The sequence below is a fragment of the uncultured Polaribacter sp. genome (assembly GCF_947497695.1).
Lineage (GTDB): Bacteria > Bacteroidota > Bacteroidia > Flavobacteriales > Flavobacteriaceae > Polaribacter.
Genome location: NZ_CANMHM010000002.1, coordinates 1 through 57671, shown reverse-complemented (window position 1 = coordinate 57671; position 57671 = coordinate 1). Strand labels below are relative to the sequence as shown.

Annotated in this window: 34 protein-coding genes (1 of these 34 running past the window's edge); 30 read left to right on the top strand and 4 right to left on the bottom strand. The window is 32.1% G+C overall.

The genetic code is table 11. The features are described from left to right. The 8 genes from Q0731_RS02735 to Q0731_RS02700 form a co-directional block, all read left to right on the top strand. Positions 1–26: the end of a mandelate racemase/muconate lactonizing enzyme family protein gene (locus tag Q0731_RS02735; RefSeq protein WP_299059521.1), read on the top strand. It extends 1204 nt beyond the left edge of the window; only the last 26 of its 1230 coding nucleotides appear in the window; its start codon lies off the left edge, out of view; the stop codon is at positions 24–26. Positions 27–52: 26 nt separating this feature from the next. Next, on the top strand, positions 53–1489 hold the full coding sequence (locus Q0731_RS02730; RefSeq protein WP_299059518.1) for a sulfatase: 1437 nt from the start codon (positions 53–55) through the stop codon (positions 1487–1489). Between the two features lie 8 nt (positions 1490–1497). Continuing rightward, a complete protein-coding gene (locus tag Q0731_RS02725) occupies positions 1498–2910 on the top strand; it encodes an L-fucose/L-arabinose isomerase family protein (protein WP_299059516.1) in 1413 nt (470 codons plus the stop codon). Positions 2911–2921: 11 nt separating this feature from the next. Beyond that, positions 2922–6407: a glycosyl hydrolase gene (locus Q0731_RS02720; protein WP_299059514.1), complete on the top strand. Its 3486-nt coding sequence runs from the start codon at positions 2922–2924 to the stop codon at positions 6405–6407. Positions 6408–6471: 64 nt separating this feature from the next. Beyond that, positions 6472–7866: a sulfatase gene (locus Q0731_RS02715; RefSeq protein WP_299059512.1), complete on the top strand. Its 1395-nt coding sequence runs from the start codon at positions 6472–6474 to the stop codon at positions 7864–7866. A 230-nt stretch (positions 7867–8096) separates the two neighbouring features. Next, positions 8097–8852, top strand: a complete 756-nt coding sequence (locus tag Q0731_RS02710) for an SDR family oxidoreductase (RefSeq protein WP_299059509.1) — start codon at positions 8097–8099, stop codon at positions 8850–8852. Between the two features lie 29 nt (positions 8853–8881). Beyond that, positions 8882–9157, top strand: coding sequence for a UxaA family hydrolase (locus tag Q0731_RS02705; RefSeq protein ID WP_299059506.1), 276 nt, complete (start codon positions 8882–8884; stop codon positions 9155–9157). Between the two features lie 33 nt (positions 9158–9190). Next, complete coding sequence (locus tag Q0731_RS02700) at positions 9191–10375, top strand: UxaA family hydrolase (protein ID WP_299059503.1); 1185 nt, start codon at positions 9191–9193, stop codon at positions 10373–10375. A gap of 11 nt (positions 10376–10386) precedes the next feature. Here the strand turns inward: Q0731_RS02700 and Q0731_RS02695 are convergent, their stop codons facing one another. Further along, complete coding sequence (locus tag Q0731_RS02695) at positions 10387–11526, bottom strand: DNA-binding transcriptional regulator (protein ID WP_299059501.1); 1140 nt, start codon at positions 11524–11526, stop codon at positions 10387–10389. Positions 11527–11678: 152 nt separating this feature from the next. Here Q0731_RS02695 and Q0731_RS02690 point away from each other — a divergent pair, with 152 nt between their 5' ends. From Q0731_RS02690 to Q0731_RS02665, 6 genes are all read left to right on the top strand, one after another. Then, positions 11679–14522: a glycoside hydrolase family 2 TIM barrel-domain containing protein gene (locus Q0731_RS02690; RefSeq protein WP_299059499.1), complete on the top strand. Its 2844-nt coding sequence runs from the start codon at positions 11679–11681 to the stop codon at positions 14520–14522. 11 nt (positions 14523–14533) lie between these two features. Then, on the top strand, positions 14534–15760 hold the full coding sequence (locus Q0731_RS02685) for a VCBS repeat-containing protein (protein ID WP_299059497.1): 1227 nt from the start codon (positions 14534–14536) through the stop codon (positions 15758–15760). A gap of 222 nt (positions 15761–15982) precedes the next feature. Next, positions 15983–17035, top strand: a complete 1053-nt coding sequence (gene rhaT, locus Q0731_RS02680; RefSeq protein WP_299059496.1) for an L-rhamnose/proton symporter RhaT — start codon at positions 15983–15985, stop codon at positions 17033–17035. Positions 17036–17112: 77 nt separating this feature from the next. Continuing rightward, positions 17113–19947, top strand: a complete 2835-nt coding sequence (locus Q0731_RS02675; protein ID WP_299059493.1) for a DUF1549 domain-containing protein — start codon at positions 17113–17115, stop codon at positions 19945–19947. Positions 19948–19957: 10 nt separating this feature from the next. Continuing rightward, positions 19958–21421, top strand: coding sequence for a DUF1501 domain-containing protein (locus tag Q0731_RS02670; RefSeq protein WP_299059490.1), 1464 nt, complete (start codon positions 19958–19960; stop codon positions 21419–21421). 14 nt (positions 21422–21435) lie between these two features. After that, positions 21436–22539 carry a 6-bladed beta-propeller gene (locus tag Q0731_RS02665; protein ID WP_299059487.1) on the top strand — a complete coding sequence of 368 codons (1104 nt, stop codon included), beginning with the start codon at positions 21436–21438 and terminating at the stop codon, positions 22537–22539. A 10-nt stretch (positions 22540–22549) separates the two neighbouring features. On the opposite strand, the gene Q0731_RS02660 is transcribed toward Q0731_RS02665, so the two are convergent. Then, complete coding sequence (locus Q0731_RS02660) at positions 22550–23716, bottom strand: PAS domain-containing sensor histidine kinase (RefSeq protein ID WP_299059484.1); 1167 nt, start codon at positions 23714–23716, stop codon at positions 22550–22552. A gap of 192 nt (positions 23717–23908) precedes the next feature. Then, the gene (locus tag Q0731_RS02655) at positions 23909–25276 is read right to left on the bottom strand and encodes a sigma-54 dependent transcriptional regulator (RefSeq protein ID WP_299059481.1); all 1368 of its coding nucleotides are present in this window, start codon (positions 25274–25276) and stop codon (positions 23909–23911) included. Between the two features lie 185 nt (positions 25277–25461). Between Q0731_RS02655 and Q0731_RS02650 the strand changes: the two genes are divergently transcribed. From Q0731_RS02650 to Q0731_RS02595, 12 genes are all read left to right on the top strand, one after another. After that, complete coding sequence (locus Q0731_RS02650; protein ID WP_299059478.1) at positions 25462–26793, top strand: TolC family protein; 1332 nt, start codon at positions 25462–25464, stop codon at positions 26791–26793. 9 nt (positions 26794–26802) lie between these two features. Further along, positions 26803–28053, top strand: coding sequence for an HlyD family efflux transporter periplasmic adaptor subunit (locus tag Q0731_RS02645; protein ID WP_299059476.1), 1251 nt, complete (start codon positions 26803–26805; stop codon positions 28051–28053). A 5-nt stretch (positions 28054–28058) separates the two neighbouring features. Next, entirely contained in the window at positions 28059–28733 is a 675-nt protein-coding gene (locus Q0731_RS02640) for an ABC transporter ATP-binding protein (protein WP_109403607.1), read from the top strand. A gap of 34 nt (positions 28734–28767) precedes the next feature. After that, positions 28768–31197 (top strand): ABC transporter permease, encoded by a 2430-nt coding sequence (locus tag Q0731_RS02635; protein WP_299059472.1) that lies wholly within the window; start codon positions 28768–28770, stop codon positions 31195–31197. A gap of 259 nt (positions 31198–31456) precedes the next feature. Then, entirely contained in the window at positions 31457–35041 is a 3585-nt protein-coding gene (locus Q0731_RS02630; protein ID WP_299059469.1) for a LamG-like jellyroll fold domain-containing protein, read from the top strand. 201 nt (positions 35042–35242) lie between these two features. Then, positions 35243–38038, top strand: coding sequence for a glycosyl hydrolase (locus tag Q0731_RS02625; protein ID WP_299059467.1), 2796 nt, complete (start codon positions 35243–35245; stop codon positions 38036–38038). Positions 38039–38192: 154 nt separating this feature from the next. Continuing rightward, positions 38193–39956 (top strand): T9SS type A sorting domain-containing protein, encoded by a 1764-nt coding sequence (locus Q0731_RS02620; protein ID WP_299059464.1) that lies wholly within the window; start codon positions 38193–38195, stop codon positions 39954–39956. Between the two features lie 52 nt (positions 39957–40008). Next, the gene (locus Q0731_RS02615; protein WP_299059461.1) at positions 40009–42852 is read left to right on the top strand and encodes an alpha-L-rhamnosidase; all 2844 of its coding nucleotides are present in this window, start codon (positions 40009–40011) and stop codon (positions 42850–42852) included. 71 nt (positions 42853–42923) lie between these two features. After that, positions 42924–43922, top strand: a complete 999-nt coding sequence (locus Q0731_RS02610) for a T9SS type A sorting domain-containing protein (RefSeq protein ID WP_299059459.1) — start codon at positions 42924–42926, stop codon at positions 43920–43922. Positions 43923–44004: 82 nt separating this feature from the next. After that, complete coding sequence (locus tag Q0731_RS02605; protein ID WP_299059456.1) at positions 44005–45516, top strand: sulfatase; 1512 nt, start codon at positions 44005–44007, stop codon at positions 45514–45516. 3 nt (positions 45517–45519) lie between these two features. Beyond that, positions 45520–46272, top strand: coding sequence for a DUF1080 domain-containing protein (locus tag Q0731_RS02600; protein ID WP_299059453.1), 753 nt, complete (start codon positions 45520–45522; stop codon positions 46270–46272). Positions 46273–46343: 71 nt separating this feature from the next. Beyond that, on the top strand, positions 46344–48029 hold the full coding sequence (locus Q0731_RS02595) for a hypothetical protein (RefSeq protein WP_299059450.1): 1686 nt from the start codon (positions 46344–46346) through the stop codon (positions 48027–48029). Positions 48030–48103: 74 nt separating this feature from the next. Here Q0731_RS02595 and Q0731_RS02590 read toward each other — a convergent pair whose 3' ends face one another. Then, on the bottom strand, positions 48104–48982 hold the full coding sequence (locus Q0731_RS02590; protein ID WP_299059447.1) for a hypothetical protein: 879 nt from the start codon (positions 48980–48982) through the stop codon (positions 48104–48106). A 162-nt stretch (positions 48983–49144) separates the two neighbouring features. Here Q0731_RS02590 and Q0731_RS02585 point away from each other — a divergent pair, with 162 nt between their 5' ends. The 4 genes from Q0731_RS02585 to Q0731_RS02570 all read left to right on the top strand — a co-directional run bounded on the left by Q0731_RS02585 (position 49145) and on the right by Q0731_RS02570 (position 57489). After that, positions 49145–50887: a sulfatase gene (locus tag Q0731_RS02585; RefSeq protein WP_299059444.1), complete on the top strand. Its 1743-nt coding sequence runs from the start codon at positions 49145–49147 to the stop codon at positions 50885–50887. A gap of 397 nt (positions 50888–51284) precedes the next feature. Then, the gene (locus Q0731_RS02580) at positions 51285–54329 is read left to right on the top strand and encodes a TonB-dependent receptor (protein WP_299059441.1); all 3045 of its coding nucleotides are present in this window, start codon (positions 51285–51287) and stop codon (positions 54327–54329) included. A 10-nt stretch (positions 54330–54339) separates the two neighbouring features. After that, a complete protein-coding gene (locus tag Q0731_RS02575) occupies positions 54340–55920 on the top strand; it encodes a RagB/SusD family nutrient uptake outer membrane protein (RefSeq protein ID WP_299059438.1) in 1581 nt (526 codons plus the stop codon). 168 nt (positions 55921–56088) lie between these two features. Further along, positions 56089–57489: a cellulase family glycosylhydrolase gene (locus tag Q0731_RS02570; RefSeq protein WP_299059435.1), complete on the top strand. Its 1401-nt coding sequence runs from the start codon at positions 56089–56091 to the stop codon at positions 57487–57489. The last annotated feature ends 182 nt before the right edge of the window (positions 57490–57671 follow it).

Below are 57671 nucleotides of genomic sequence, written 5' to 3'. Positions count from 1 at the left end.
TAAGTGAATTATATATTGAAATTTAGAAAAAACAATAGAAAATGATATAACAATGAGAGCTAAACAAAAAATATCTTTTTTTTACATCCTACTATCTCTTTTTGCAATAACAAATTGTAAAAAAGAACAAATCAATCAAAAGCCTAATGTGCTACTTATTTGTGTGGATGATCTTCGTCCAGAATTGAAGAGTTTTGGAGCAGATTATATTAGTTCACCAAACATTGACGATTTATCTGAAAAGAGTATTAGGTTTCAGAAACATTTTGTAAACTCACCAAGTTGTGGTCCATCTCGTTATACCTTATTAACAGGGCAATATGGACCAGCAGGAAATAATGCACTTTTTAGTAGAGCAAATAAAATAAAACAAGGTACTCAAAAAATAGATAAAAGTCTTCCTGAGTGGTTTAAGATTCATGGTTATAAAACAGTTTCGGTTGGAAAAGTATCTCATCATCCAGGAGGTAGAGGAGGAAAAAAATGGAATGATAGCACAAAAGTAGAGATGCCCAATGCTTGGGATAAACATTTGATGCCAGTTGCAGAATGGGAACATCCACGAGGAATGATGCATGGATTAGCTAATGGTGAGATCCGAGTAAAATCAGGTAGTATGGACGTTTTTCAAACCATAGAAGGCGATGACAACATTTATCCAGATGGAGCAATTACAGATGAAGCTGTGAAACAACTAGGAGTCCTTTCCAGTAATAAAGAGAATCCATTTTTTCTTGCTGTTGGAATTATTAAACCACACCTACCTTTTGGTGCACCAAAAAAATATTATGATAGGTATGATGGTGTTGATTTTCCTAAAATAAAACATTCTCAAAAACCGAAAGGAAAAACCACTTGGCATGGGTCTGGTGAATTTATGAAATATAATCATTGGGGTAAAAACCCTAATACAGATGCTGATTTTGCGAATGATGTACGTCGTCATTATGCTGCATGTGTGAGTTATGCAGATGCCCAAGTTGGTAAAATTCTTGCAGCATTAAAAAAAACAGGAGCAGATAAAAACACTATTGTTGTACTTTGGGGAGACCATGGTTGGCATTTAGGAGAACATGCGATTTGGGGAAAACATAGTTTGTTTGAGGAGTCGTTGCACGCACCTTTAATAATTCATTACCCAGGAATGAAACATAAAGGTGCGAATTCAGATGCTATTGTAGAAACAGTCGATATTTTTCCGACTTTGTGTGATTTAGCAGAAATTGAAACTCCTGAGTATGCTCATGGGACGTCTCTAAAAGAACTATTAGTAGATCCGAATGCTACTGGTCACTATGCTATATCCTACAACAATAAAGCTTCAACCATCAGAACTTCAACGCATAGAATGACACTGCATAAAGATGGATTTGTTGAATTATATGATCACACAACAACAGAAAAGGAAACTAAGAATATAGCTGAAGAACACCTAGAATTAGTTAAAGAGCTAAAAGCGAAGTTAAGTACTAGGTTAAAATTAAAATAAATAAAATAATGATAAAAGCAGGATTGTTTGGTATTGGTTTAGATACCTATTGGCCACAGTTTGAAGGCTTATTAGAACGCTTAGAAGGTTATCAACAACAGATTGCAGATAAAATGGAAGGTTTTGGTGCAGAGGTTGTAAATGTTGGCTTGGTAGATTCTCCTGTAGTTGCAAGAGAAAAAGCACAGGTTTTAAAAACAGAAGATGTAGATATCTTATTTTTATACATTTCTACCTATGCCTTGTCATCAACAGTTTTGCCTGTGGTTCAAAAAGTAAAATGCCCTATAGTTATTTTGAATATTCAACCTGTTGCAGCTATCGATTATGAGAGTTTTAATGCTTTGGGAGATCGTGGTAAAATGACTGGAGAATGGTTGGCGCATTGTCAGGCTTGTTCAGTTCCAGAATTTGCGAATGTGTTTAATCGTGCAGGAATAGACTACGAATTTGTTACAGGATATTTAGGCGAACAATTTGTTTGGGATGAAATTCAAGATTGGATTGACGCCACCAAAGTAGCATCCATAATGCAAAATAACCGATTGGGAGTTTTAGGACATTATTATGCAGGTATGTTAGATGTGTATTCTGATTTAACAAAACAATCTTCAGCTTTTGGAACGCATATAGAAATTGTTGAAATGTGTGAGGTAAAAAAGTACAGAGATGCAGTTACAAATGATGAGGTTGGTGAAAAAATAGCTGAATTCCAAAGTACCTTTGAAGTGATTGACACCTGTGAAGAATCAGAATTAATTCGCGCAGCAAAAACATCTATAGCCTTAGATAAATTGGTTGAAAATCACGATTTAGGATCTTTAGCGTATTATTATGAAGGTGAAAACGCTAACGAGTATGAAAATATAGTCACCTCTGTAATTGCTGGGAATACGTTATTGACAGGAAAAAATGTGCCAGTTGCAGGAGAATATGAAGTTAAAAATGCCCAAGCCATGAAAATTATGGATGCCTTTGGAGTAGGTGGTTCGTTTTCGGAGTTTTATGCCATTGATTTTAATGATGATATTGTGATGTTAGGTCACGATGGGCCTGCACATTTTGCCATTGCTGAAGGTAATGTACAATTAGTACCATTGCCAGTATATCATGGAAAACCAGGAAAAGGCTTGTCAATCCAAATGACTGTAAAACACGGCCCAGTAACTTTGTTGTCTGTTGTTGAAGGTAAAGATGATGTGTTTTTATTGGTTGCCGAAGGAGAATCGGTAAAAGGGCCAATATTACAAATAGGAAATACAAATAGTCGATACCGTTTTTCAATAGGAGCAAGAGCTTTTATGAATGAGTGGTCTAAACAAGGGCCATCTCACCATTGTGCTATTGGTGTAGGTCATATTGCTAACAAAATTGATAAATTAGGAAAAATATTAAATCTTAGAGTAGTTAGAATATGTTAAAGATAAAAAGGATGAAAATACTATATAAAACGCTGTTTATAGGGTTAGTTCTGAATTTATTTGTGCCAGGTTTAATTGCCCAAAATACATCCTTAGAACAAAATTTTCAGAATCCACCAGCATCTGCGAAACCACGTACTATGTGGTTTTGGATAAACGGAAACGTTACAAAAGAAGGTATAACAGCCGACTTAGAAGCTATGAAAAAGGTTGGCATTCAGGGTGCTCTGATTTTTAATGTGAATTTAGGAAATCCCAAAGGTTTTGCCGATTATTTAAGTACGGCATGGCTAGATTTATTTCATTTTGCAGCTTCTGAAGCTAAACGGTTAAAACTCGAGTTGAGTTTTCATAATGGTGCTGGTTGGTCGTCAACTGGAGGGCCATCAATCACCCCAGAATATGCGATGCAAGAACTGGTTTTTTCTAAAACCTCACATACCGGAAATAGTACATTTAACGCTAAACTACCTCAGCCTAAAACACACTTAAATTATTATAGAGACATCGCCATTCTTGCTTTTCCTAAACCTAAAAACGACCAGCGTATTGACGAATTAGATACAAAAATACTTTCGCATAAAGTTAGAAACCACCTAACACCTGATAATAAGAATGTTTCTGATTTGGCAATAGTTAAAAAAGCAGAAATTATCGATTTGACAACAAAGCTTTCGAAAGATGGGTTTTTAAAATGGAAAGCACCTAAAGGCGAGTGGATTATTTTACGTATAGGACATACTCCTACGGGAGAAAAAAATCGTTTTCCGAGTGAAGGCGGAGGCGGTTTAGAATGCGATAAAATGAGTAAAAAGGCTGTAGATATTTTTTGGCAAGGAGGCATACAACCGATTATTAAAAAATTAGACACTTTAATAGGTACTGCTGTTACAAGATGTCATATTGATAGCTACGAGGTAGGTACAACAAACTGGACAGCAAATTTTGCAGAAGAATTTGAAACCCTTCGTTCTTACAACTGTAAAGCATACTTGCCCGCTTTAGCCGGTTACTATATAGAAAGTGGCGAAGAAACTGAACGATTTCTATGGGATTTTAGACGTACGATTGGAGATTTAATCGCTAAGAATTATTACGGCTATTTCGGTGAACTTTGCCATAAAAACGGCATGCAATATTCTACAGAACCTTACTGGGGACCATTTGATAGCATGCAAGTTGGTGCAACTGCAGATGTGGTAATGTCTGAATTTTGGAGTGGTAGTTTGGCCTTTTTTGACTCGCCAAAATTTGTTGCTTCGATTGCCAAATTAAATGGGAGCCCTATTGCCGAAGCAGAATCTTTTACGGGTATGGGCGGCTGGAACCAACATCCGGGTACACTAAAAGCTATGGGAGATTTGGCCTGGGCACAAGGTATCAATCGTTTTGTTTTTCATTGTTATGTACATCAACCTTGGAATGTTGGACCTGGATTAACTTTACAGGTTTTTGGAACAGATTTTAACCGTTTAAATACGTGGTGGAATCAGAGTAAACCTTTTGTAAATTATATTAGCAGAGGTCAATTTTTACTACAACAAGGCACCTCGGTAGCCGACGTCTTGGTTTTTACAGGAGAAGCATCTCCAAATGATGCGCTTTTAATGCCAGAAATAAAAGCACTAGGCTATGATTATGATGTGATTGGGTCAAACAAAATACAATTATTAACAGTAAAAGACGGTCTTATTCAAACTTCTGTAGGAGGAAAATACAAAGTTTTGGTATTGCCTTCAATTGAATGGATGACCCCAAAAACACTAACTAAAATTAAAGAATTAGCTAACTTGGGTGCACAAATCATTGGTTCAAAACCAAAAAAATCTCCAAGTCTTGAAAAGTATCCTACTTGTGATGAAAAGGTTGTTGAGTTAGCTGATAATTTATGGAATTCGGGTATTGTTAAAGATAACTCGATTTTAGATGTTCTAAAAAACTGGGTATTGCTTCCAGATTTTTCAATTGAAAACGATACCAATACTGCTATCGATTTTATTCACAGAAAAACTAAAAATAGTGACATCTATTTTGTAGTAAATTCAAAAAAAGAAAGTCGAGAATTAGCCTGTCGTTTTCGAGTATCAGGAAAACAACCTGAGCTTTGGAATGCCGAAACAGGAGAAATTACTAATGCTTCGGTATGGAAAAACAATGGTGATGGTACTACAACAGTATCAATTCCTTTTGAGTCTCAAGGCGCTGTATTTGTTGTGTTTAAAGAACCTATAACTTCAAAAGATCACATTGTAAGTGCAGCCATCACTACTCAAAAACCTAAATCAACTTCTCCTTCTACTCTAAAAATCATAAAAGCTGAATACGGAACATTTTTACCTGATGGCTTGGTTGATGTTACAGAAAAAGTGGCAAAAAGTGTTGTTGATAATAAATTATCGATACATGCAACTCGTAGTCTTTGTTCTGGAGACCCAGCACCTGGTTATAAAAAAGAATTACGTGTTCAATATAAAGTTGGTGAAACGCTACACGAAAAAAATGCCATGGAAAAAGAGTGGTTACACATAGATGCTACCAACAAAGGAAAATTAGTTGTTGTAAAAGCTATCTTCGGAAAATTTGCGAGAGGAATAAATAGCATTCCTTCTAACAAACCTATTTACGATGTTACAGAAAAAGTAAAATCAATCGTAGAATCTGGTACTTATGAAATTTCTGTAAACGATCGTTTTTTAAAAGAAAAAAATGACACTAAGAACTCTTTACGCGTTAGCTATACGATTAATAACGAAAAGAAAAGCATTATTGTTTCTGAAGGAAATATTCTAAAACTGACACAGGAAAGACCTAAATCTAAATTAATTTACGACAACAACGAAGTTGCTTGGGTTACCCCATATACTGGCAAAATAACGTATCGTCGTTCGTCAAAAGGAAAAACGAAAACATTAAAAGTAAAATCGATACCTGAGCCTATTGATCTCTCAAATGATTGGCAAGTAAGTTTTCCTGTTAAAAATAAAGATTCTTTACGCAAAACATTTAATAAATTGATTTCTTGGTCAGATGCTTTAGAAAAAGATATTCGTTATTTTTCGGGAACAGCTAGCTATAAAAAAGAGTTTCAAATCTCTACAAAACTTATAAAATCGTGTTATTCTTTAGAATTAGATTTAAGTAATGTTAAGGTAATTGCTGAAGTGATTCTTAATGGAAAAAACCTTGGAATATTATGGAAAACCCCATACAGCATCAATCTTGATGATGCAATCTTAAAGGGCACCAACACACTTGAAGTAAAAATTACTAACCTTTGGCCAAATAGATTAATTGGCGACGAGCAGATGGAGCTAGATTATGAGCGCAGAGGACCACATATAAAAGATTGGCCCAAGTGGCTTTTAAACAATAGCAATAGACCAACAGAACGTGTAACTTTAGCTGCATTTAAACATTACAATAAAAACTCAGAACTTTTACCCTCTGGTTTAATAGGTCCGGTTAGAATTATTGTTTCAAAAGTCAAGAAGTTATAGAAAATTAAAACAAAGTCTATTGAAGTTGATTTATATTTTAAATTAGCTCATAAATTAAAACACAATGCGAAAAATACCTTTGTACATATTAGTATTAATTAGTGTAGCATGTGCTACAAAAAAAGAGAATGTAATACCAAACATAATCATTATAAATGTTGATGATATGGGCTGGAAAGATGTTGGTTTTATGGGAAGCCAATATTACGAAACACCTAATATAGATTACCTATCTAGTTTAGGAATGGTATTTACAAATGGCTACGCATCTGCTTCCAACTGTGCGCCTAGTAGAGCTAATTTAATGACAGGGCAATGGGCATCACGCCATGGGGTTTATACCGTGAGTCCGTCAACTAGAGGTAAATCTGAAGACAGAAAAATAATCCCTATTAAAAACACTCATACTTTGTCACCAGAACATCATATTTTACCAGAGGTGTTGCACGAAAATGGCTATATAACCTGTCATGCAGGAAAGTGGCATTTAAGTGATAATCCTCTAGAATATGGATTTGATGTAAATATTGCTGGAGGACACAATGGTCTACCCAGAAGTTATTATCCACCCTATAAAAATGTAAAGATAGAAAAAGGCAATAGCCAATATTTGACTGATTTGGTCATGGAAAATGCTTTAAAGTTTGTAGATACAGTTCAAAAACCATTTTATTTGAACTATTCGCCTTATGCTGTACATGTACCTATAATGGCAGTAGATAGTATTGTACCTAAATATGAAAAAAAATCACCATGGCAAGGTCAAGGTAATGCAGAATATGCATCAATGGTAGATAATTTGGATAGAAATATTGGGTTACTTATCAATAAATTAAAGGAAAGAAAACTTTTTGAAAACACACTTATTGTGTTTACTTCAGACAATGGTGGTTTATATGGAATTACGAAACAAAAACCATTAAGAGCAGGAAAAGGAAGCTATTATGAAGGTGGTATTAGAGAACCATTTTTCTTTTTTTTAAATGATAAAATTAAGCCAAATACTAAAAGCAATGTACCGATAACAAATTTAGATATATTTCCAACAATTTTAAATTATGCAGGAGTAAAAAAGGCAAGTCTAGCTTTAGATGGAAAAAACTTGTCTTCTATATTAGAAGGAAAAGAGGAAACGTTGGAACGCCCTTTGTTTTGGCATTTCCCTATTTATTTACAAGCCTATAATGTAAATGATAACGAAAACAGGGATCCTTTATTTAGAACTCGCCCTGGTTCTGTAGTTAGAAAAGGAAATTGGAAACTTCATTATTATTTTGAAGATAACGAGATGGAATTGTATAATTTATCTGAAGATATTGGAGAAAAAAATAATCTTGCAGGTATAAATCTAGCAAAGAAAGAAGAGTTATTTAACATATTGCAAAAATGGTGGAAGGATACGAATGCACCAATACCTAAAACTAAAAACTTTGAATACATAAGTCATGCTAATGATTGATTGAATTACAATCAAACTATTGAGTGTATTAAGAGTTTGGGTATTATAAAATACTTTTTTATAGTAGACTTACTTTATTTCTAATTAGAATAAAGCAAGTCTTTTTTTATTGCACAAAATGGCTGTTTAATAGCAAGAAAGGGTTGCTTAGACCTTGTTTTATATAGCTAATTTTGCAAAACAGGTATTTATACAATTACCATTATTATAAAAATAAAAAGAATAATATAATGAACGCATTTAGCTTAGAAGGAAAAAAAGCATTAGTAACAGGAGGAGGAAGTGGCATTGGATTTGGTATTGCTAAAACATTTGTTGAAGCTGGTGCAGAGGTTTTAATAGTTGGCAGAAATGAGGAAAAACTTATCGATGCTAAAAACAAGTTAGGTAAACAATGTAAATATCTGTCTTTTGATGTTTCTAATCTAGAGGAGATACCTGCTTTTGTCCAAAAAATTGAAAACGATTGGGGAGCGCTGGATGTATTGGTAAATTGTGCTGGGACACATTTAAAAAAGAATGCGGTTGATACTACCGATAGAGAATTTGTTGAGGTGCTTAATGTACATTTAATGAGTGTTTTTGCTCTTACTAGAGAGTTTGCAAAAGAAATGATTAAAAGAAAAAAAGGATCAATAATATTAATAAGTTCAATGACTGCAGTTATGGGAATGAAGCAAGTTGTTGCATATTCTACTGCAAAGACAGCTGTTGTAGGTCTAATGCGCAGTATGGTGTCTGAACTTGCTATTGATAATGTAAGAGTGAATACTATAGCACCAGGATGGATAGAAACACCAATGCTTCATAAAGCTATAGATCACGATTTGCCTAGGAAGACTAAAATCATAGGAAGAATTCCTACAGGAGATTTTGGACAGCCAGAAGATATTGGTTATGCAGCTTTATATTTGGCCTCTGATGCAGCTAAATATGTTAACGGAGTTTTTCTTCCAGTTGATGGAGGTGCAGCAGGAGGATTTTAAAATAAGTTTAGAAAAGTATTTAATATATAATGAAGACTAGTATTAGGTTACATAACGATGATAATATTGTAATAGCATTAAAAGACTTTGAAAAAGGGAGTTGTTTAGAGCTTAATACAGGAAAAATTATATTACAAGAATCTATTAAATTTGGTCATAAAATTGCCATAGTTCCAATTTCTAGACACAGTAAAATTCTTAAATATGGATTGTCTATAGGAAGCGCTACTAAAGATATATGTGCTGGAGCGCATGTGCACAGTCATAATTTAAAAACAGACTATGTTGCTAGTCAACAAAAATAAAGTAATAACTATTTATTATTGAACCAACGTAACATGAAAGGCTATCTAAGAAAAGACGGGAGAAAAGGGATTCGTAATATTATTGTAGTGGCCTATTTGGTAGAATGTGCACACCATGTCGCAAGACAAATAGTTAGTAGTTTTGCAGGTCAAGATGTTCATTTAATTGGTTTTAGTGGTTGTGCACCAAATGATTATGCCTATAAAATGATGCAAAACCTATGCACACATTCTAATGTAGGTGCAGTGCTTTTGGTTTCATTAGGTTGTGAAAATTTTAAAAGGAATCAATTAGCAAAATACATTGCTAAAAGTGGTAGACCTGTAAAAAAATTAGTGATTCAAGAAAATGGCGGAACGTTAAGTTCTGTGGAAAAAGGAAAAACTATTTTAAAAACATTTACAACAGAACTAAAGAAAGTAAAGCGTGTAGATTTTGATATGTCTAATCTTGTCGTCGGAACAATCTGTGGTGGTTCTGATGCTACCAGTGGTTTTACAGCAAACCCTTCCATTGGAAAAGCATTTGACCAACTCGTTGCTAAAGGTGCTATCTGTATGTTTGAAGAGCCAGGTGAATTAATTGGATGTGAACATTTAATTGCAGAAAGAGCAGAAAATGAAGCTTTAGGAAAAGAGCTTGTGACATGTATTAAAAAGGCTGATAACTACTACAAAGCCATGGGACATGATAGTTTTTCTGAAGGGAATGCAGTTGGAGGCTTAACTACTATAGAAGAAAAATCATTAGGTGCATACTCAAAAAGTGGAAGTTTGCCTATTAAAGCTTTAATTAGACCAGGAGAAATACCTACAGATTCTGGATTATATTTTATGGATGTTGTTCCAGATGGACCACCATTATGGGGATTTCCGAATATTAATGATAACGCAGAAATTGTAGAAATGATAGCTAGTGGATGTCATATTATTTTGTTTTCAACAGGAAGAGGTTCTGTGGTTGGTTCTGCAATATCTCCTGTTATTAAAGTTTGTGGAAACCCGAAAACCTATGAAAATCTTTCTGGAGATATGGATATTAATGCAGGAAAAATAATTACAGAAGGTGCATCTCTTGATGCGCTTGGAGATGAAATAGTAGCACTTACTAAAGCAGTGATTGATGGCAAAAAAACAAAGTCAGAACAATTAGGTCATCAAGAATTTAGCTTAGGGTATAAATATTTTCAATATGGTAAAAAAAACTGTGATTTTTAAGAGATTTAATATCACATATTATTTTTTCTCCATCTTACAGGAGTAGTCCCTTCTATTGCAGAAAACCATCTGCTTATATGACTTACGTCCTCAAAACCGAGTTGAAATGCAATTTCTTTTACAGATAGTTTTTGATTGGTTAACAACACTTTAAATTTTTTGATTTTTTGAAACTGAATGTCCTCTAAAATTGTCCTGTTAGTTGTTTTTTTAAAACGAGTGTATAAATTTCTTCTGCTAATATTTGTTGAGTTTACAACATCATTTACTGTTATATTTACTTGTGTATTGTTTCTAATAAAATGCAGTGCTTTAATAACTTCTTTATCATTGCTAGCAATGGTGTCAGTAGAACTACGTTCAATAACATTAATTGGCTCAGTAGGGATAATATGATTTTCAGGGTTGATACCTAGCATCATTTTGTTTAAAATTTCGCATGCATTAAACGCTGCTACTGTATGATTTCTAGCAATACTTGATAATTTTGGGTGAACCACACTGCATAATAATTCATCATTATCAACACCTAAGATCGCAATTTCATAAGGTATTTTCAATTTTGCCATTGAACAGGCATTAATTAGTATGATGCCTAAATCATCATTACAACAAAAAATACCAATGGGTTTTGGCAATGACTTTAACCAAGAAATAATTTCCTTTAAGTCATGACTTATAGATCTTTTCTTCTTGGGTGTGTAATTATGAACTTTAATATTTTTTGAAAACGCGTTTTTTTGTAAACTTTCAAGTCTTCCATCCGACCATATCACTTTATGAATACCAAAAAAAGCTAAATTTTTAAATCCTTTTGATAAAAAATATTCAAAAGCCATTTTGCCATCAGCGTCATAATTCCCTTTTAGACAAGGAATTTGATGTGTTGAATTTAAAGAGCTTGTTTGTATCAGTGGAATATTTAAATCAATAACTTTTTTTGCATTTTCATAGTTTTCAATTATGCACCCATCTGGTTTTATTTCAGAAATAAGATGAATAAAGTTACTATTATTTGATGTTTTTAGGTAATAAGAAGGTTCAAATATGATTTCCCATTCAGAAAATCGATTATTATAATTATAGATTCCTTTAAGTATATCTCTTCCATATCCACGACCTGATTCTAATTGAATAAAAACTTTTTTCATCTAGTTTTAATAAAATTAGAAACAAAAATAGGTTTAAAGTTGCACATAATGGCGATAAAATATATTAAATAGGTTCTATTAAAACTATTGTATAGATTAATATTGTATTTTAATTAATAAAAAAACTTAAATAGAATAAGTAAATAAAGGATATGGATAAAAATATATCATTTAAACTAGTGTTGTTTTCAGTTATAATTTTACTTTCATTAAATATAAATGCACAACGCAAAGTATATCTTTCAGGAAAAGATGCAGCTACTGCTGTTAATTGGGATTTTAAAATAGATAAAGGACGAAATAGTGGTTTTTGGACTACTATTCCTGTGCCATCAAATTGGGAGATGGAAGGTTTTGGGTATTACCTATATGGTATGGACAAGGTGGAAGATCGTTTGTCTGGAATTGCAGATTATCGTCATACTTTTGATTTTAAGAAAGTATCAAATAAAAGATATTTTATCACTTTTCAAGGTTCTATGACCGATACAAAGGTAAAATTAAATGGAAAAGAAGTTGGTTTTCATCAAGGTGGGCATACCGAATTTAAATTTGAAATTACCAATCAATTACAAAACGGAAGTAATTTATTGGAAGTGAATGTAAATCACGATTCTAGTAATGCATCTATAAATGCAGCTGAACGTTTTGCAGATTATTGGTTGTTTAGCGGAATTTTTCGACCAGTTTTTATCCAAGAAGTGTCTAAGCAATTTATAGAACGTGTGGCTATAGACGCTCAAATGTCAGGAGCATTTAATATGCAAGTTTTTACAAATGATGCTAATAAAAATCAAAGTATAAAATTACAGCTATATGATGCCAAACAAAATAAAATTGGTAAATCATTTAAAACAAAAGTAGGTTCTGGAGAATTTACACTGTTAACTTCTCAATTTAATAATATTGAATTATGGTCGCATGAATTCCCAAATTTGTATTCTGTTAAAATTGAATTAATAGGAAAAAATAGAGTCTTACATACCTATAAACAAAGGTTCGGATTTAGAACTTTTGAAGTTCGTGACCATGATGGATTTTATTTAAATGGAAAGCGTATTTTGTTAAAAGGTGCAAGTATGCATAGTTTTCGCCCTGAAACAGGAAGAACACTTTCTAAAACAGATATGGAAGAAAACCTAGAAATTATGAAGAATATGAATTTTAACTTTGTTCGTTCTTCTTGCTATCCTGCCGATTCTTATTTTTATGATTTATGTGATTCAAAAGGATTGTTAGTTTTAAGTGAATTATCTGGTTGGTGGCGACCATTAGATAAAGAAGTTGGTCCCAAAATATTAAAAGAATTAGTAGTGCGTGATGTCAATCATCCATCAATCATATTATGGGGAAATGGAAATCATATTGCGCATACACCAGAGTTTGACCCTTTATTTGCCAAATGGGACATTCAAAAGAGAAGACCTCTAAAAAATGAAGCCAAATCAAACGATATTTTCGCAAATTATAGTCCAGATTGGGATATTGTAAACACCACTTATTATCCAGATTATGCTACTGCCAAGAAAAATTTGTTTGAAAAGAATCATATATACTTACCAAATGAAGTATTGCATGCACTTTATGATGGTGGAGGTGCTGCCAATTTAAAAACCTATTGGGATATGTTTGAAAAATCGAAAGTTGGAGGTGGTATGACCATTTGGGCTTTGTTTGATGAAGGAATGATGCGAAATGATATGGGCTATACAGTAGATAATCAAGGTAACAAAGCACCAGATGGTATAGTGGGACCAAGTGGTGAGAAAAAAGGAAGCTCTGATGCAGTAAGAGAAATTTGGTCACCTGTTGTTATTTCAAATAATAAAATAGATGAAGATTTTAAAGGGAGTTTGAATATCCATAATAAGTTCTCTTTTGTAAACTTGAACCAATGTGAAATTAATTGGAAATTGGTGGATTTTGCAAATCCAGATGCATCCTCAAATAGCCATCGAACTGTTGCTTCAGGTTTAGTAACTGTAGAAAATATCAAAGCAGGTGAGAAAGGAAAATTGATTGTTGATTTACCAAAATCATATATTAAAAACGATGCACTTTTTATTGAAGTTTATGATAATCAAGGTCGATTAGTGTATGATAAACGATTACCCATTACTGAACCAAAAAACACGTTTAGAGCATCGTCAAAAATTCCTTTTACTCAAGATTCAACGGATAGTTTTAAATTTATACGAGGAAAAATAACACTACATTTTGATGGAAATAGTGGCATACTAACTTCCGTTTTAGATAAAGGGAAAGTAACCAGTTTGGCTAATTTTCCGTTTTTAACTTTTAAAGCAGATGATGAGAAACTTTCAAATCAAACTACAAAAACAGCAAAAGCCATTGTAAGTAAAAAAGGAGATATTTTCAGTATAGAATCTAAAAACACCAAAGGATTTGATTATATAAAATGGCTTTTAAAACCAAACGGAGAAATTACTTTAGACTATGCTTATACGCTAAAATCAGGTAAATATCATTACTCAGGTATAGGTATTGAAGTTGCCACCAAAGATGTAAAAAGAAAAAGATGGTTAGGTGAAGGACCTTGGAGAATTTATAATAACCGAACTGAAGGAGGTCTTCTAGACGTTTATGCTATAGATAAAAAAATAAATAAACCAGGTCAGATTTATAATGGTCCAGAGTTTGAAGGCTTTTTTGCTCCTTGGAATTGGGCTGTATTCTATTTAGATAATCATTTAAATGTAGGTTTTAAAAACAATACAGATGTTACTTTAGGTGTACTTAACCCAATTAATGGGTTTAATCCTAAAAAAGCAACATGGCATTATCCAAAGCAAGAAGGCTTTTTCTTTTTCGATGTGATATCTGCTGTGGGTTCTAAATGGAAGCCAGCTAAAGTATTTGGTCCAGATGCACAACCTGTCCTTATCGATAAACAAGTTACAGGTACAGTTTCTATGTTTTTGAATTGGAATAAAAATGTAAAAAAGCTAAAGCGTGTAAATTTAGAGGTTGAATAAGTATATGTTAAATGAAAAAAGTAATTGTTTGTTTTCTTTTCCATCTATGTGTTGTTTTCTCACTTTCTAGTCAATGTACTATTTGGAAAAGACATACAATTGATGCAACTTTTAGTGGTGCAGATGGGGTTAGAATTGCTGATGTAAATAACGATGGTTTATCCGATATTACTACTGGTTGGGAAGAAGGAGGTTATACTAAAGTTTATATACATCCTGGTTTCAACTTAGTTCGTCAAAAATGGCCTTCAGTTATTGTTGGCAAAACACCAAATGTTGAAGATGCAGTCTTTGTAGATTTAGATAATGATGGTGCTATGGATGTGGTAAGTAGCACAGAAGGAAATAATAAAAAAATATACATTAATTGGGCCCCTTCTAATCCTAATGAATACCTCAAAGCTGAAAAATGGAAATCTCAAGTGCTCACAATTTCAAGGCTTAACAAACAATGGATGTACTGTGTTCCTATGCAAGTTGATGGGAAAAATGGAATTGATTTAGTAGTTGCATCTAAAAATAAGAACGCAAAAATAGGGTGGTTTCAATCCCCCAAAAATGCAAGAGAGCTATCAAAATGGAAATGGTTTTCAATAAGTTCTGCAACTTGGGTGATGTCAATGTTTACTAGTGATATGGATAATGATGGTGATTTAGATATAGTTGTTTCTGACCGTAAATCTGGGACAACTCAAGGTGTTCGTTGGTTAGAAAACCCTGGAAAACTTAGGAAGCAAAAAAAAGAATGGAAGAATCATTTTATTGGATGCCAAGGTTTAGAGGTAATGTTTATGGATTTGAAAGATTTGGATGGGGATGGTTTAGAGGATGTGATTGTAACAGAAGCTACTACTCGAAAAATTTGGTTCTTAAAACGTTTGGATAAAAGCGGATTACGTTGGAAAAGTTTTCCAATTGCAATTCCTGAATTTGCAAGCAAACCAAAGTCAGTTGTTGTTGGAGATATTGATGATGATGGAAAACCAGACCTTGTTCATTCATTTGAAAAAGCAAAAGGCGAAAAGGAAGGAATTTATTGGTTGTCGTATAAAAATATACCAATAGATTCTGATTGGCAATGGCATACAATTAGTGGACCATTAGGCATAAAATATGATAAGATTGAATTGGTAGATTTAGATGGTGATGGTGATCTGGATGTGCTTACTTGTGAGGAGAATTATGGTATAGACAGCAAAGGTTTAGGAGTAATTTGGTACAAAAACCCTATAAAATAAAAAATAATCAGGAAAGCATATTAGTATTTTTAATTGAGGTTTCATAAGGTTTTAGTTTTTTTATTGAAATATTGAATGTTTTTTAAAAAATAAAATCGTTGGAAATTAGAGTTATTCATTTTACAGTAAGAGTTTATGATTAAATACTCAGATACTACAGGATAATATTTATTGATACTTATTTTAGTTTTAGATTTTTATTAAACTATAAAAGATAAAATTATGCAAGCAATTTTAGGCGTATTATTTCACTCATTAGGAGGTGTAGCTGCAGGTAGTTTTTATATGCCATACAACAAAGTAAAAGGATGGTCATGGGAAACCTATTGGATGGTAGGAGGTGTAATGTCTTGGTTAATTGTGCCCCCAATTGCTGCTTATTTGACAGTGCCTGGTTTTGTAGATATTATAGCAAATAGTTCCTCTGCAATTTTAGGTTTTACCTTTTTAATGGGCTTACTTTGGGGCGTTGGAGGTTTGTCTTATGGTTTAGGAGTTCGTTATTTGGGGATGTCTTTGGGCAACTCTGTTGTCTTAGGTTTTTGTGCTGCTTTTGGCGCAATTGTACCTTCCATTTACTACAATTTTAATCCAGAAGAAGGTAAAACTTCTTTTACAGATATGATTTCTAATTCAGGTGGACAACTTGTACTATTTGGAGTTTTTGTGTGTCTTTTAGGAATTGCTATTTGTGGTAGAGCAGGAATGTTGAAAGAAAAAGAATTGTCAGAAGAAGAAAAAAAGAAATCTGTTTCTGAATTCAATTTGATAAAGGGATTAATAGTGGCAGTAATTTCAGGAATATTAAGTTCTTTCTTTAGTTTTGGTATTGAAGGAGGAAAACCGCTTGCAGATGCTGCTGTGGCAGCAGGATACGACCATTTATTTGCCAATAACGTCACTTTTGTGGTGATTCTTTGGGGAGGTTTAGCTACCAATTTGGTTTGGACAACGGTATTGAGTATCAAAAATAAATCATATAAAGACTTCACAAATACAAATACTCCTATAAGTAAAAACTTATTGTTTTCAGCTTTAGCAGGAACCATCTGGTTTTTACAATTCTTCTTTTATGGTATGGGAGAAAGTAAATTAGGCAATGGCGCAAGTTCATGGATTTTACACATGTCTACCATTATTTTAACAGCAAACCTTTGGGGTGTATACCGTAAGGAATGGCATGGTGTTGCTAAAAAAACTAAATGGACAATAACATCAGGAATTATAGTGATTATATCATCTGTTGTTTTGGTAGGAATAGGAAATTCTATATAGAAGTTAAACCTGATACTACAGGATAATAAAAAGCAAAATAAAAAATAATTTTAAAAATAATTTTATTTAAATAATTTATGGATACTTCAAATTGGGTACTACAATTTTTAGGACGCTTACATCCACTATTGGTACACTTTCCAATAGGTCTTTTGGTAGTTGCATTATTATTAGAGATATTAACTATAGGAGGTAAACGAAAAGGACTTAGAGAAGGTATTAATTGGATGATTTATATAGGTACAGGATTTGCAGTATTTTCAGCACTCTTTGGTTGGTTCTTAAAAACTCAAGAAGCGTATACTGGCGATTTAGTAGATAATCATCAATACACAGGTATAGCAACAGCAGTATTAGCAATAGTTACAGCCATAATTTTAAAAAATAGTCTAAAAAAAACCATTGTAAATTTAAAAGCATATCGGTTTATGCTCTTTGCAACAGTAGTTTTACTTATCATAGCAGGACATTTAGGTGCCAACCTAACTCATGGCGAAGATTATTTAACATCCGTTTTTCCGGGTAGTAAAGAGGGATATAGCAATAAAGAATCGGGAGCATTACTATCTGAACTTAAAGGAGCAGATTCTTTATCAGAATTACAAAAAGATAAATTAAACTTAGAAGTAAGGGGTCTTTTTGCTCATAAATGTTACCAATGTCATAGTGAAAACAAGCAAAAAGGCGAGTTAGTGCTTGAAACTAAACGAGGTGTTTTTAAAGGAGGCAAAAGTGGACTGGCAGTTGTACCAGGTAAGCCTGAAGAAAGTGAAATTTACAAGCGTATTATACTTCCGGCTAATGATAAAAAGGTAATGCCTACAAAAGGTAAACTATTAACTACAGATGAGATAGCGCTTGTAAAACTATGGGTTAAAGAAGGCGCACATTGGTCTGATAAAGCGGTGAAAGTTTTTCCAGAAGCAGCATTAGCCCTAGTGAAGCCAGAATTGCCAAAGGTTGAAGACATTACACATCCTATAGATAAATTAATAGCTATTTATTTTGATAAAAATAACCTGGATTGGCAAGAAGTTATTAACGATAGAGTTTTTATAAGACGTGCCTACATGGATGCTGTTGGGTTATTACCAGAACCAAGCGTAGTTAAAAATTTTATAAATGATAATAATCCAAACAAAAGAGAAGCGTTAGTTGATGATTTACTAAATGATAATCAAAATTACACGCAACATTGGTTGAGTTTTTGGAATGATTTGCTACGAAATGATTACTACAGCGTAGGTGGAAAAAAACAGATTACACATTGGCTGTATAATTCGCTAATGAAAAATAAATCTTATGACCAAATAGTAACTGAATTGGTAAATCCCGTAAGAGGTTCAGAAGGTTTTATAAAGGGTGTGAAATGGCGGGGTGTTGTTAATGCTAGTCAAAGAACCGAGATGCAAGCAGCTCAAAACATTGGGCAATCTTTAATGGGTGTTAATGTAAAATGTGCGTCGTGCCATAACAGTTTTATTAGTAATTTAACCTTAGATCAAGCTTATGGATTTGCAACTATATTTTCTGATTCCATATTGGAATTGAATCGCTGTGATAAGCCCATAGGTAAAATGGCGAAACCTAATTTTTTATATCCAGAATTAGGGAGTGTTGAGGGAGAAACCGTTAAGGATAGATTGTTAAAGCTATCGGAAGTGATGGTGCAGAGAGATAATGGGAGACTCTACCGAACCATTGCGAATAGGTTTTGGGATCGATTAATGGGGCGTGGTATTGTCGAACCTTTAGATGAAATGGATAATGCGCCATGGAACGCATTGGTATTAGATTGGTTATCAGCAGATTTTATAGATTCTGGTTCAAATTTAAAGCATTTAATTAAGAGCATCATGACATCTAAAGTTTATCAATTGCCTATGGTCAATTATAAAAAAGAGGAAAACTTAAAAGCAAAGTATGTCTTTAAAGGTCCTGTAACGCGTCGATTAAGTGCTGAACAATTTTCGGATGCTGTAAGTCAAATTATTGCGCCTTTATACCCGCAAGTGGCATTTAATCCTAACGGAGATGATATTAAAGCTATACGTATATGGCACCTAGAAGAAGAGTTGGGAAGAGTAGTGCTACCTGAACCTGGTAAAAGGTATTTTAGAAAATCGTTTAATGTTTCAAAAGAAATTATTAAAAAAGGAGAGGTTTTAATTTCGGTTGATAATTCTTATGTACTTTATCTTAATGGAAAAAAGATATTACAAAATAAAAATTGGAAAGTCGTTGATAAAATAGATGTAACAAGGTATCTAAAATCGGGTAAAAATACTATAGCAATCATAGGCGAAAATAATGGTGCCATTGCAAACCCTGCTGGTATACTATTTGCTTTAAAGTTAAACTATGAAAATGGAAAAAGTATACTTTTAAAATCCGATAAATCTTGGGTGAGTTCCCGTGAATTACCAGAAGGCGATTGGGTTGCGGTTGCGTATGATGATAGTTCATGGAAAAAAGTTAGGAATTATAGTACCGGAAATTTTAAGAATTGGGGGCAACTACTTGATTTTACGTTTAAACCACACAGCGAAAAATTTGCACGTGCTAGTTTGGTAAAACAACATCCGTTTATGAAAGCTTTAGGAAGGCCTAGTAGAGAAATTGTAACCACATCAAGAGAAGACCAAGCGACCTTATTGCAAGCTTTAGAACTCACAAACGGTGAATTTTTTAATGGAATCTTAGAAGAAGGAGCACAATCGTGGTTAAAAAATTATGGAGAGGATAGTCGTGTTATTGTAAAAAATTTATATCAAAAAGCATTTAATAGAGAACCGTCAAGTGAAGAAAAAACAATGATGCTGAATGTTTTAGGAAAGAACCCAAAACAAGAACAATTACAAGATGTATTTTGGGCTGTTTTAATGTCGCCAGAATTTCAGTTTATTAACTAAAAATAAAAAAATGGATACAAATAAGTCACGTAGAGATTTTTTGAAAAAAATGAGTGCTGCTAGTTTATCAGCAGCTGCAACTACAATTCCAGGATTTAGTTTTTTTAGTTCTTGTTCGCCTGAGGTTCAAAAAATGGCATCTACAGCAGATACTGTTATTTTACTCTGGATGGCAGGAGGAATGGCACATACCGAGACATTTGACCCTAAAGCTTATGTACCTTTTGAAAAAGGTGTAGAAAGCAAGAGAGTGCTAAGTACTTTTCCTAAGAAACCTACTGTAGTTGATGATTTATATTTTTCTGAAGGATTAGAAGGTATAGGGAGTGTAATGGATAAAGGTGCTATAATTCGTTCATACAAATCTGCAGATTTAGGGCATATTTTGCATACGCGTCATCAATATCATTGGCATACTTGTTATGAGCCACCACAATCTGTACAAGCACCTCACATTGGAGCTTGGATAGCTAAAGAGTTAGGGCCTGCAAACCCTGTTATTCCACCTTTTATTGCCATGGGGCAACGCTTTACAATGGGGGAGTCTGAAGAGCTTAAGGCGTTTCACTCTGCAGGGTTTTTAGGTACAGAATATGGGCCTTTTTTAATTCCAGACCCTTCAAGTGGTTTAGAAAGTGTGCGCCCACCAAAGGGCATGTCGCTTAAACGTTTTGAAGCACGTTATAAATTATATAAAGAATTAGCAAATAAGAGCGAGGTTATGGAGCAGGGTAGCGATTACCAGCGAGAGTCTTTAATGCGTTCTATGGAGCAGTCGTATCGCTTATTGAATTCTCCAGAAGCAAAAGTTTTTGATTTATCAGAAGAACCAAAAGAAGTTTATGATACTTATAATACAGGACGTTTTGGTTTAGGTTGTTTGTTGGCAAAACGATTAGCGATGAATGGAGGACGATTTATTAGTGTGTCTACAGAATACGAACCGTTTTTGGGATGGGATACGCATGAAAATGGACATACGAGACTTAAAAAAATGAAAGCGCTTATAGATAGACCTATAGCTCAACTTGTTAAAGATTTAGACGAAACAGGTCATTTAGATAGAACACTTATTATTTTGGCAAGTGAGTTTAGTCGAGATGCTATTATGGAGGGTAGACCTGGAGAACTTGTTAAAAATCAAGTAAATCAACCCGATATTATAAGAAAAGAAAAACACTATGGGATGCATCGTCATTTCACAGACGGCAGTTCTATTTTAATGTGGGGCGGTGGTGTAAAAAAAGGATTAGTTTATGGTAAAACTGCAGACGAAAGACCTTGTTCATCAATAGAGAACCCAGTAGTAATAGATGAAGTACATCAATCTGTTTATCATGCTTTAGGTATTCATCCAGAAACCCATTATGAAATAGAAGGTAGACCATTTTATACAACGCCAGATGGTAAAGGGAAACCAATATTAGATTTGTTTGGGAATCCTATGAAATCATCAAAAGAAAACATCGCTTAAAATTTAATTCCATCATGACTAAGTCTAATATGAATCGCAGAACGTTTATAAATACAACAGCAAAAGCAAGTTTAGGTTTGGCTGTTGTGCCTCATTTTAACATATTAAAATCTAAACCGGAGATGTATGACCATATTATTGGTCATGGCGATTTTAAGTATAAAGTGCATAAATCTTGGGGAGATTTAGATAGGGCTATTACCCCTGTAAAGAATTGTCATGAAATGGTAATGGATTCTCAAGGCAGACTTATAATGGTGGGTGACGAAACACATAATAATGTTTTAATCTATGATAAATCTGGTAAATTGTTAGATGCTTGGGGAGTGCGTTACAAAGGAGGTCATGGATTATCTTTATGGAATGATGGCTCTGATGATTTTTTATTTATTGCGGATACTAAAGGAGGGGAACTTATTAAAACCACAACTGATGGAAAAGAATTAATGATTATAGGTCACCCATCTCTATATGGAGCTTACGATAAAAAGGATAAATTTAAACCTACCGAAAGTGCCATTGGACCTAATGGAGATATTTACATAGCTGATGGTTATGGTTCGCAATACATACTTCAATTTACAAAAGACGGAGAGTTTATTAGAAAAATTGGAGAAGGAAATGGGACAGGGCAAAACCAATTTCAAACAGCACATGGTGTTTGTATAGATTACAGAGGAAAAGGAGAATCTACATTGCTTATAACCTCTAGAGCTAGTAATTGTTTTAAGCGTTTTACATTAGATGGCGTGTATATAGAGCAAATAGACTTACCTGGAGCCTTTGTTTGTCGCCCTGTTATTCATAATGATAATTTGTATTCAGGTGTATGTTGGTCTTCAGAAATTGACTATGATGCTTCAAGGCGTATGGAAACTCATCCTACAAAAACAAGCCCAGGTTCTGGTTTCGTTACTATTTTGGATGATAAAGGTAAAGTAGTTTCCAACCCTGGTGGTACAAAACCAAAATACAAAAAAGGAAAGCTACAACGTATGGTTCAAGAAAAACCGATTTTTCGCCATTGTCACGATGTGTGTGTTGATAATGATGAAAATTTATACGTGTGCCAATGGAACGCAAATAAAGCGTATCCTATTAAACTTGAAAGAGTCTAAAAGGCTTGTTTTAAAACAGCAATGTAAAAACAGTTTCTACATCAGGTGTAGATTTTACCATTAAATGCCCTTGATGCAATTGCATAATGTGTTTAGAAAGACTTAAACCAATTCCAGTACCTGTTTCTTTGGTTGTAAAAAACGGAATAAAGATTTGCTTAAGATTGTTCTCTGATATTCCAGTTCCATTATCTATAACTTGTATTTCTATATTTCCAGAAGTTGCTTTTATAGCTTGTAGTTTAATTACTCCGTTAGCATGATTAGTTAACGCATCTATCGAATTCTTAATCAAGTTGACTAAGACCTGCATAATCTGATTTTCGTCTGCGAAAAACTCTAAATTAGTTGGTGTAATTTGAGTTTCGAGAGATATGTTTTTATGTGCCTTTTCGTTACTTACTAACGTGATTATTTTTTCGAATAATGTAGACACTTTTATAAGTATTTTATCGGGTTTAGGAATTTTTGTTAAAGAACGATACCCTGTTACAAAATCGGTTAAACCTAAACTTTGTTCTTGTATTACGGCCAATCCTTTTTTTACTTTTTCTAAATCACTTTCTTTTAATTGGTCCAATTGAATTTTACCATTATCAGTTTTAATGACCTTAGATAAACTATCTGAAATAGAAGTTATTGGTGCCAAAGCATTCATAATTTCATGGCTCATTACTTTTATTAATCCCATCCAAGAATCGACTTGTTTGGTATCTAATTCGCTATAAATATTTTGAATACTAACTAATAAAAGAGACACATTGTTAACTTCTATAGGTTTAGATTCAATTTTTAAATCAACTGTTGTACGTTCGTTCGTTATAGAAATTACCTGTTGCTTAAAAGGTTGTAGTTTACTAACTAAATTATAGACGCTGTTATCTATTTTTTTTAGCTGTTGAATATGTGTAAGCACATCGCAATTCAATAATTTTTTTGCACTTTCGTTGGCAAATAAAATATGCCCTTTGGCATTAATAGATAATAAACCAACATTGGTGTATGCTAATAAAGTTTGGTAGTATTGCTCTTGGGCTTGGGTATGTAATTTTTCATCTTGAATAATTCTATTAACTCTATTTAAATGCGCATTTAATTGATTTGTTACCGAGTTATTTGTGTTTTCTGAAAAGCTAATAGTAGAATCTGAGTTTTCTATAGCATTAAAGAAAAACATGAGTTTACGGTTGGTGCTGTTTAGAAAATTGACAAGTGAAATTATTTGTAAAATTAATACGACACCTAATAATACAGCAATACCTTTTATATCATTTAAAATAAAAAACACTACGCTAGCACATACCAATACTAGCAATAGTACTCTTAAAATTATTTTTAGATATAAATTTTTAGATAGCATTTTAGAATATTAAATTTTATAACGCTTTGTTTTATTGTATAAGGTTTGACGCGTGATACCTAACTGTTCTGCAGCAGTACTATAATTACCATCGTGTTTTTTTAGCGCAGTAATAATCATATTTTTTTCCATTTCGTCAATGGTTATGTCTGCCGTGTTTAATGCTTTTGTTTGCCGCTGATTAAACATAAAATCATTTACCGTTAATAGATTATTTTCACTTAAAATAACACAGCGTTCCATAGTATGCTGTAGCTCTCTAATATTTCCGGGCCAATTATATTTAAGTAGTTTTTTCTTGATGGCACTACTCAATTTTAATCCTTTTTTATCATATTTATTTGCATATTTATTTAAGAAAAATTCTGCCAATTCTATAATATCATTGCCACGTTCTCTAAGTGCGGGTACTTCAATATGTATGGTATTTATTCGGTACAACAAATCTTCTCTAAAAAGTCCTTCATCAACCATTTTATTCAAATCGCAATTGGTAGCACAAACGAATCTAACATCTATAGGTATAACTTTATTAGACCCAATACGGACGACTTCTTTTTGCTGAATTACTTTTAATAATTTAGACTGTAACTGCAATGGTAAGTTACCTATTTCGTCTAAAAAAAGCGTACCGTTATGTGCAATTTCAAACTTACCTGCTCTATCATTTTTAGCATCTGTAAAAGCGCCTTTTACGTGCCCAAAAAGTTCACTTTCAAAAAGGCTTTCTGGTATAGCACTAACATCTACATTAACTAAAATCTCTTGATGTTGTTTAGATTGTTTGTGAATGGCTCGTGCAATTAACTCTTTTCCTGTTCCGTTCTCGCCCGTTATTAAAACATTGGCAGATGTTTTTGCTACTTTTTTAGTAATATTTAAAACAGAATTTATAGCTGGCGAGCTTCCTATAATTTGCTGCTCGCCTTCGTTTATAAAATGCTTTAACTTTTGCTCACTTTGCTTTAATAAATTGACTTCCTTTTTAGATTTTCCTAATTGAAATGCGGCATGAATGGTCGCTAAAATTTTTTCGTTATCCCATGGTTTTAAAACAAAATCTATAGCCCCTTCTTTTAAGGTATTTACAGCTAATTCTACATCGCCAAAAGCAGTCATCATTATTACAGAAGCATCGGGTGCTATTTCTTTTAATTTTCGTAACCAATAAAACCCTTCATTTCCTGTATTTATTCTGGATGAAAAATTCATATCCAAAAGAATAACATCGTAGCTTTTTAAATCGGTAACCGAAGATATTCCGTTTGGGTTTTGAAGCGTAGTTACAGTTTTATAAACATCTTGCAACAACAATTCTAAGGCGCTTAGCACCCCTTTATTGTCGTCTACGATAAGTATTTTTCCAGATTGCAACATAATAATCCAAAGCTACAAATAAGAACAATACTCAACTATAAAGTGTAAAATATTTTTACACTTTGTATAAAAATATTTTACATAAAAAGGATGATTAGATATTGATGACGTTTGTAACCTGTTGAATTGTAGCGTATTGTTTTTTTGGCACGCATATCGTTATATAAAATGCAAAACAATAAAAAATGAAAAACACTTTCCTGATTTTTGTAACCTACATTGCCTTTTCTTTAAATGGTAATGCACAAAAATTATGGACTTTAGAGGAATGCATTGTTTATGCTTGTGAAAATAACTTAGACCAAAAAACAAAGCAGTATAATGCTGATATTGACAAGGAGTCATTTCAACAATCTAAACGAGATTTTTTGCCAGACTTTAGCGCTGTATCAAATTTAAACAGACGATTTGGTAGGTATGTAGACCCAAATAATAACAACGTTATCAATACTGCAACGTCATCAAACACCTATGGAGTAACATCGTCATTAAATCTGTTTAATAATTTTAAAAAGTGGCACCAAAGGTCGCAGAAAAAACTACTATATCATGCAAGCTTAGAAGCTGTTTTGCAAGCAAAATACAACCTTTCTTTTGATGTGATGAATGCTTTTTATCTTGTAAAATTTAGAGAAGATTTATTGCAAATCACAAAAGAAAAATTAGAAATCTCTAATTTAAATTACGAGTTGGTAACTTCAAAAATAGAACTAGGATTGCTAGCGAAATCTAATTTATATGATATTGAATCTGAATTAGGTACTAATAAATTAGAAATAGCTCAAGCCCAAAACGCCTTAAATGAAGCGACTTTAAATCTTATTCAAATCATGAATTTTAATGGCATGAGTATAAAGCTAAAACCCGATTTGGTAGCATTAAAATCTCTTGATAGTTTAACTTTAGAAACTGTTTTTTCTAAAGCAATTGCATTTCTTCCGTCTATTAAACAACAAGAATTACAGGTAAATGCTTCAGAAAAAAACTTGGCTATTAGAAGGAGTGATTTTTATCCATCATTAGCATTAAATGCGGCGTATAGAACAGGTTATTTTGAAACGAGTATTGATGAAAATGGATTGATAACTCCTTTTTTAGACCAGCTATCTAATAATGCTGCCAAATCCATTGGTTTGTCTTTAAGAATTCCGATTACCAATAAATGGTCGAAACATTCTAATGTAAAAATTGCTAAAATAAATATCTTAAAAGAAAAGAATATTCTGGAGCAAAAGAAGCAAGAACTTTATAAAGAAATACAAAAAACAATTCAAAAAAACACTGCGCTTTTAGCGGAAAAAGAGGAGAATGAGTCTAACCTAAAATCTAAAGAACTCGCTTTTAACTTTGCTCAAAAAAAGTTTAACAAAGGGTTGGCTACGATTTACGAATTAGAGGTTGCCAAAAATAATTTGGCACAAGCTAAAATAGAAAGAACCAGAATTAATTTACAATTACAATATCAAAAAAAGGCAATAGATTTTTATTGCGGTATTGCTGTTTTTCCTTTTAAATAATAACAAAGAATGGATACTAAAATAGAGAAGAAAAGAACACTACAACCCAAACATATTGGCATAGGATTACTTGTAATTATTTTAATAGCAATATTTCTATACAATAGTTTAGGCACGCCTAGTACATCATCAGAAGTTAAAAAAAATGAAATTACGATAACAGAGGTTAAACACTCTGATTTTAATGATTACATTACAATTAATGGTGTTGTAAAACCCATTACTACCGTATATCTTGATGCCTATGAAAACGGAAGAATTGTTGAAAAATATATAGAAGAAGGCAGTATCGTAAAAAAAGGAGATATTATATTAAAGTTAGAAAATAGGCAGTTATACGAACAAATTTTAGCAAGCGAAAACAACCTAGCGATTAAACAAAATAATTTAAGAGAAACAAAAATAAATTTTGAATCGCAACGTGTTTTTAATCAAAAAAACTTACTTGAAGCAGAATACAGAGTTATAAAAGCGAACAGGTCTTATGAGCAAAACAAATCGTTATTTGAAGAAGAATTAGTAGCTAAAGAAGATTACATAAGAGCTAAAGAAGAAAAAGAATTAGCATCTAAACAGTTTGATGTTATCAAGTTTAAAACGAAGCAAGATTCGTTATTAAGTGCTACAGGAATAAAGGAATTAGACAATGATTTAATACGAATGAAAAAAACCTTAGCCATGGTTTATGAAAGAATTGAACATTTAAATGTTAGGGCAACTATAGATGGCCAATTAGGAATGCTAGATGCCGAAATTGGGCAAAGCATTTCCCAAGGACAACGTATAGGACAGATACACGTTTTAACCAATTTTAAAGTACAGTCTAATATAGATGAGCATTATATTGATAGAGTTACGAGACATGTTTCTGCATCTTTAGAACGCGATGGAGAAACCTATGCCTTAAAAACTAAAAAAATATATCCGGAGGTAAGAGATGGAGAATTTCAAATAGACCTAAGTTTTATAAACGAAAAGCCAAACAATATTAGAACAGGGCAAAGTTATTTTATAAAATTAGAATTGGGGACACCTACAAATGCTATACTTGTTAGCAGAGGAGCATTCTCTAATACTACTGGCGGAAATTGGATTTACGTTGTAGACGCTTCTGGTAATTTTGCAACTAAACGCCAAATAAAAATAGGCAAACAAAACCCCCAATATTATGAAATTCTTGAAGGCCTAGAACCTAACGAACGTGTAATAACATCTAGCTATAAAAATTTTGAAAACAGCGATAAACTTATTTTAAATTAATAACCATGATACAGACAAAAAACCTAACTAAAATATTTATTACAGAAGATATACAAACTAAGGCATTAAACGATATAAATCTACATGTTAAAGACGGAGAATTTATTGCTATAATGGGGCCTTCTGGTTGTGGAAAATCTACCCTTTTAAATATACTTGGACTTATTGATATCCCATCCGATGGTAGTTATATGTTTCATGGAAAAGAAATAGGCAACCTAAAAGAAAAGGAGTTAACCAAAGCAAGAAAAGGTAATATTGGTTTCATTTTTCAGAGCTTTAATTTAATTGATGGTTTAACAGTTTACGAAAATGTTGAATTGCCATTAACGTTTATGAACATCAATCAAAAAGAACGAAAAGAAAAAGTAAAAGCTGTTTTAAAACGCATGAAAATAGACCACCGCTCTAACCATTTTCCGCAACAATTATCTGGAGGGCAGCAGCAACGTGTTGCTATTGCTAGAGCTGTAATTACCGAGCCTAAATTATTGTTAGCAGATGAACCTACGGGAAATTTAGATTCTAAAAATGGTACCGAGGTTATGAATCTATTAACAGAGCTAAGTCAAGAAGGTGCAACTATTATTATGGTAACACACTCCGAAAGTGATGCAAATTACGCACACAGGGTCATCAACTTATTTGATGGAAAAATTGTAATGGAAACAAGCAATTAGTAATACAGCCAATTAACTAAATAACTAGATAAAAATGAACTTTATCAAACTAAATATTTTCTATCGTAATTTAAAAAGAGATAAACTTATTTCTATAATTAATGCAGTTGGTTTAATTATAGGTATACTAAGTGCCTTGTTTATTTTAGAGTATGTATATTACCAAAGAAGTTACGATAACCATCACGAAAATGCCAAAGATATTTATCGTGTTGCTTACAATCGTTATCAAAATAACGAAGTGTTATGGAAAACAGCCAATTCATTTCCACCAACCGGAAAATGGTTAAAAGAACATTATAGCGATGTTGTAAATCATGCGAGGATAACTCCAAAAAATGAAATAACCATAAGCTATAACAATGCCTCAGGAAGCAAAATTATTTATTCTGAAGATAAAACGTACTATGCAACGTCTTCTATTTTTGAAGTATTTACAATTCCATTATTAAAAGGAGAAAAAACCTCTTTAAAAGCACCCAATACAGTAGCCATATCGCACCTTGCTGCAGAACGTTATTTTGGAGAAGAAACGCCCATAGGTAAAATATTAAAAGTAAATGGCAGCGAAGATTACATGGTAACTGCCGTTTATAAAAAGATGCCAAAAAATTCGATTATAAAATCCGATTTTTTGTTTTCTATGGAAACTATTTACAAAAAACGTCCTCGAATTAGAAACAGCTGGACCTACGATTATGGGAGCACTTTTTTACAATTAAAACCAAATAGTGATTATAAAAAGCTAGAAAAAGAAGGCCTTCCTGAAATGATAGCTGCTAATTATAAAGAACGCCTAGACTCGCAAGGCAAAAGAGACACTTACTACTTACAACCATTGCAGGGTGTTCATTTAAATTCAAATATAGAATATGAAACAGAGCCTCCTGTTAACGGAAAAATTATAAGTATTCTTTTTGGGTTTTCTATATTTCTTTTAATTATAGCTTGGATTAATTTTATAAATCTAACCACAGCACGCTCTATAGAAAGAGCCAACGAGGTAGGGGTTAAAAAAATTAACGGAGCTTCTAAAATGAATTTAATCACTCAGTTTTTAAGTGAAGCCTTCCTGTTTAACATACTTTGCTTAGCTGTAACTATTATATTGTTTTACGCTTTAAATCCTACGTTTAAAGCCATAACTCAAATAGGCGATTTTAATTTGTTTGAGCACCCTAAATTCTTAGGTACATTTATAATCATTTTTGTTTTAGGTATTATAATTTCCTGTATTTATCCTGCTGTTATCTTACAATCTTATAAACCTGTAACGGTTTTAAAAGGGAAATTTAAAAATAAAAAGGAAGGTGTCTTTTTTAGAAAACTATTAGTTACCATGCAGTTTATAATTTCAGTTGTATTGCTTTGTGGTACACTTATAGCGTACAAGCAAGCTACTTTTTTAATGGAAAAGGATATGGGTATTAATTATGCTCAAAGTATAGTAATTAAAGCACCCAAAACAGGAGAAAAACAAAATGAATTACAAAGCAAAATTCTTTTAATGAAAGATGAATTAACTCAAATTCCTGAAGTAAAAGATTTTACTTTTTCATCTGACATACCCGGACAAGAAATTCAACATTGGTTTAGTTGCCGAAGAAAAGGATATGATGCAAAAGATCAAAACGCCTATTTCCAAATCTCTGTAGACGATCAATTTCTTGATTTTTATGACGTAAAACTACTCGCCGGAAGACTATTTAGAATCGGCGAAAAAGAAACTGGAACCAAGAGTATTATTATGAACGTAAAGGCCATGGAACGTGTAGGCTATAAAACTCCAGAAGAAGCTATTAATAACTTTGTTGTAACAGGTAGAAATGAAGAATTTAAAATTATAGGCATAGTTGACGATTTTTATTATCAATCCATCAAAAACGAACCCGTACCAACGGTACTGAGACTTACCGATAGTCACAAGGCTTTTTTAACTTTAAAAGTAACTGGCAATAATACCACAGAAACTCTTCAAAAATTAAAAGCAGTTTACACTAACTATTTTCCAGAACAACCTTTTGATTATTTGTCTTTAGAAAACAAAATTAACAACACTTTAAAGCCAGATAGAACCTTTTTATTCGTTTTTAGCTTATTTTCTATCCTAGCTATACTTATCGCAGTAATTGGAATTATTGGATTAATATTAATTACTATTAGCCAACGCATGAAAGAAATAGGTATTAGAAAAGTACTAGGTTCCGAATTAATGGATGTTTCTAAACTACTATCTAAAGAAGTCGCCTCTCAAATTATAACAGCAATTGTAATCGCCATTCCTTTAGCATGGTACGGTTATCAAAATTGGTTTTTAGAAACTTATATTGATAGTATTGAGTTACATATATGGATGTTTTTAATTCCTGTTATTATACTTTTTATTTTAGTTTTATTAGTAATTCATCTCGTTGCTCTGAAAGCATACCGAATGACTTTGTCTGAAGTATTGCAAAATGAGTGATTGAAATTGTAAAGCTATAAATTCAATTGATGTGGAGTTTAGTGTTAGTTAGAATTTAAAAAAGACTAATTCTCTTTCCAAAAGTGTAACAACTAGCAAAAATGGTCATACTTTGTTTAAAAACTGTATTTGCTAATCAGGTCATTACAGGATGATCTTTTCTGATATAATTTTTAGTTTAGTCATTTAAATTTTAAAGTTAAAAACTTGTAGGCTTTTAATTCAAATCAAGATATTAATAAAAGTAAGACTTTATAAAATGAAAAATAAAAAAGGGATTAGTAGAGAAATTAGAAAAGTAAAAATTTTATTAACCTTTTCTATTCTTTTTATAATTCCAATAACTTCTGTAGATGCTCAATCTCAATGGATTTGGCAGCAACAAGATGGTTCTGCAAATACTTGGATGGCGTTTCGAAAAACCATTACTATTGATGCTGTTCCATCAGAAGCTATCGTAAAAATTGCTGTTGATAGTAAATATTGGCTTTGGATAAATGGTGAGATGGTATTATTTGAAGGAGGACTCGCAAGAGGTGCTGCACCAAATACCACCTATTACGATTCAGTAGACCTTGCACCTTATTTAAAATCTGGAGAAAATACCATTGCCATTTTAGCTTGGTATTTTGGACGTACACGAAAATCGCATTTAGATAGTGGTAAAGGGGGTTTGTACGTTTCTGCTGATTGGAACGCCGATTTAAATACAAACACCTCTTGGAAAATGAAACTACACCCAGCCTATGACCCAAATAGTGGTGGAGGTGGTGATACAGACAATCTTATTACGCCTTATAATATAAAATTTGATGCTCGAAATGCTTTAGGTGACTGGACAGATAATGCTTGGTACACTGTGGTTTATAATGATAGCAACTGGGATGTACCTGTAGAAAAAGGAGGTATAAATAGCCAGCCTTGGGGTAATTTGGTAGAGCGTGCTATACCTCAATGGAATGATAGAGGATTAACGGATTATCCATCAATGACAGTAAACGGGTCTTCTATACAACTCCCGTATACTAACAATTCAGGGTCTACTAAAACCATAAAGGCCAAACTCCCATTTAACCAACAGGTTACACCTTATATAAAGTTGAATGCAACTTCAGGTAAAACAATTGTTATAGATACAGATAACAGACAAAATCAAATAAAGTCCACGTATATCTCTAAAAGTGGAATTCAGAAATTTGAAGGTTATTCATGGTTTAATGGTCATGTTGTAGAGTACAGCATTCCTTCAGGTGTAGAAGTACAAGAATTAAAATATCGTTGGACAGGTGTGGGAGATATGACTGGTAATTTTGAAAGTAATGATGAATTCTATAACCGTTTATGGTGGATGGCTCGTAATACTTTATACATCTGTGCAAGAGACGGTTATATGGATTGCCCTGATAGAGAACGTGCTTTATGGATTGGGGATGTAGGTGATCAAACAGGTGCAATTTTCTATACTTTAGATGAAGCTGGAAGAAAATTATTAAAAAAAGCGATAGACAACACCATAAATTATAGAAGAGGAGATATTATAGAAGGATTAACACCAGGTTTTGGTAGTTTTCAAACTAAAACTGCTGAATTTGCAGCGCAAAGTCTTCAGTTTATTGATAATGTAGTATGGCAGTATTACTATAATACAGGAGATAAAGCTACTATTGAAAATGCATATCCAGCTATACTTACTTATTTAAAGTTATGGAATATGGCTTCAGATGGAATGCCTGAAAACAGAAAAGGAGGCGTAAATTGGACAGATTGGGGTAGTGATCGTGATGGAGATGCAATTAGAGCCACGTGGTATTATATTGCACTAAAAGCTGCAAAAAAGATGGCTATTGTATTAGATAAAAATGAAGATATACCTTGGTATGATAACAGAATTAATAGCATGAAACAAAACTATGTTCAAAAATACTGGAGAGGAAGTAGTTATAATACTTCTGGTAAACCTATAGAAGAACGTGTAAGTTCACTCGCGGTTATAGCAGGTTTATCTGATGAAACGCATTACCAAACATTAGTAGATGAAGTTTTATTTCCAATTAGAAAATCAAGTCCACATTTTGAGTGGTTAGCAGAAGAGGCTTTGATGCAATTGGGGCATCCAGAAAAAGCGTTAACAAGAATGAAAGAGGTGTACGATTTTCAGGTTGATAACCCAAATTTAACAACCTTGTACGAACGTTTTGAGAATGATCCTAAAGATAATTTAGGTACGCCAAACCATGCTTGGAATGCACCTAACTATATATTATCTCGTTACATTACCGGTATTAAAGCTACTGAAGTGGCATGGGCGTCTTATGAAGTATGCCCAACTATGGCTAATTTAACTTCATTTAAAACAACAGTACCTTCTGTTAAAGGAGATATATTTGTTGAAGTTGCAGCTGGTAAAAATAATTTTAATTTAAAATTAGAATCGCCACAGAACACAAAAGCTGTTGTAGGAATTCCAAAAACAAATACAGAAATCTTTGAAGTTACTGTTGGAGGTGTTACTGTTTGGAAAGATGGTGCATTTGTAAACGGAGTTCAAGGTATTACTTTTAATAGCGAGGATGAATCCTTTATAAAATTTAATGTGACACCTGGAGTATGGGATTTTAATGCAAATGTATTTGTTGATTACAATCCAGAAATTTCATTCACAACACCAACAGATGGCGCTATATTCGAAAAAGCAGATAATGATTTAAAAATTGAATTGAATGCTACTGATGATGAAGGCATTGAAAAAGTTGAATTATTTCTAGATGATCAACTTATAGCCACAAAAACAGCTGCTCCTTTTAGCTTCTCATCTTCTGATACGTCTGCAATTTCAGACTTAGAGGGAGGTGATTATGTATTATTAGCTAAAGTAACAGATACTGATGGTAAGAGTTCTGAAACAAGTATTACCATTAGCATACTAGACAGAGCTGGTATTTTTACCAACAAACTGTTGTTTTATTATCCTTTAGAAGAAAATGGTAATGACGAAAGTGGTAATGGAAATAATGCAACAATGGGTTCTGCTGTAACCTATGATAATGGAAAATACGGAAAAGGTGGAGTTTTTAGATATACGCAAGGATCCTATTTTACATCAGCAGACAAAGTTTTCGAATACAGTTCAGAGATCGCATATACCATAGCATTTTGGTTAAAGGTATCAGATTACACAACTCGTGGTGACATTTTGCAGCCTACGAATGGACGTACCTTACTATATTCTAATGGAACCGATTTAAGCTTTAGATCTTCTCATCAAAAAAAGTCAATCTCATTTAATGTAGATAATAATGAAAAAGATGATTGGTTTCACGTTGCCTTGATTATAGACCAAAGAGAAGGGCAAAGACAACATAAATTTTATATCAATGGGCAACAACGTGGAAGTATTGCTCAAGGTTATGAATTTGAAACAGATAAACCAAAATCAATAGGTAGATTAATTTTCGGATCATTTTCAGCCACTCAAATAGTGCGAAATTTTACAGGGATGTTGGATGAAGTGTATATGTTTAACGATGTACTTTCCGAGACTCAAATACAAGAAGTGATGAATATTGAAGATCTTGAGGAATATCTAAACAGTCTGAGTGTTATTGAAAATAGCCCATTACAAGATAAAATAAAATTATATCCAAACCCAGCTCATCAAATGCTAACTATTTTAGGTACTCAAATGTTGAATGCAAAGGTGTATGATCTATCTGGAAGAATGATAAAATCAACCAGAATAAATAATAACTCGTTAGATGTTTCTTCTTTTAATAACGGGGTATATATTATTAAAATGAAGGATATAAAAGGGAATTCTTATATGTCAAAATTCATAAAACAATAGAGTAGAATTTTAAGACTAAATTAAATAAAGTTAAGAAGGAATGAAATAATAATAAAGTAATATTCTATTTATTTCTCATTAACAAGAAAGTACAGGATGATAATAGTTGAAAGAAAATATAACTTTCAACGATTATCAAAATGTAATGCCATTTAATAGATGAGAGGTTATTATTGTTTTTTTGCTTTTGTACTCGTTTTAATGGTTTCTTCCTGCGATGAAAACAGTGTAATAAATACAAATCGTAAAGATTTATTCAGTAAATTTCAAAATCCACCAGCAGAGGCAAGACCTTTTGTACGTTGGTGGTGGAATGGTAATAAAATAAAAACAGAAGAGTTAGATAGACAGTTAGAGTCGTTGAAAAGTGTTGGTTTTGGTGGTGTAGAAATTAATCCAATTGCAATGCCCCTGGCTTATAATAAAAGTGACACATCTTTAGTTTGGATGAGTGATGAATGGGTAGATATGGTCGTTCACGCTGCTAAAAAAGCCAAAGATTTAGGGATGATTACGGATATCATTGCTGGTACAGGTTGGCCATTTGGTGGCGAGTTTTTAAAGGATGAAGAAACGAGTCAGCGAATGGTAACCGACAAAATAGCTTTTAGTTTCAATGATGTTATTAAAGTTGATGAAGATTATTTAATCGATTTATACAAAAAGAAATATCGAAAAAGTAGAAGTCAAAGACATATTAGTAAAAGGACAACATACAAATTAGCCAATTTAGCTTTAGTTCCTGTAGATTGTAATGATGAAGATAAAATAATTAACCTTTTAGAGCATCTAGATAAAAATGGTAAACTGAATTATAAAATTAAAAATTCAGGCAATTATTATTTGAGTTATGCACTTATTCAACAAAATTTTAGAGTTGTTACTTTAGGAGCTCCAGGAGGTGCAGGTCCAGTAATGGATCATTATAAAAAGGAAATGACTTTGGCGTATTTAAATCGCTTAAAGAAAATATCAGAACGTTCTGGTTTGCCATTAAATAAATTGATAAGAGCTATTTTTTGCGATAGTATAGAGGTTTCTGGTGCGAACTGGACTGATGGTTTTGAAACTCTATTTTTAAATGCTTATGGATATTCCCTAAAAAAATGGATGCCTTTTATTTTCTATTCAGCAAAAGGAAATTATGCAAATGATTCTTATTCAGACGGATTTTCATCAGAATTTAAAGAAAAATTAAAGCGAGTTCGTTACGACTATAACAAACTTTTGGTGGAAGTATTTCTAAAAAACTTCACCCAAACTTACAAAGATTTTTGCGAAGAAAATGGTGTGCTTTGTAGATATCAGGCTTACGGAACGCCATTTTTAATGGGAATGTTAGATGGCTATATGATACCTGATATTCCAGAAAGTAACAATTGGATTTACTCTACAGAAATGAAAGATTCTTTATGGCAATGGAATCAAAATCACGGATACATGACTTGGAATTTGTATGCGTCTGCTGGTGGACATTTAACAGGAAGGAAAATTGTAAGTTCTGAAGTAATGACCAATACTAAAGGTGTATTTAAAACCACTTTAGAAGAGATAAAGCAACATGATGATATGAATTTTATCACGGGTATCAATCATTCTATTTTACATGGTTATAATTATTCTCCAGAATCTGAACCTTTTCCAGGTTGGATACGTTATGGAGCTTATTTTAGCGAGCAAAATACCTGGTGGAAACATCTAGATAGTTGGGTAGATTATAATGCTAGATTATCAACAGTATTTCAAAATTCTCAAGCTGAAAAATCGATAGCTATTATTGGGCCAACTGCAGATATTTGGGGTGATAAAGGTTTGGCAAGAGAACCTTTTCATACAGAACCTAAATATTTACATAAATTATGGGAACCAATAAGTCAATTAGGGTTTTCTTGCGAATATATCAATCAAAATGTTTTAAATAAAGCTGAAATAAAGAATGGTGAAATTTCCTTTGGAAATATGAGGTACAAATTATTGGTTTTGGCGAGTTTAAAATCCATTCATCCAAAAACTGCTGTTGCCATTCAAAAATATGTTGCTTCTGGAGGTAAAGTTGTGGTGATTGATCAGCTTCCAACAAAATCCTTACATTTTAAAGATGCTGATGCAAATGATACGCAAGTAAAAAGAATAATGGAGAATATTTTGGCAGAAAATCCAAAGTCAATTATTCAAATAGAACAACCTGAATCATTAGAAAATTTGTTTACTTGGACAGCTAATTTTCTTAAAAAATCTGAAATTAATCCAGATGTAATCATTAGCAATCAAACAAAAAAAGTATATCAAATTCATCAAAATACAATAGATAAAAACATCTATTTCTTTACAAATATTCATAAGTTTGAAACAACGGAATTTGAGGCTACTTTTCCTGTTGAAGGAAAATATCCTTATGTTTGGAATCCAGAAACAGGAGAAAGAAAACCATTTTATTTTGCTAAAAACACCAATGAATTGCATATTTCACTCAATCCTTTAGAATCTTTGTTAATCGTTTTTGAAGATGAAAAACCAACCCAAAAAGTTACGAAGAATACAAATAAAGTTAAAAAATCAAAGATAATTACTGGAACTTGGAACGTTTCAGGAAAAAGAGTAGATGGTAAAAATTTTACTTGGCAAATGAAAGAGTTAATTGATTTTAGTCAATCCAAAGATAAAACTCAAAATACTTTTGGAGGAGAATTGAGCTATCAAATCATTTTAAATAATGATGGAAATTATACCCATTTAGATTTGGGAAACACAAATGGAGGTGTTACAGAATTGTATATCAATAACAAAAAAATAGGAAAACGTTGGTATGGAAAAGCAGTGTATCCTATTGCTAATTATTTGCAAGAAGGAGAAAACAAAATAGAAGTAAAGTACATCACTGTTTTGGCAAATTATTGTAAATCTCTAGACAATCTACTAACAAACAGGTGGACTAGAGTGTATAAAGATTTAGCACCAGCAGGTTTGGAAGGCCCAGTAGAACTTTTAAGTTATTAATTCGCTTTATAAAATTAAAAGAATTTAAGGTATAATTTTTAAAGTTTCAGGTTGATAAAGACTTTATTAAAAATCATTTTTTAAAGAGTGTACAGGATACTGTAATAAGAAAAGAATATTATTTTTGAGAAACAAAAAGTTAAAAATTACAAAAATGTTTAAAAAGTTACTTTGTTTTAGTATTACTTTGTTAGTAGCTGTATCTGTATTTTCTCAAGATTATCCATTTAATTTGCCTTCCAATATGGAAGCAACAATTCATATAACATCTTCTAATACAGAAGTATTTAATAATCTATTACTAGGTACAAATACGCATCATTTTTCAACTACAAAAGAAAAAGACCTCATAAATAAATTAAAACCAATAACCATAAGATTTCCTCACGGTTTATGGGCAAATTGGTACGATTGGAGAAGAGATGTTACAAGACTTTTTGGCGAAGAATCTTTTCAATACGAACAAGGAGTTAATAAAACGATTAAAACAAAAAAACCTGATTTATTAGCCAATATAAAGATATTTGATACCAATAATATTAAAGTAGGTATTGATGGACTTACAAGTTTAAATGCGACAAGAAAATTACAAACAGGTAAAGGTTTTGATATGATGTGGACATTTAATATGAGTGCAGATGATAAAGATTTTAATAATGGAAGCCCAGAAACCATAGCAAGGTACAATGATTTGATTTCTAGAGGATTTGAGGTAAAAGTAGTAGAATTGGGAAATGAAAATTTTTATCCTGGACAAAGAAGCTCAATAATACCAAATACTGAAGATTATATTGCTAGAGCAAAATCAATGTCTGCAGCTTTAAAAGCTAAAGATCCTAACATAAAAGTATCTGTTCCTTTATTAAGAAGAGATAGTTGGGCAAACCCTAACTGGAATAAAGATTTAACAGAAGATTTGACTTATTTTGATGCAGTTACAGTACATACTTATGTAGGTTCAGACCCCGATGATTCTAATAATAGTGATGAAGCTTTTAGTACTGCACTTACAGCTCGAAAATTTTTAGGAAATTCTATTTACGATTATGCACATAAAGTAGCACCAAATAAACCAATTTGGTTAACAGAATGGGGTGTAAAATCTGGTGGCCCAAATGCAGTTTCTGTTCTAGGAATGGTAGATTGTTATATTTTTATGAGTCAAAATCAAGATGTTTTTGAGCGTGCTAATTGGTTTAGTGTAAATGGGCAATTAAACTCTCATTACGTTTGGGAAACTTATATATCTCCTAGTGGTAAAGAACGCCCAAGGATTAAGTATCCTTTAGAAAAAACATTATTTGGTTCAGCTTATGAAATCATTCGTTTGGCGCTAGAAAACACCACATTAATAGATAGCAATGTAGAAGTATCAAATTTGGTAGAGGGTGTAAAAGCGGTTAACGCAAGAGTAGTAACAAAAGATGGAAAAACCTCAGTTTTTGTTGTAAACCTTAGTAATCAGGATGTACCATTTAAGGTGAATATTGACGGAGCTGCTTACACAGAAACAGTAACTCACAAAGCGATTACATTTAATAAAATGGATGAAGAAAGAGCTATGGGTATTGATACAGATCCGTTAGCTTTAATTAGTGAAGGAAGTGAAGGGATTACATTGCCTAAATTCTCTATAAACATTATAGAATTGAGTAATGCAACATTATCTACTTCAGAAATAGTACAAGAACAAATAATTAATATTTATCCCAATCCGACTAAAGGTGTTTTTAACATCAAAATAAACAATGGAGAAAAAGCACAATACAGAATTTACTCAATTAATGGAGTGGAAGTTCAAAAAGGTAGTTTTATATCAGAAAAACAAGTCCGTTTTGAAAATATACAAAAAGGTATTTATATATTACAATTAGAAAGTGATCAAGGGATTTCTAATCATAAAATTGTAGTAAAATAAGATAAAATCTATCAAATTTTAAAACCATAATCTGCTAATTCAAACATAAACGATGTTAAAAAAACAAACGCTATTCTCTCTTTTTGTAATCTCAATTCTTTGCTTTTCTTGCAAACAAGTTTCTACATCAAGAGCATCAATGTCTTTTGAGAAATTATTGATAAACACAAAACAAAATCCAAAAGCAATAGAAAATAAACAACCCGATTTTTCTTGGATTGTTAATGCAGAAGGATTCAATAAATCACAATCTGCATATCAAATTTTAGTAGCCTCAGCTAAAGATAAATTAAATGAAGATGACGCAGATATTTGGAATTCTGATAAAACTGAAATTAACAAATCTACGTTTGTAAAATATAAAGGAACAGCTTTAAAAGCAATGCAAACTTATTTTTGGAAAGTAAAAATTTGGGATGAAAAAGGTGATGCTTCATCTTGGTCTGAAGTTCAAAATTTCCAAATGGCATTGATGAATAAAGAAAACTGGGGCGATTCTAAATGGATTACCTTAAATAAAGATACTAGAACTTCTCCTTATCAATTTAGAGATTACAAAACAGGTAGAATGGTAAACCAACCTGCAAAAAAAGTAAATGGTTTTCCTGCAAGTTATTTTAGAAACGAATTAGAAATCGATAAAAAAATTGAAGATGCGCAAGTATATGTTTGCGGATTGGGATATTATGAGTTGTATTTAAATGGAGAAAAAGTGGGTGATCACGTTTTAGATCCTGCACCTTCAAATTATGATAAGCAAGCCTATTATGTGAATTATGATATTACCGAACAATTAAAATCTGGTAAAAATGCCTTTGGAATTATAGTAGGAAATGGATTTTACGGACAAAATATTTCTTGGAGCCGAGATCCAGAATCAAATAAAAAAGGGGTGTCTTACGGTCCGCCAACCGTACGTTGTTTGGTAAAATTAAATTATACTGACGGTACATCAGCAGATTTTTACACGGATAAAAACTGGAAAGAGTCTACAGGGCCAATAGTATTCAATAATATTTATGGAGGTGATACCTATGATGCTCGTCACGAAATTGGAAAATGGAACACAGTTGGTTACAATGATACTAAATGGGGTAATGTAAAAGTAACATCTCCGAAAATTAAAAAAATAAGTGCGAGTCAAATTCCACCAATTAAAAAATTAAAAGAATTAGAACCTCAAAGAGTATTTAAAGGCGCTGATGGAGAATGGATTGTAGATTTTGGACAAAATATTGCAGGTTGGGTAAAATTAAACGTTGAAGAGAAAAAAGGACAATTAATTGATGTAATTACAACAGAGGCTTTATTAACAAATGGAAAAGATATTTTTAAAGGTTCAACTGGTGGTGGAGCAAATGGAATGACACAAATTTACAAATACATTTGTAAAGGAGAAGGAGTAGAATCTTGGGAACCTAAATTTAGTTATCACGGATTTAGATATGCCAAAATAAAAGGGATTTCTAAAAAACCAGATGCAGCTATGATTAAAGCAGTTTTGGTGGCAACAGATATTAAAGAAACAGGAAGTTTTACATCTTCTGATGCATTATTGAATAAAATGCATAGCATAAGTAAATGGACTATTGTAGATAATTTACACGGAATTCCAGAAGATTGTCCTCACAGAGAAAAATGTGGTTGGTTAGGAGATGCCCATGCTTTTTGCGAATATGCTTTGTATAATTATGATATGTATGACTTCTATAAAAAATACATGGAAGACATTAAAACCCAAATGCGACCAACAAAAGGGCATAACAATCCTGAGTTAAAATTTCAAGTTCCAACAATGATTGCTCCTGGAAAGAGAACATCAACTTACGCAAAAATAGATTGGGGTGTTGCAACTATGTATTTGCCTTGGTACAATTATAAATTTTATGGAGATGATGCTATTGTAAAGGAGTACTATAAACCCATGAAAGGGTTAACTGATTTTTACCTGAATTTTAAAGGCGAAAATGGAATTATGCAAGATGGAATGGGAGATTGGTGTCCACCACTTTGGGACAGACGTAAAAATCCTTCTGTGATGGAATGTGATCCAATTATTTCTGCAAACGCCTATTTTTATGATATTTTAAAAGTGATGGAAAAGTTCGCAGAAATGAATAATGATGCAGCTTATGAAGCGAAGATGAAAAATGAAAAAGAAGCATTATTAAAAGCGTTTAACAAAGAATTTTTAGTTGATATTCCAAATACAAAACACAAATGGTATCAAAGTCAGACTGCAACTGTACAAGCTTTACAGTTTGGAATGGTACCAAAAACAGCAATAGAATCCGTTGTAAATGGCTTGGTACACAATATAGTTGAGGTTAAAGGAGGACATCATTCTACAGGAATTCACGGAAACAGATATATTTACACAGTTTTAACAGAAAACGGACATGCAGATTTGGCATACCAAATTTTAACAACGCCAGATTTTCCAAGTCAGACTTATGTAATGAATTCAGGATTTACTACTTGGCCAGAACGTCAATTTATTTGGGAAGAAATGGAAGGGCCAACCAATTCTCTAAATCACCCAATGCATAGTGGTTTTTCTGCGTATTTCTTTGAATCTTTAGGTGGAATTAAATCAACCTTAGAAAACCCAGGTTTTAAAATATTTACGGTAAACCCAGAATTTTCTAAGAAAATAACATCAACTTCAGTTACAGTTCCTACTCCTTTTGGAACTATTAAAAACGATTGGAAAAGTGAAAATGGAAACTTATTTATGAATCTTGAAGTACCTTTTAACACAAGGGCTAAAATTATTTTAAACGAAAAAGAACTTGAAACTTTAAAAATAAATGATGCTTCTTACGATGATGATAAAAAAGAAGTAATTTTAGGTTCTGGAAATTATAAAATTGAATATCAAAAAACTTTAAAATAAAATCAATACAGCACAGGATACTATATGATTAAAGTTTATTTAGTTTTGTATCTATTTATAAAAACACAATAATGAAAAAAAGCATTTTACTTTTTATACTTTCAATTGTCTCAATGCAATTATTTGCACAAACAGCAACATGTGATGGTTCACTTCCTTTTGAAGAAAAAGATGGTTTATTAACTATAGAAATGGAATCGGGTGTTTTTCCTGCTGGGTCTGATTGGCAAACTGGTAGTGAAGCTGACCCTAATTTATCTGGAGCAACCATCAATTATATTTTTTGGAATGGTGCAGAGTCTTTTAGTTCTCTTTCTGGTGCACCAATAACTTACAATATAAAAATTAACAATCCAGGTACTTATAGATTTGCGTGGCGTGGACGTATTGGTAAAGGTGATTCTGGTGGAGAGCACAATGATGGTTGGCTTAAAATAGTTGCTGATGACTTTTATGCAACTAGTCAAAATAGTGCAACTTCATCTGGAGCTTTAGAACCAAAACCTAGTTGTAATAGTAACCCAGATAGAGACTGCCCTGCAGGTTCTACTACTGGTGGTTATTTTAAAGCTTTTATGAATAGACATCCTATAAATTCTGCTGATGATAGAAAATGGGGTTTTGTAACAAACACCAATGATCATAATTCTTTTAGATTTATCTGGGCAACTTTTAATGCTCCTGGTAACTATTCTATACTGGTAGATGCAAGGTCAAATTCATTTTTTATGGATAAGATGGTTTTAAGAAGAAGTAATCTGTCTGATTCTAATGCACATGATCTAAATAATCCAGAATCTGATTGTTTTGATGCATCTTTGTCAACAAGTTCAGTAACAAAACCAACAATCAGTATTTATCCAAATCCTACAGAAGGAAATATAGAGGTTAAAAATTTACCTCAAAACAGTACACTAATCATACACAATATTTTAGGAGCAAAGGTTCGTCAAATAAAGATGAATACTATATCACAAACTATTGATATAAGCGATTTAAAAAAAGGAATATATTTTATTTCTAACGCTGATAAAAAGAATTATTTTGTAAAGAAAATAGTTAAGATATAAACTTATTTAAATCAAATTGTTTAAGGTTTTAAAGCACTTTTTTTTATTGTTAGTAATATTTCTTTTTAGTTGTAAAAAAGAAGTGAAAATAAAACCAAACATCCTTTTCATTCTTGTTGATGATTTAGGTTATCATGATTTAGGAATTACAGGGAGTAAATTTTATGAAACGCCAAATATAGATCAATTGGCAAATCAAAGTACAATATTTACTCAGGGTTATGCTGCAAGTAGAGTTTGCAGTCCTTCAAGAGCCAGTATTATGACTGGTAAGTTTACTGCACGTCATGGAATTACAGATTGGATTGGTGCAAAAGCAGGTGAAGCTTGGCGAACAAGAAATAGGCAAGACAAATTATTGCCAGCAAACTATGTTCAAGCTTTACCAAAACAAGATATTACTATTGCAGAAGCTTTTAAAACAGCTGGTTATAAAACTTTTTTTGCAGGAAAATGGCACTTAGGAAACAAAGGTTCGTATCCAGAAAATCACGGATTTGAAATCAATAAAGGTGGTTTTCACAGAGGTGGACCTTCAGCAGGATTCTTTTCGCCTTTTAAAAACCCCAAACTAAAAGATAAAGAAAAAGGAGAAAACCTTACGCTTCGTTTGGCAAATGAAACCGTTAATTTTATCAACCAAAATAAAGACAGTACCTTTTTTGCTTTTTTATCTTTTTATGCAGTACATGCACCCATTCAAACTACAGAACTAAAGTGGAATAAATACAGAGATAAAGCAGGTAGTTTAGGAATTGCAAAATCTGGTTATAAAATGGAACGTGTTTTACCAGTAAGAGTTGTGCAAGATAATCCCATTTATGGTGGTTTGGTAGCAACTATGGATGCTGCAGTTGGTATTGTTTTATCAGCTTTAAAAGAAAATGGTTTAGATAAAAACACCATTGTTGTTTTTACTTCAGATAATGGAGGCGTTGCTTCTGGAGATAATTATGCAACAAGTAATTTACCATTAAGAGGAGGAAAAGGCTATCAATGGGAAGGTGGTATAAGAGAACCTTTTTTTATAAAAGTGCCTTGGTTAGAGAATAGTAATAGAGAAACAGATTTCCCTGTAATTCATACAGATTTTTATCCAACTTTGTTGGATTTGACCAATATCTCATTAAAACCAAAACAACATATAGATGGCATCAGTTTAAAACCAATTTTAGAAGGAAAAAACATCAATAAAAATAGACCTTTGTATTGGCATTATCCTCATTATGGAAATCAAGGAGGAGAACCTTCGTCTATCATTCAGCAAAATGGTTGGAAATTAATTCACTATTGGGAAGATAATCGTCAAGAATTATTCAAACTTCCATCTACAGAAAAAGATCATTTAAATGTTGTTAAAAAACATCCAGAACTTGCCAAAAAGTTAAGTAATCAATTACTAAATTGGTTAGAAGAAGTTGGTGCAAATTATCCTACAGAAGATGTTTTATTTGATGAAAATAAAAGAAAAACAAGATTAGAAAATATCAAAACTCAAAAATTGCAATCTTTAGAGAAAAACAGACTAGAAGTATTGTCTAAAGATTTTAAACCCAATGCAAATTGGTGGAAAAGTAAACTTACTAAAGACTAAAAAATGAAACAAATAATTTACATTGCAATATTGAGTATTAACTTTTGTTTTCTTTCTTGCCAAGACAACAAAAAGAAAGAGTTTTACTCTATTTTTAATGGCAAAAATTTAGAAGGATGGAATGGTGATAAGACCTATTGGTCTGTAAAAGATGGAATTTTAATTGGTGAAGTAACTCCAGAAACCATTTTAAAAAGAAATTCTTTTGTTATTTATGAAAAAGAGCAGCCAGAAAATTTTGAGTTAAAATTAGACTATAGAATTTCTACATCGGGTAATAGTGGTGTGAATTATCGAAGCGAAAAGATTAAAAATAAAGCTTTTGCATTAAGAGGATATCAATCAGACATCGACGGAAAAAACAAATATACAGGTCAAAATTACGAAGAAAAAAAACGAACCACTTTGGCTTATATTGGAGAGGAAGTAGTGATTAATAATATGCCTGATAGTATTCCATTATCAAATATTAGAAAGAATGTAAAAAGAAATTGCTGGCAAACAAGAAATGTAGTAGCCTCTTTAGGAGATAAAACAGTATTAAAAGCTTCAGTAAAAAATAACGACTGGAATACCATGCACATTATTGTAAAAGGCAACCAGATGCAGCATTTTGTAAATAGTGTTTTAATGAGTGATGTTACTGATTTAGATACTAAAAATAAAACCAATAAAGGATACATAGGTGTACAAGTACATGTTGGACCACCTATGAAAGTTGAGTACAAGAATATTTTATTAAAAAAAATAAACTAATTTATGCAGTGCATTGCAGGATAGATGCTAATCTTATCTTTTTTAAATTTGACTGATAAATTTATCATTTCATGAAAAAATATAGTAGCAAATTACATTTAATATTGGTTATTGCGTTGATGTGTATAACAGTTATTTCTTGTTCTAAAGATGAGGTAATCGATGAAAAAGGTTTATTTGAAGATCCTATTGAAGATCCAATAGAGGATCCTGTTGATCCAGATGTAATAGATTTAAGTGGAATTGATGCCAACAAAATAGCAACGATAAATACAGGTTCTTCAGAAGGTTTGTTTTATAACTTTTGGTCTACTAGGCCAATGATAAATCAAACTAGATTTAATGGATCTAGCTTTAGAACCTCCCTTAATAGCATTAAACCATATGTTAAAAGTTACAATTTGGTTAGAATGATGGGAGGAAGATCTGATAATAAAAATACTTTTTATAAAGGTGTAGATAGTTCAGGTAAAATTATTACCGATTTTAGTGGATTAATTACCAGTTTACGAAATTTTAGGTTAACAGGTTTTAAGCCAAGAATTGTTTTGGATAATGTTCCTTGGGAAATGAGTTTGCCAAAAGTAGACGATACTTATGGTAATTCTAAACCACCTAATGATTATGGAATTTGGAGACAATATGTAAATGCTTATCTACAATCTTTGGTTGATGAATTTGGAATGTCTGAGGTTAAAACGTGGCGTTTTAGAATTGCCACAGAACCCAATTATACGCCTCATCATTGGAGAGGAACTAAAGATGATTTTTTTAAACATTATGATATTACAGTAGATGAGGTATTAAAAGTAATACCAAATGCTATTGTTGGACCAGGTAACTTATTAACAGAAGGTGTAGCAACATTTACTACAGAAATTATAGACCATTGTGCAAAAGGTACCAATTACGCTACAGGAGCAATTGGAACAAAAATGGATTTCTTTGCCCTTTCTTATTATGAGAAATTGGATAAAAAAGAAGTTAGGTTTGAAAATGTAGTAAAACCTTATAGAGATAAATTAAACAGTTATTCGCAATTTAGAAACATCCCTTTTGATATTCAAGAATTTGGAATTTTAAGAGGTGATAATGGTGTAAGAGGTTTAAGTTTAAGTGATGGTTCTGAGGTTGGAGCAAGTTGGTATGCAACTATTGCAGCTTTAGCTTACAAGTATAATGTAACAGAAATTTACGATTGGGGACAAGAGCTAGAATTTAGTACTCTGCCAACAGGAAGAAGAAGTGTTACTGAAATGTTTTTAAAATTGGAAGGTGGTAATAGAATGATTGCAACAGAAAATTTATCTGGATTTTCTGGGGTAATTCCTGTTGCTAAAGATGGTAAAATTTATGTGTTAATATACAACCATAATACAACTAGAAATAGTACAAACGCTAAAACCATTTATGCTAAATTAGAAGGAAGTCAGATTTCTGGAACTGAAAAATGGAAAATGAAAGAATGGACTATAGATAAAGACAATAGTATTCTAATGAACGAATTATACAAAGATATTAGAAATGCAGGTGTTGGAGAAAAAACAAACGGGCGTATTTATGGAAACAGACCTTCTGATCGTTTTGAAGATGGATGGAAAAATGTTTTAAATAGTAACTTATCTAAATATGAAGCCCTTTCTGAATTGAAATTAACTGTTGATGATGCACTTGTAGGTAAAAAAGATGGATACTTGGCATTAAAAGTAGATTTAGCTCCCCATTCAGTGAAGTTAATCGAGTTAATACCGCAATAAAGTAATAAATATTTGAATTAATTTTTACCAAAAAAAGGTCGATTTAAATTATTAAATCGACCTTTTTATGGGGTTTATTTTTTCTTTTTCTTCTGCTTTACTTTTTCAGGATTCTTAATAATATAATCTAATAAAATATTTTTAACATCTTCAACTGTACCTTGTGCTAAACCATTATTTACATTTGCACCAGTAATCCAATACAAAACCATACCAGCATCAGAACAATCCCATTTTCCTTTTTGGAACCTTACAATATCATCTACTTCTGCCATTTTTCCAAAAGTCCAAACCAATTGAATTCTCGGGTCAGTATGATTTTTAGCCCAATCCCAATCTTGAAGAGCCACTTTTAATTTTATATTTTGGTCTGGGATCCTTACTTCTTCTATATCAAAATCTAAAATCTGTTGCCAAGTATAAAAATCTCCAGCATTATCATTTGCAGGATGATGTGTAATTACTTTTACAAATTTGTGTTTTTCTTTCGGAGTTTTTTGCAGAGCCATTCCAATAATATCTGGTTCACCAGCTTCAATAATCCATAAAGGGTCATTTTTTGTTGATGCATTTATTGCCCAACACAAATCGTTAATGGTTGCTTCTTTTTGCCAGATTGCATCATAAAAAGTTAGGTTTTCAAAACCTGTCCAACGTCTTGCAGTCATGTCACAAGCCAATTGCATTAAATGATGACGTTCTCTTTCTGCTCTTTCAGAAATTCTATCATCTCTAACCAAATCGCAACTATGAGAATAATGTACCAATCTGTTTTCTAAACCTGCAGAACGCAATAAAGCTAAAGTAACAGTAGTTCCTCCTAAATCATCTGGGTCTGGAGAATTTCCATCAGCAACAATAGCAATTCTTCCTTTTGGTGGGTTTATCTTTTGAGCTAAAATTAAGTTAGAAACAAAAAGTGAAATAAAGATTAAAAAAAATGTTTTTTTCATATGAATTTAAAATTTGTTAAAAAGAATTAGATTTTAAAAATAGTATAATTCAATTAGTTAAGCAACCTGTGCTAACCTGTAAGGCCATAACAGTACAGGATTCAATTAAACCTTGATTCATTTATATTTGGTTTACCCATAATACCATTTAAAATAAAAATTATGAATCTAAAAAGCTCACCAATTTTAATAATTTTGTTATTTTCTCTTACTTTTTTTATGTATTGCGAATCTTCAAAAAAAGAAACCAAGCAGATAGCACCTCTTAATATTCTTTGGTTGGTAACTGAAGATATGGGTGCTTACATTCCTCCTTTTGGAGATAATACAGTTGCAACACCAAACTTAACAAGATTGGCTAACGAAGGTGTGATTTTTCCTAATTTGTATTCTACATCTGGAGTTTGTGCGCCAAGTAGAGCTGCAATTGCTACAGGAATGTACCCTTCTAGTATTGGTGCAAATCATATGCGTACAACATCAAATACTAAAGAAACAGGTTTACCTAAATATGAGGCTGTGCCTCCGGCTCAAGTAAAAATGATCAGTGAGTTGTTGAGACAAAAAGGCTATTACTGTACTAATAATTACAAAGAAGACTACCAATTTAAAGCACCAGTTACAGCTTGGAATGAAAGTAGTAAATATGCACATTGGAGAAATAGACCAAATAATCAACCTTTCTTTTCAATATTTAATTTTACAGAAACACATGAATCTGGTTTATTTGAACCTTATGGTTTTAGACAAATAGAAACGAGACATTACAAATCTGGAGATAGAAATTACAAATGGAAACTAAATGGTTTGCCAGATTCAAAAAATAGAATTTTAGAAGAAAATAATCCAGTTCATATTCCAAAAGACACCAAATTTAAAGTGCCTCCTTATTTAGTTGATAATGAGGTTACTCAAAGAGATATGTGGAAACTGTATAACAATATTGCAGAGATGGACAAACAAGTGGGTGCAGTTTTAAAACAATTAGAAAATGATGGTTTATTAGAAAATACCATTATTATGTTTTATGGCGATCATGGAGGTCCTTTGCCAAGAGAAAAAAGATTGATTTATGATTCTGGTTTAAATACACCAATGATTGTTCGTTTTCCAAAAAAAATAAACGCAGGTACAAAATTTAATCAATTAATTAGTTTTGTTGATTTTGCACCAACATTACTTTCTTTAATTGGCGAAAAACCGAAAGAATATATGCAAGGGCAGGCTTTTTTAGGAGCATATCAATCTAAAAAACCGCGTAAATTTATACATGCAGCAGCAGACAGGTTTGATGGTTTTACAGATGCAATTAGAGCAGTAAGAAGTCAGAATTTTAAATACATTAGAAATTATAAGCCAGAACAAGGGTATTATTTGCCAGTAGCTTACAGAGAAAAAATACCTGCAATGCAAGAATTATTAAAGTTGAAAAATGAAGGGAAATTAAACGAAATTCAAAAACAATGGTTTAGAGAAAACAAACCAAAAGAAGAATTGTTTGATTGTAAAAATGATCCTTTTGAACTGAATAATTTGGCTGATAATCCTAAATATAAAGCAAAGTTAGTAGAATTGAGTTCAGAAATGGATCGTTGGTTAGCTAATATTGACGATAATCCTAGTTTAGCTGAAGCTGATTTGGTAAAAAAACTATGGAATGGAAATGATACAAAACCTACAACAGCTTCTCCAAAAATAAGTATAAAGAATGGAGAAATATTTTTAAGTTCATCAACAATTGGGGCCTCAATAGCATATAAAATAGCTTATGGAAAAGAGGTTGATTCAAAATCTTGGCAAGTTTATAAACAACCGTTTAAGATTGAAAAAGAAGAGTTTATTCTTAAAACTAAAGCTCATAGAATAGGTTATGAGCCAAGTAAAATTATTGATTTGAAAAACTAGTAAGTTACTTAGATTATAACTGTGCTAAACTTAATTTTTTTTATGTTTTAAGAAGGTTTATCATTAAAAAAGTGAATTTTTGATATTTCTTTAAATTTAATCGTCAATTAGTTTGTTTTTTTTTTTTTTTTTTTTTTTTTTTTTTTTGTTTTTTTTTTTTTTTTTTTTTAAAAAAAAATAAAAAAATTTAATTTTTTTTTTTTTTTTTTAAATTTTTTTTTTTTAATGTTTTTTTAACATGTTGATATCTTTTTTTACCCCCTTTTTTTGTTAATAAACTAAAGGGTTTGGTGTTTGGTTTTTTTATGATTTTCCTTTTTAAAAAGGATAGAGCAGGATAGTCAATATTATTTTAGTAAATATTTTGCAGATATATTAATCAAATACATAAAATTTTATGAATCTAAAAATTACATTTCAAATTCCCTCCAATTTGAGGAGACTTTGTTTTTTTGCAATTTTAATCATCTCGTCGATTACAATTGCAAATGCTCAAACAATTACAGGAACTGTTTCATCAGAGGGCGTACCTCTTCCAGGAGCATCAGTTTCAATTAAAGGAAGTTCAAAAGGAACTAGTACAGATTTTGATGGTAACTACACCATTAATGTAAATTCTGGTTCTACTTTGGTTTTTTCTTATGTGGGGTATTCTAGTAAAGAAGTTGTTGTTGGAAACCAAAAAACAGTCAATATAAGTCTAGACGCAGACAATAAACTTGACGAAGTAGTTGTAATTGGTTATGGTACCCAACGTAAATCAGATTTAACAGGGTCTGTTTCTACTGTAAGTGCTACAGATGTTGCTGAATTACCAGTTTCTAGAGTTGATCAAGCTTTACAAGGTAGAGCTGCAGGTGTACAGATAACTCAAACAAGTGGAGCACCAGGTGCTGGTACTTCTATAAGAGTACGTGGAGGTAATTCAATTACTGGTAGTAATGAACCTCTTTGGGTTATTGATGGTATTATTGTTGGTACAAACTTCAACCTTAACAACCTTAATGCAAATGATGTGAAATCTATTGAGGTTTTAAAAGATGCATCATCAATTGCAATTTATGGATCAAGAGGAGCTAATGGAGTTATTTTAGTAACTACAAAAAATGGTAATAATGTTGGTGGAGGTAAACCACAAGTTAGTGTTGGTATGTATTCAAGTATGCAATTAGTACCTGAAAGGCCAGACTTTCTAAGTCAAGCTCAGCAAATAGACTACACCAATCAAGATGCAATTCTTAGAGGTGTAGCAGAACCATTTCCTGGAAATCCATCAGATTATCCAAATAATGATTTTTTCGATCGTTTATTGAGTCCATCAGCTATCAATAATATAGATGTATCTGTGGCTGGATCTTCTGAGAATGGAAGTGTTAGTTACTATAATTCTTTAAATTTTTTCGATCAAGATGGTCTAATTGAAAATTCTGGAATACGAAAATTTATTTTTAGGTCTAATTTAGATTTTAAGTTAAGTGATAAATTAAAAGCAGGAGTTCGTATTAATTATTCTAGAATTAAACAAGATAATGGAGTAGTTGGTTATTCAGGTCTTTTAGGTATACTACCTACACAACCTATTTATAATGCTGATGGTTCTTTTAACGGATCTAATGAAGTAACAGGAAATCCATTTAATAACCCTGTTGCCACTGCACAATTAGATATAGATGAAACTACTGCAAGTAATTTGTTAGGAACTATATATTTAGAATATAACCCTATTGAAAATTTAACGATACGTTCTACATTTAATCCTAATGTTACGAATTCAAAAAGAAATGAATTTACATCTAGTCAAAGACCCGATTTACTAACAGGAGATAGTAATGCTAAGATAAGTAATGTATCAACGATCAATTGGAATAATGAAAATACAATACAGTATTCTGGTGATATAGGAGAAGATCATAGTTACACGGTTTTAGGTGGTGCTTCTTTTCAAAAAGATGTTACTGAAACTGCATCAGCTCAAGCTTTTGGTTTTACTACAGATGCTACAACATTTAACTCTATACAAACAGGAAGTGTTCCTACAAGAAACTTAGTAACTTCAGGTTTTAATCAAAGAACACTTGTTTCTTTTTTTGGTAGACTTAATTATACCTTTAAAGATAAATATTTATTAACATTAGTAGGTAGAAGTGACGGTAGTTCTGTGTTTGCCCCTGGTAATAAATACGAGTTTTATCCATCTATTGCAGCTGCTTGGAAAATTTCTGAAGAGCCTTTTATGGAGAATCAAGATATCTTTCAAAATTTAAAATTAAGAACAAGTTTTGGTAAGTCTGGTAATCAAGCTATAGACCCATACAGTACCTTAGCACAATATTCTGAGGCAAATACTTCGACTAATGGTATTGAAGTTCCTGGTGCTTTATTAGGAAGACCAGCGAATCCTAATTTAATTTGGGAAACAACAACTTCTTTTGATTTGGCTTTAGAGGCTTCGTTTTTACAAGGTAGAATATTTACAGAGTTTAACTACTATGCTAAAAAAACAGAAGATTTATTATTAAATGTAACTATACCAAGACAAACAGGTTATTCGGAGCAATTGCAAAATGTAGGTTCTTTAGAAAATAAAGGTTGGGAACTTTTGATTAATTCTAAGAACATACAGAAAGAAAACTTTAATTGGAACTCTACGCTAACCTTATCATCTAATAAAAATAAAATATTAGATCTTGGAGGTAAGGAATCTATTGATGTAGTTGTAGATCAGATTTTAGGTGCAGGGAATGTAAGATTAATAGTTGGTGAAACAGCACCAGTATTTATGGGTGCACAGTATTTAGGGACTTGGAAAAGTCAAGCAGAAATTGATGCCTCAGGACAAGATCCAGCTTTAAACGCTGTTGGAGGTCCAAGATATAAAGATTTAGATGAAAATGGAAGTATATCTAACGAAGATTTTGAGGTTTTAGGAAATCCTTTTCCAGATTTAATTTATGGATTTGAAAACAATTTTTCATACAAAAACTTCGATTTAAGTATTTTTATTCAAGGTACTGTTGGTAATGAAGTTTATAATTTAAGATCACGTACTGGATTTTTCATTCGTGGGGAGGTTCCAAAATATGCAGAAGTTGCTAATTATTGGTCGCCTCAGAACCCAACTTCTGATATTCCTAGACCAGGATTTGTAGAAGGTGCATATCAGCCCAATTCTTATGATGTTGAGGATGGTTCGCACTTACGTTTAAAGAATGTTAGATTCACCTACAATTTACCAGTTGAAGAAATAGGATGGAAAGGTGTAAAAAACATGTCAATTTATGCATCTGGAACCAATTTATTACTATTTTCAGATTTTAGATTGATTGACCCTGAAACCAATGCATTTGGTAACCAAGACTTAGGTAATCTAGCTCAAGGATTTTCTAGAGGAGAGTATCCAAATGCTAGAGTTTTGAGTTTAGGATTTAACGTAACTTTTTAAAAATATAAATATGAAAACAAATAAATTATTTTTTTATATTTCCTTAATGATATTCACATGTTTAGGTTGTGAATCATTTATAGAGGAAGACCCAAGAGATATTATTGCTCCAGAAAATTTCTTTGCTAATGATTCTGATGCAAGACAAGGTATTACAGGTATATACTCTGTAATTAAAAACAACTCTATTTACGGACAAGCAGGTCTAGATAATTGGTATGACAATGGTGTAGATATTATAGAGCCAAATCGTACACACCCTATTTTTGCTGTAATGGGCAATTACACTTTAAATGAGGTGACAGCAGATGCTTCTAACCAAAAAATGAGTGTATCAGATACATGGCAAAACCTGTATAGAGTTATTTTAAATGCTAATGTGATTATTGATAGAGTAGATGGTAACGCTGCTATTTCAGACGCTGTTCAAGCTAATGTTGTTGCAAATGCTAGATTTCTAAGAGCACTAGCTTATTGGCATATTACCAACCTTTGGGGTGATGCACCATTTTATACAGAAGTTTTAACTCTAGAAGAGATTAGTAAACTTGGAAGAACAGGTAAAGATATTATTTTAGCAAGTGTTTTAGATGATTTGGAGTTTGCACAAAATAATTTGCCTCCTAGTGTACTAAATGATCAGAGAGGTAGAGCATCTAAGTGGGCAGCAGTTATGATAGAAGCTAAAATACATATGCAAGCTAAAAGATGGCAAGATGGTTTAGATAAATGTTTGGAAATTATAAATGAATCTCCTCATACTTTGTTATCAACTTATGCAGATGTATTTGATCCAACTAATGAATATAATTCAGAAATTATTTGGTCATTAGATTTTGCTAGGGATGTTACAGGTCAATTTGAGCCAGCATTTCCAGGTGCTGCTTTTGCAGGAAATAATTATTGGAGACCAAGTCTTTTTAATCCTCGTATAAGAGATGAGCCTGCTAATGCAGCTGATAAAGATCCTTTAATTGCTGCGTTAAAGGCTAATGGACAAGAATTTAATGGTACTGGACTACAGATAGCATCTAAAGATTTTGCTAATAAGTTTCCTGCTAACGACTTAAGAAGACCTTTAAATATTATGGATTCTTATGCAGGTTTTCCATTAAATCATACTTATTTGCCTAAGTTTATGAATCTTAATTTTGAAACATCTCCTCGTTTTAATCACGGAGATAATAGAATTGTATTTCGTTTAGCAGATGTTCATTTAATGGCAGCAGAGTGTGAAAATGAACGCCCAGGAGGAAATCCTAATGATGCTTTTGAGTATATTAGAAAAATAAGAGAACGTGCTTATGCAACTCAAGGAGAAGCTGAGGCTATAGATGGTTTAAGTCAAACAGACTTTAGAGAAGCAATTTATGATGAACGTAAATGGGAGTTAGCTGCAGAGGCAACAAGAAGATTAGATTTGATTAGATGGGGCATTTATTTAGATGTTGTTCGTAATGCAGAATTCAAAACTTATACTCCTAATTTAAATATTAAGGACAATCATGTTTTGTTACCAATACCATTAAATGAAATACAGTTAAATCCAAATTTATTAACATCAGATCCAACCAATAATGGATATCGTTAAGATTTTTAATTTAAATTGATTTGTTTAATTATAAAGCCGAAAGAAATTAGTTTCTTTCGGCTTTTTTTTTATAATCATTAAAAAGCTCTATTTATGTAAGAATTTAAATCAGTATTCAACAGGATACTTAAGAATCAATTTTACCTTATTTTTAATAAAATTACTCAAATGAATTCATCAAAAAAAATATTAGTATTCCTTTTTATTTTAGTAGCAATAAATAGTTTTTCTCAAGTTAAACACGGTTTAAGAGATGCACAAGGAAGGCACATTATACCAAGAGGTTTTGTAATTAACACAAACGATCATGCAGGTGAAGTTTTTTTTAATAGTGATGATTATGCAAGACAGGTTAGAATGGGAGCTAACCATCAAGTAATTCGTTTAGAATTAGGTAAACTAAGTAGTTTTCCTGGAGGGAAATTAGAACCTAAATATCTTGCTAAATTGGATACCTTAGTTGCTTTAGGTAAAAATCATGGCATAAAAACGGTTTTTAAAATGACAGTTTATGGGGTTGATAAACTAAAATGGGAAGAATTTTGGGAGAATAAAAGAGATAAAATGCACAAAACCTATATTGATGCTTGGAAAGTAATTTGGAATAGGTATGTCAATGAATCTTATGTTTTAGGATATGATATTGTAAACGAACCTAGAAAATTAGAAATGGAGATTTCTTATAAAGATTTAACAGATACATATCTAATTCCTTTATATCAAAGGATTATAGATGAAAGTCAGAAAATTAATGCTGACAAATTAATCTTGATTCAGTCTATTTTTATGAACAAAGGAGAAAAGATAGATAACAATCAATATGCAGAAATTACATCGCCAATTAACAGAAAAAACATTGTTTTTGCACCACATATTTATCAGAATAATATAGATTTTATAGAGAAAAACATGAATCGGTTTGATAAAGAATCTACTATGATGAAGGCACCAATTTTAATAGGTGAGTGGGGTTTTCCAACTTTTGCTACTACAGACACAACATTGGTTGGTAAATTAGGGCAGTTAGAGTACAGAAAACTATATATTAAAACAGCAGAAGTTTTCGATAAAATGGGAGTTGGAACCATAAAAGCTTGGTTTTTAGGTAACAGAACTATGCAAAACTTTTTAGCAGGTGGTCCTTCTACTTGGTCTATTTTTAGTGATAAAACAGATGCAGGAACTGTAGAACGTAAATATATTACAGATGTAATTTCAAGACCTTTTCCACAAGAAATTGCAGGAGATATTCAATCATTTTTATTCAACTTTGCTAAAAGAGAATTAGACTTAAATATAATTTCTGATAATAGCAAAGGTGCATCAAAAATATTTATTGGGCAAAATAGGCATTATCCAGATGGTTTTTCTGTCATTATCAACAACGATTTTGTGATGTATTACAATCCGTTAAAAAATGTAGGTTTAGAAGTTTATAAAACAACAAAAGATTCAAACCCTTCAGATTTTATTTGGGATGAAAAAACTCAAAAATTAATTGTGTTAAAATGGGGGAAAGACAAAACAAATTACAATATTAAAATAGTACCAGGAATTCGTAATTTTTAAAGTTAAAGTACTAAAGACACAGATTTTATGATCGAGTATTTATTCAAGAGGCACTTTCATAAGTATATAAATACTTGTTTATCAATTAAATAAGTTGTATTTTAGATAAAACAAAACCCCGAAAACGAGCTCTACACTCAAAAAACGGGGTTTTCTATCATTTGTCTATGTCTAAAATACGA

Coding starts and splice junctions, on each gene's coding strand:
- Q0731_RS02730 (WP_299059518.1), top strand. CDS start 53: ATGAGAGCTAAACAAAAAATATCTTTTTTTTACATCCTACTATCTCTT.
- Q0731_RS02725 (WP_299059516.1), top strand. CDS start 1,498: ATGATAAAAGCAGGATTGTTTGGTATTGGTTTAGATACCTATTGGCCA.
- Q0731_RS02720 (WP_299059514.1), top strand. CDS start 2,922: ATGAAAATACTATATAAAACGCTGTTTATAGGGTTAGTTCTGAATTTA.
- Q0731_RS02715 (WP_299059512.1), top strand. CDS start 6,472: ATGCGAAAAATACCTTTGTACATATTAGTATTAATTAGTGTAGCATGT.
- Q0731_RS02710 (WP_299059509.1), top strand. CDS start 8,097: ATGAACGCATTTAGCTTAGAAGGAAAAAAAGCATTAGTAACAGGAGGA.
- Q0731_RS02705 (WP_299059506.1), top strand. CDS start 8,882: ATGAAGACTAGTATTAGGTTACATAACGATGATAATATTGTAATAGCA.
- Q0731_RS02700 (WP_299059503.1), top strand. CDS start 9,191: ATGAAAGGCTATCTAAGAAAAGACGGGAGAAAAGGGATTCGTAATATT.
- Q0731_RS02695 (WP_299059501.1), bottom strand. CDS start 11,526: ATGAAAAAAGTTTTTATTCAATTAGAATCAGGTCGTGGATATGGAAGA.
- Q0731_RS02690 (WP_299059499.1), top strand. CDS start 11,679: ATGGATAAAAATATATCATTTAAACTAGTGTTGTTTTCAGTTATAATT.
- Q0731_RS02685 (WP_299059497.1), top strand. CDS start 14,534: ATGAAAAAAGTAATTGTTTGTTTTCTTTTCCATCTATGTGTTGTTTTC.
- rhaT (WP_299059496.1), top strand. CDS start 15,983: ATGCAAGCAATTTTAGGCGTATTATTTCACTCATTAGGAGGTGTAGCT.
- Q0731_RS02675 (WP_299059493.1), top strand. CDS start 17,113: ATGGATACTTCAAATTGGGTACTACAATTTTTAGGACGCTTACATCCA.
- Q0731_RS02670 (WP_299059490.1), top strand. CDS start 19,958: ATGGATACAAATAAGTCACGTAGAGATTTTTTGAAAAAAATGAGTGCT.
- Q0731_RS02665 (WP_299059487.1), top strand. CDS start 21,436: ATGACTAAGTCTAATATGAATCGCAGAACGTTTATAAATACAACAGCA.
- Q0731_RS02660 (WP_299059484.1), bottom strand. CDS start 23,716: ATGTTTTTCTTTAATGCTATAGAAAACTCAGATTCTACTATTAGCTTT.
- Q0731_RS02655 (WP_299059481.1), bottom strand. CDS start 25,276: ATGTTGCAATCTGGAAAAATACTTATCGTAGACGACAATAAAGGGGTG.
- Q0731_RS02650 (WP_299059478.1), top strand. CDS start 25,462: ATGAAAAACACTTTCCTGATTTTTGTAACCTACATTGCCTTTTCTTTA.
- Q0731_RS02645 (WP_299059476.1), top strand. CDS start 26,803: ATGGATACTAAAATAGAGAAGAAAAGAACACTACAACCCAAACATATT.
- Q0731_RS02640 (WP_109403607.1), top strand. CDS start 28,059: ATGATACAGACAAAAAACCTAACTAAAATATTTATTACAGAAGATATA.
- Q0731_RS02635 (WP_299059472.1), top strand. CDS start 28,768: ATGAACTTTATCAAACTAAATATTTTCTATCGTAATTTAAAAAGAGAT.
- Q0731_RS02630 (WP_299059469.1), top strand. CDS start 31,457: ATGAAAAATAAAAAAGGGATTAGTAGAGAAATTAGAAAAGTAAAAATT.
- Q0731_RS02625 (WP_299059467.1), top strand. CDS start 35,243: ATGGTTTCTTCCTGCGATGAAAACAGTGTAATAAATACAAATCGTAAA.
- Q0731_RS02620 (WP_299059464.1), top strand. CDS start 38,193: ATGTTTAAAAAGTTACTTTGTTTTAGTATTACTTTGTTAGTAGCTGTA.
- Q0731_RS02615 (WP_299059461.1), top strand. CDS start 40,009: ATGTTAAAAAAACAAACGCTATTCTCTCTTTTTGTAATCTCAATTCTT.
- Q0731_RS02610 (WP_299059459.1), top strand. CDS start 42,924: ATGAAAAAAAGCATTTTACTTTTTATACTTTCAATTGTCTCAATGCAA.
- Q0731_RS02600 (WP_299059453.1), top strand. CDS start 45,520: ATGAAACAAATAATTTACATTGCAATATTGAGTATTAACTTTTGTTTT.
- Q0731_RS02595 (WP_299059450.1), top strand. CDS start 46,344: ATGAAAAAATATAGTAGCAAATTACATTTAATATTGGTTATTGCGTTG.
- Q0731_RS02590 (WP_299059447.1), bottom strand. CDS start 48,982: ATGAAAAAAACATTTTTTTTAATCTTTATTTCACTTTTTGTTTCTAAC.
- Q0731_RS02585 (WP_299059444.1), top strand. CDS start 49,145: ATGAATCTAAAAAGCTCACCAATTTTAATAATTTTGTTATTTTCTCTT.
- Q0731_RS02580 (WP_299059441.1), top strand. CDS start 51,285: ATGAATCTAAAAATTACATTTCAAATTCCCTCCAATTTGAGGAGACTT.
- Q0731_RS02575 (WP_299059438.1), top strand. CDS start 54,340: ATGAAAACAAATAAATTATTTTTTTATATTTCCTTAATGATATTCACA.
- Q0731_RS02570 (WP_299059435.1), top strand. CDS start 56,089: ATGAATTCATCAAAAAAAATATTAGTATTCCTTTTTATTTTAGTAGCA.